This window comes from Martinezella lusitana, from assembly GCF_900094565.1.
In the GTDB taxonomy this organism is placed as follows: Bacteria; Pseudomonadota; Alphaproteobacteria; order Rhizobiales; family Rhizobiaceae; genus Rhizobium; species Rhizobium lusitanum.
Window position 1 is genome coordinate 1 of sequence record NZ_FMAF01000035.1, and the last position, 51959, is coordinate 51959.

The 51959-nt window shown below is 58.4% G+C and carries 41 protein-coding genes and 6 pseudogenes; 22 read left to right on the forward strand and 25 right to left on the reverse strand.

Going from position 1 to position 51959, the window contains the following annotated elements; all coding sequences use genetic code 11:
- From GA0061101_RS33920 to GA0061101_RS33930, 3 genes are all read left to right on the forward strand, one after another.
- Window positions 1-375: GNAT family N-acetyltransferase (locus GA0061101_RS33920; RefSeq protein ID WP_141694087.1), on the forward strand; the 375-nt coding region annotated here is incomplete at its 5' end.
- Window positions 376-413: 38 nt separating this feature from the next.
- On the forward strand, window positions 414-662 hold the full coding sequence (locus tag GA0061101_RS41200) for a thiol-disulfide oxidoreductase DCC family protein (protein ID WP_425350043.1): 249 nt from the start codon (window positions 414-416) through the stop codon (window positions 660-662).
- Window positions 663-947: 285 nt separating this feature from the next.
- Complete coding sequence (locus GA0061101_RS33930; protein WP_092576758.1) at window positions 948-2021, forward strand: Fic family protein; 1074 nt, start codon at window positions 948-950, stop codon at window positions 2019-2021.
- A gap of 238 nt (window positions 2022-2259) precedes the next feature.
- Here the strand turns inward: GA0061101_RS33930 and GA0061101_RS33935 are convergent, their stop codons facing one another.
- The 4 genes from GA0061101_RS33935 to GA0061101_RS33950 all read right to left on the reverse strand — a co-directional run bounded on the left by GA0061101_RS33935 (window position 2260) and on the right by GA0061101_RS33950 (window position 15030).
- Complete coding sequence (locus GA0061101_RS33935) at window positions 2260-2793, reverse strand: invasion associated locus B family protein (RefSeq protein ID WP_092576761.1); 534 nt, start codon at window positions 2791-2793, stop codon at window positions 2260-2262.
- 93 nt (window positions 2794-2886) lie between these two features.
- Window positions 2887-12063, reverse strand: coding sequence for an MBG domain-containing protein (locus GA0061101_RS33940; RefSeq protein ID WP_092576764.1), 9177 nt, complete (start codon window positions 12061-12063; stop codon window positions 2887-2889).
- A gap of 10 nt (window positions 12064-12073) precedes the next feature.
- Window positions 12074-13825 (reverse strand): ShlB/FhaC/HecB family hemolysin secretion/activation protein, encoded by a 1752-nt coding sequence (locus tag GA0061101_RS33945; protein ID WP_245297631.1) that lies wholly within the window; start codon window positions 13823-13825, stop codon window positions 12074-12076.
- Window positions 13826-14079: 254 nt separating this feature from the next.
- Entirely contained in the window at window positions 14080-15030 is a 951-nt protein-coding gene (locus GA0061101_RS33950; RefSeq protein WP_245297635.1) for a hypothetical protein, read from the reverse strand.
- 325 nt (window positions 15031-15355) lie between these two features.
- Between GA0061101_RS33950 and GA0061101_RS33955 the strand changes: the two genes are divergently transcribed.
- The gene (locus tag GA0061101_RS33955) at window positions 15356-16663 is read left to right on the forward strand and encodes an MFS transporter (RefSeq protein WP_245297632.1); all 1308 of its coding nucleotides are present in this window, start codon (window positions 15356-15358) and stop codon (window positions 16661-16663) included.
- Between the two features lie 197 nt (window positions 16664-16860).
- Window positions 16861-17457: a TetR/AcrR family transcriptional regulator gene (locus tag GA0061101_RS33960; protein WP_047557250.1), complete on the forward strand. Its 597-nt coding sequence runs from the start codon at window positions 16861-16863 to the stop codon at window positions 17455-17457.
- A 92-nt stretch (window positions 17458-17549) separates the two neighbouring features.
- Here the strand turns inward: GA0061101_RS33960 and GA0061101_RS33965 are convergent.
- Window positions 17550-18064 (reverse strand): annotated as a pseudogene (locus tag GA0061101_RS33965) (IS6 family transposase); the annotation flags it as partial.
- Between the two features lie 123 nt (window positions 18065-18187).
- A complete protein-coding gene (locus tag GA0061101_RS33970) occupies window positions 18188-19048 on the reverse strand; it encodes a helix-turn-helix domain-containing protein (protein WP_092576774.1) in 861 nt (286 codons plus the stop codon).
- A gap of 128 nt (window positions 19049-19176) precedes the next feature.
- Here GA0061101_RS33970 and GA0061101_RS33975 point away from each other — a divergent pair, with 128 nt between their 5' ends.
- From GA0061101_RS33975 to GA0061101_RS34000, 6 genes and pseudogenes are all read left to right on the forward strand, one after another.
- Window positions 19177-20409 carry an ABC transporter substrate-binding protein gene (locus GA0061101_RS33975; RefSeq protein WP_047557255.1) on the forward strand — a complete coding sequence of 411 codons (1233 nt, stop codon included), beginning with the start codon at window positions 19177-19179 and terminating at the stop codon, window positions 20407-20409.
- A 22-nt stretch (window positions 20410-20431) separates the two neighbouring features.
- Window positions 20432-21343 carry a carbohydrate ABC transporter permease gene (locus GA0061101_RS33980; protein ID WP_092576778.1) on the forward strand — a complete coding sequence of 304 codons (912 nt, stop codon included), beginning with the start codon at window positions 20432-20434 and terminating at the stop codon, window positions 21341-21343.
- A 5-nt stretch (window positions 21344-21348) separates the two neighbouring features.
- Window positions 21349-22203 carry a carbohydrate ABC transporter permease gene (locus tag GA0061101_RS33985; protein WP_092576781.1) on the forward strand — a complete coding sequence of 285 codons (855 nt, stop codon included), beginning with the start codon at window positions 21349-21351 and terminating at the stop codon, window positions 22201-22203.
- A gap of 20 nt (window positions 22204-22223) precedes the next feature.
- Window positions 22224-23321 (forward strand): ABC transporter ATP-binding protein, encoded by a 1098-nt coding sequence (locus tag GA0061101_RS33990; RefSeq protein WP_092576783.1) that lies wholly within the window; start codon window positions 22224-22226, stop codon window positions 23319-23321.
- A 26-nt stretch (window positions 23322-23347) separates the two neighbouring features.
- Window positions 23348-25285, forward strand: coding sequence for a beta-galactosidase (locus tag GA0061101_RS33995; RefSeq protein WP_092576786.1), 1938 nt, complete (start codon window positions 23348-23350; stop codon window positions 25283-25285).
- A gap of 93 nt (window positions 25286-25378) precedes the next feature.
- A pseudogene (locus tag GA0061101_RS34000) lies at window positions 25379-25515 on the forward strand (IS6 family transposase); the annotation flags it as partial.
- 179 nt (window positions 25516-25694) lie between these two features.
- Here the strand turns inward: GA0061101_RS34000 and GA0061101_RS34005 are convergent.
- Window positions 25695-26672, reverse strand: a complete 978-nt coding sequence (locus GA0061101_RS34005; protein WP_092576788.1) for a LysR family transcriptional regulator — start codon at window positions 26670-26672, stop codon at window positions 25695-25697.
- Between the two features lie 26 nt (window positions 26673-26698).
- Here GA0061101_RS34005 and GA0061101_RS34010 point away from each other — a divergent pair, with 26 nt between their 5' ends.
- Window positions 26699-27571 (forward strand): SDR family NAD(P)-dependent oxidoreductase, encoded by an 873-nt coding sequence (locus tag GA0061101_RS34010; protein WP_167669623.1) that lies wholly within the window; start codon window positions 26699-26701, stop codon window positions 27569-27571.
- A gap of 279 nt (window positions 27572-27850) precedes the next feature.
- Here GA0061101_RS34010 and GA0061101_RS34015 read toward each other — a convergent pair whose 3' ends face one another.
- Window positions 27851-29812 carry an elongation factor G gene (locus tag GA0061101_RS34015; protein ID WP_092576792.1) on the reverse strand — a complete coding sequence of 654 codons (1962 nt, stop codon included), beginning with the start codon at window positions 29810-29812 and terminating at the stop codon, window positions 27851-27853.
- A gap of 829 nt (window positions 29813-30641) precedes the next feature.
- Here GA0061101_RS34015 and GA0061101_RS34020 point away from each other — a divergent pair.
- The 6 genes and pseudogenes from GA0061101_RS34020 to mug all read left to right on the forward strand — a co-directional run bounded on the left by GA0061101_RS34020 (window position 30642) and on the right by mug (window position 36082).
- Window positions 30642-31604, forward strand: coding sequence for an HlyD family secretion protein (locus GA0061101_RS34020; protein ID WP_245297634.1), 963 nt, complete (start codon window positions 30642-30644; stop codon window positions 31602-31604).
- Window positions 31597-33147 carry an MFS transporter gene (locus tag GA0061101_RS34025; RefSeq protein WP_092576797.1) on the forward strand — a complete coding sequence of 517 codons (1551 nt, stop codon included), beginning with the start codon at window positions 31597-31599 and terminating at the stop codon, window positions 33145-33147. Before GA0061101_RS34020 ends, GA0061101_RS34025 begins: the two co-directional genes overlap by 8 nt.
- Before the next feature lie 212 nt (window positions 33148-33359).
- Window positions 33360-34307 (forward strand): aldo/keto reductase, encoded by a 948-nt coding sequence (locus GA0061101_RS34030; RefSeq protein ID WP_047640068.1) that lies wholly within the window; start codon window positions 33360-33362, stop codon window positions 34305-34307.
- A 125-nt stretch (window positions 34308-34432) separates the two neighbouring features.
- Window positions 34433-34807, forward strand: a pseudogene (locus GA0061101_RS34035) (nuclear transport factor 2 family protein).
- Between the two features lie 47 nt (window positions 34808-34854).
- On the forward strand, window positions 34855-35469 hold the full coding sequence (locus GA0061101_RS34040) for a TetR/AcrR family transcriptional regulator (protein ID WP_047640070.1): 615 nt from the start codon (window positions 34855-34857) through the stop codon (window positions 35467-35469).
- A 43-nt stretch (window positions 35470-35512) separates the two neighbouring features.
- Window positions 35513-36082, forward strand: coding sequence for a G/U mismatch-specific DNA glycosylase (mug, locus tag GA0061101_RS34045; RefSeq protein WP_047640071.1), 570 nt, complete (start codon window positions 35513-35515; stop codon window positions 36080-36082).
- Between the two features lie 259 nt (window positions 36083-36341).
- Here mug and GA0061101_RS34050 read toward each other — a convergent pair whose 3' ends face one another.
- The 7 genes from GA0061101_RS34050 to GA0061101_RS34080 all read right to left on the reverse strand — a co-directional run bounded on the left by GA0061101_RS34050 (window position 36342) and on the right by GA0061101_RS34080 (window position 43811).
- Window positions 36342-37925 (reverse strand): amidohydrolase family protein, encoded by a 1584-nt coding sequence (locus GA0061101_RS34050; protein WP_141694152.1) that lies wholly within the window; start codon window positions 37923-37925, stop codon window positions 36342-36344.
- Window positions 37926-37952: 27 nt separating this feature from the next.
- Window positions 37953-38222: a XapX domain-containing protein gene (locus GA0061101_RS34055; protein ID WP_037198727.1), complete on the reverse strand. Its 270-nt coding sequence runs from the start codon at window positions 38220-38222 to the stop codon at window positions 37953-37955.
- 34 nt (window positions 38223-38256) lie between these two features.
- Window positions 38257-38964 carry an alpha/beta fold hydrolase gene (locus GA0061101_RS34060; RefSeq protein ID WP_092576798.1) on the reverse strand — a complete coding sequence of 236 codons (708 nt, stop codon included), beginning with the start codon at window positions 38962-38964 and terminating at the stop codon, window positions 38257-38259.
- Window positions 38965-39092: 128 nt separating this feature from the next.
- Window positions 39093-39749 (reverse strand): hydrolase, encoded by a 657-nt coding sequence (locus GA0061101_RS34065; RefSeq protein WP_092576801.1) that lies wholly within the window; start codon window positions 39747-39749, stop codon window positions 39093-39095.
- A gap of 242 nt (window positions 39750-39991) precedes the next feature.
- Window positions 39992-40891 carry a helix-turn-helix domain-containing protein gene (locus GA0061101_RS34070; protein WP_092576803.1) on the reverse strand — a complete coding sequence of 300 codons (900 nt, stop codon included), beginning with the start codon at window positions 40889-40891 and terminating at the stop codon, window positions 39992-39994.
- Between the two features lie 103 nt (window positions 40892-40994).
- Window positions 40995-41900, reverse strand: a complete 906-nt coding sequence (locus GA0061101_RS34075) for an AraC family transcriptional regulator (RefSeq protein ID WP_092576805.1) — start codon at window positions 41898-41900, stop codon at window positions 40995-40997.
- A gap of 327 nt (window positions 41901-42227) precedes the next feature.
- On the reverse strand, window positions 42228-43811 hold the full coding sequence (locus tag GA0061101_RS34080) for a Na+/H+ antiporter (protein WP_092576808.1): 1584 nt from the start codon (window positions 43809-43811) through the stop codon (window positions 42228-42230).
- A 463-nt stretch (window positions 43812-44274) separates the two neighbouring features.
- Here GA0061101_RS34080 and GA0061101_RS34085 point away from each other — a divergent pair, with 463 nt between their 5' ends.
- The 3 genes and pseudogenes from GA0061101_RS34085 (at window position 44275) to GA0061101_RS34095 (ending at window position 45909) form a co-directional block, all read left to right on the forward strand.
- Entirely contained in the window at window positions 44275-44901 is a 627-nt protein-coding gene (locus tag GA0061101_RS34085; RefSeq protein ID WP_037200521.1) for a hydrolase, read from the forward strand.
- 310 nt (window positions 44902-45211) lie between these two features.
- Window positions 45212-45444 (forward strand): annotated as a pseudogene (locus GA0061101_RS34090) (type IV secretory system conjugative DNA transfer family protein); the annotation flags it as partial.
- A 153-nt stretch (window positions 45445-45597) separates the two neighbouring features.
- Window positions 45598-45909 (forward strand): WGR domain-containing protein, encoded by a 312-nt coding sequence (locus GA0061101_RS34095; RefSeq protein WP_092576810.1) that lies wholly within the window; start codon window positions 45598-45600, stop codon window positions 45907-45909.
- A 224-nt stretch (window positions 45910-46133) separates the two neighbouring features.
- On the opposite strand, the pseudogene GA0061101_RS40560 reads toward GA0061101_RS34095, so the two are convergent.
- A pseudogene (locus GA0061101_RS40560) lies at window positions 46134-46229 on the reverse strand (DUF736 domain-containing protein); the annotation flags it as partial.
- Window positions 46230-46783: 554 nt separating this feature from the next.
- On the opposite strand from GA0061101_RS40560, the pseudogene GA0061101_RS40565 reads away from it, so the two are divergent.
- Window positions 46784-46969 (forward strand): annotated as a pseudogene (locus GA0061101_RS40565) (PRC-barrel domain containing protein); the annotation flags it as partial.
- Between the two features lie 125 nt (window positions 46970-47094).
- On the opposite strand, the gene GA0061101_RS34115 reads toward GA0061101_RS40565, so the two are convergent.
- From GA0061101_RS34115 to GA0061101_RS34150, 9 genes are all read right to left on the reverse strand, one after another.
- Window positions 47095-48162: an SbmA/BacA-like family transporter gene (locus tag GA0061101_RS34115; protein ID WP_037200527.1), complete on the reverse strand. Its 1068-nt coding sequence runs from the start codon at window positions 48160-48162 to the stop codon at window positions 47095-47097.
- 219 nt (window positions 48163-48381) lie between these two features.
- A complete protein-coding gene (locus GA0061101_RS34120) occupies window positions 48382-48543 on the reverse strand; it encodes a DUF3309 family protein (protein ID WP_092576814.1) in 162 nt (53 codons plus the stop codon).
- Window positions 48544-48893: 350 nt separating this feature from the next.
- A complete protein-coding gene (locus tag GA0061101_RS34125) occupies window positions 48894-49541 on the reverse strand; it encodes a BON domain-containing protein (protein ID WP_037200529.1) in 648 nt (215 codons plus the stop codon).
- A 57-nt stretch (window positions 49542-49598) separates the two neighbouring features.
- Window positions 49599-49841 carry a hypothetical protein gene (locus GA0061101_RS34130; RefSeq protein WP_092576817.1) on the reverse strand — a complete coding sequence of 81 codons (243 nt, stop codon included), beginning with the start codon at window positions 49839-49841 and terminating at the stop codon, window positions 49599-49601.
- A gap of 105 nt (window positions 49842-49946) precedes the next feature.
- Window positions 49947-50114 carry a hypothetical protein gene (locus GA0061101_RS39665; protein WP_167669624.1) on the reverse strand — a complete coding sequence of 56 codons (168 nt, stop codon included), beginning with the start codon at window positions 50112-50114 and terminating at the stop codon, window positions 49947-49949.
- Between the two features lie 20 nt (window positions 50115-50134).
- The gene (locus GA0061101_RS39950; protein ID WP_092576819.1) at window positions 50135-50335 is read right to left on the reverse strand and encodes a hypothetical protein; all 201 of its coding nucleotides are present in this window, start codon (window positions 50333-50335) and stop codon (window positions 50135-50137) included.
- Window positions 50335-50859, reverse strand: a complete 525-nt coding sequence (locus GA0061101_RS34140) for an Hsp20/alpha crystallin family protein (RefSeq protein ID WP_037200533.1) — start codon at window positions 50857-50859, stop codon at window positions 50335-50337. Before GA0061101_RS34140 ends, GA0061101_RS39950 begins: the two co-directional genes overlap by 1 nt.
- 380 nt (window positions 50860-51239) lie before the next feature.
- Window positions 51240-51554, reverse strand: a complete 315-nt coding sequence (locus GA0061101_RS34145) for a ChaB family protein (RefSeq protein WP_342587933.1) — start codon at window positions 51552-51554, stop codon at window positions 51240-51242.
- 54 nt (window positions 51555-51608) lie between these two features.
- The coding region (locus GA0061101_RS34150) for a transposase (RefSeq protein WP_208865040.1) at window positions 51609-51959 on the reverse strand (351 nt) is incomplete at its 5' end.

A 51959-nucleotide genomic window follows, 5' to 3' on the forward strand; every position in this document is an offset into this window, starting at 1 on the left:
GCGCCGGGTCGGCATTCGATCTCTTACGATGAGAACCACCCAGATGATCGCGCCGATGGAAATACACCCTTCCTTCTGTTTGAGAACGAAGAGCCGCTCGGGGTGGCGCGGCTGGATGAACGGGGCGAAACTGGCATAGTGAGACTTGTTGCTATCGTTCAGCACAAACAGCGAAAGGGATACGGTCTCAGGCTAAACAATTTCATTGAGGCAGAGGCCAAAAGACGCGGGGTCCGCATTCTCCGCGTTAATGCTGCCCCTGACGCGGTAGGCTTTTATCTGAAGGCTGGGTGGTCTGAGAAGCTTTGGGACCCAACAGAATTAGTGGGTCTTGGCCAAGGAGCGATCCAGATGGAAAAGGTGATTTGCGAATAGCAACATAGAGTCGTGACCGAGACGAAGACAGTATCGTCATTTTCGACACGGGCTGTGTTCTGTGCTCGGCCTGGGTAGGGCTCATCCTCGAACACGAGCGCGACCAAGCTTTCCTCTTCGTCTCAGCCTGGTCAGAAGCGGGTGCGACGCTGGCAAATGTCCACGGATTGAAGTCAGCCGAAACCTATCTGGTTACCGAGGGCGGGCGCGGGCTGACTCATTCGGATCGTCGCCGACGGCCAGACGATCAACCTACCGCCTGGCATGGCTGTTACGGGCGAAATTAGGACGGGTAGACGGCGCATTCTGGAGCATGTTTTTTCGCCTTTGGTCGAAGTGGCAGAGAACGCAATGCATGAGCGCTAGAACAGAATTGCGCTCTTGAGCGGATACGAACCGCTAATAGCTGTAGTCCTCATACATCGTCCCTCATCTCGCCGCAAAAGTCTGGATCAGCGCAGGTGAGGAATGGCTAGTCATTTAGCTCACGACGGACAAATTCAGCGAACTCTCTTCTGAGAATGGATGGAAACGGATGAATAAATGGTGCATAAGAGTGTTTCGCGAATTGGATGGGAATGGATGAAAGAATGGGATTTCTCAACACAGCGACCGTCCGGATCACGCCCGAAATCCTGTCGCTGATCGCCGAAATAGACGAATTCAAAGGTGCCTGGCGAGCGATCGGCCGGATCGCGCCTGAGCGGCTGTCCAGCCTCCGGCGCGTCGCCACGATCGAAAGCGTCGGTTCCTCAACACGTATCGAAGGAGCACGCCTCACCGACCGAGAGGTCGAAAAGCTGCTGGCAAACATTCGCTTGGGGTCGTTTACAACACGCGACGAGCAACAGGTTGCCGGCTATGCGGAGGTGATGGAGACCATTTTCAGTGCTCACGAAGCTATATCGTTCACCGAGAATCATATCCGTCAGCTCCACCGCGACCTTCTTGCGCATTCGATAAAGGATGAGAGGCATCGCGGCGCCTACAAAACCCTTTCCAACAACGTGGAAGCGTTTAACGAACAGGGCGAGAGCCTCGGTATCGTTTTCGAAACGGCATCGCCGTTCGATACGCCGCGTCGAATGGAAGAACTGATCGCTTGGTTGGATGAGCAAGGGCGTGAAAAACGGCTCCATCCACTTTTGGTCGTCGCGATCTTCGTTGTGGTTTTCCTAGAAATCCATCCGTTCCAGGATGGCAATGGCCGCCTATCACGCATTCTGACAACCTTGCTGCTCCTGCGGGCCGGTTACGCTTACGTCCCCTACAGCTCGCTCGAAAGCATCATCGAGCAAAGCAAGGAGAGCTATTACATCTCGCTTCGCCGCACACAGGGAACGATCCGCGGCGCCGAGCCAGACCGGAATCCCTGGATCGAGTTCTTTTTAAGAGCCCTGCATCGGCAGAAGACCCGGCTTGAGAAGAAAATGGAGCGCGAGCGTATTATTTTAGCCGACATGCCGGAATTATCCGTCGCATTGCTCGAGTTGGCGCGCGAGCACGGGCGGATCACGGTCGCGCAGGCTGCACGGATCACCAATGCAAGCCGTCACACAATTAAGGATCATCTCAAGGCACTCGTGGATCAAGGGCACCTCGCCCTGCACGGTGCCGGCCGCGGCGCTTGGTACGGTCTCTCCTGATGACGGAGGTGTTAAGCTCATCTGAATTGCGGCTCTTGAAGGCGGGTGAACCGAAGACCCACATTTTCCGCCCCCTGAGTCCTCAGTCAGGCAATTGAAAGTCAATACAATCTTGTCTGATACCCTCCCCATGCGTCGGCATCCGTGATGGCGTTTTAGAGATTATCGCCGGCAGCTGTAGCAGACTTCCCATGATTCTGAACTTCCAGATGCTTGCAGCCATCGGAGGGTGGGAGCGCTATTTGGTAAGGTCGGCGATGCGATTGAGCGCGCCGGCAAGGCCCTTTAGCGAGACGGCCAAGGCCAGCGGTTGGGCCGGGCTGGCAGCGGAAACGGTGACGTTGAGGGCCTTGCCGGTCCTGAGCTTTGCAATCGTGTCTGCTTCGAAGGTCAGCGGCACAAGGCAGCCTTCTGGCAGGCAGGTCGAGAACGGCAGAGTATTGCCGAGAACGGCGTCGTCGATCTTCAATTGAGCACCCTGGGGCAACGCCAGTCCCAGCGGCAGCACCAGCGTGCCCCGAAACTTGCCGTCGGAGGCCTTGCCGATCTCGACAGCCAGGACGGTCTGCTTCGTCTGATTGCTGGTTTGGACCTGTCGGGCGAGGCAGGATGGAGCGTTGGCCTGCATCTGGCACACGACGCCCCAATCGTCGTAGGTCTCGACCAGCGAGCTGGCCCCCCCCGGCAGCGGAGCGGCGGTGGCGGTACCGCCGACGAGAGCGAGCATTGCCGCCAGTACTGAAGCCTTCGGCAAATAGCGGGATGAGGTCATTGGAATAGGTTCCTTTCATATGGTTGGGATCAGACCGTGCATGACGGTTCAGTCCGCCGGGACGGCCAGCGTCCGGCGGATTGTATATCGTGGCTACGGGGTCGCCTGGCCCGGAAGCGAGACGCAGCCGTTGCCATTGTCGAGGCAGACGAACGTGCCCTCGAAGCGTGGATCGGTGATCACGTCGTGGCTGCCATCCGCGGTTTCGGTGCCGTCGGAGACCGGCCGGATCGGCGCAAAGCGGCCGGCATCGAAGCTCGGCATCACGGAGCTTGCCTGTGTGCCTGGTTCGGGGTTGGCGGCCTTTTCCACGGTCAGCACGCCTGGAACGAAGTTCATGCGATAATTGGCGGACGCCAGCAGCGTGCCCTGGGTGATCGCATAGGCACCCGGCTCGCTGAGACCGGTCGCGGACGTGGCGAGCCCTCCCGAAAGCCTGTCGCCGTTGACCAGGCCCGCACCCCCGACTGTATAGGTCAGTGCCGGATTGGCGAGGCCATAGCGGCGGCTAAGTGAGTCGGCGGCGACCGCAATGGCACGCTGGTTCACCGTGAGGTCTGCGCCCATGTAGCTGATTGCGTAATTGGCGTTGGCCAGCGACCCTTGCGTGATCGCGTAGGCACCGACATCGGAATATTGCCCCGCCGTGGTCGAAAGCGAACCGGAAAGCGCGTCGTTGTTGACCAAGCCCAAGGCCGTGTAGGTCAGCGCCGGGTTTGCATCGCCATAGATCTTCAACTTCGCTTCCGCCGTCACCGTGAGCGCGCGTTGGTTCACGCTCAGGCTACCTCCGACATAAGTCAGGGCGTAATTGCTCGACGCCGAGAAGGAGCCGGTGATGGCGTAGCTACCGACGTTGGAATACCGCCCTGCCGTGGTCGAAAGTGATCCGGACAGCATGTCGCCATTGACCAGGCCCGCTCCTCCGACCGTGTAGGTCAGCGCCGGGTTGGCATCGCCATAGGTCTTCGACAGCGTATCCGCCGTGACCGTGATCGCGCGTCGGTTCACGCTCAGATTGGCTCCAACATAGGTCAGCGCGTAGTTGCTTGACGCCGAGAAGGAGCCGGTGATGGCGTAGCTGCCGACATTTGCATATTGCCCCGCCGTGGTCGCGAGTGATCCGGACAGCGTGTCACCATTGACCAAACCGTTCGCGGTATAGGTCAACATCGGATTGGCATCGCCATAGATCTTCGACAGCGCGCCCGCCGTCACTGTCAGTGCCCGCGGGTTTACGGTGAGATTGGCACCCGTATAGCTAATGGCGTAGTTTGCATTGGCCAGAGTACCCTGGGCAATCGCATAGGCGCCGACATCGGAATATTGCCCTGCTGACGTCGAAAGCGAGCCGGAGAGCATGTCGCCATTGACCAGGCCCGAGGTCGTGTAGGTCAGCGTCGGATTGGCATCACCATAGGCTCTCGACAGCGCATCCGCCGTAACGGTTAGCGCACGCGGAGTGATCGTCAGGTTGGCGGCATTATAAGTGATCGCGTAATTGGCATTGCCGAGGCCACCGAGAGTGATCCCGTAACCGCCCACATTCGAATATTGCCCAGCCGAAGTCGATAGCGAACCGGAGAGCATGTCGCCATTGACCAGACCCGCGGTTGTATAAGTCAGCGTCGGGTTTGCATCGCCATAGGTCTTCGACTTCGCATCCGCCGTTACCGTCATCACCCGCGGAGTGACCGTCAGATTAGCCGCATTATAGGTGATCGCGTAGTTGGCATTGCCAAGGCTGCCAAGAGTGATGCCATAGCTGCCAACATTCGAATACTGCCCAGCCGCGGTCGAAAGCGATCCGGAGAGCATGTCGCCGTTGACCAGGCCCGAGGTTGTATAAGTCAGCGCCGGGTTTGCATCGCCATAGATCTTCGACTTGGCATCCGCCGTCACCGTTATCGCACGCGGAGTGACCGTCAGATTGGCCGCATTATAGGTGATCGCGTAATTGGCGTTGCCGAGGCTGCCGAGAGTGATCCCGTAGCCGCCCACGCCGGAATATTGTCCTGCTGACGTCACAAGCGATCCGGAGAGCGTGTCGTTGTTGACCAAGCCCGAGGTTGTATAGGTCAGCGCCGGGTTGGTATCGCCATAGATCTTCGACTTGGCATCCGCCGTCACCGTTATCGCACGCGGAGTGACCGTCAGGTTGGCACCGGTAAAGCTGATGTCGTAGTTCGAGTTAGCAAGCGTGCCGAGCGTGATGCCATAGTTGCCGATCCCCGACGCCGTCGTCGCGGAGGTGGCCAGCGCCCCTGAGAGCGTATCGCCATTGACGAGGCCGCTCCCGCCGACGGTATAGGTGAGGCGCGGATTGGCATCGCCATAGGTACGGTGTACGCCGTCGGCCGTGACCGTGATAGCGCGCTTGGCGATGTCGGCAAGTGTCGTGGCCGTGTTGTAAGCAAGCGTATAGTTGCCGGCATCCGCGCCGGCGAGCGACAGGCCGGAGATGGTGACCGTCTTGCCCGTGCCGGCATTCTTGTCGGAAAAGGCGCCGCTGAAGCCATTGCCCAGTGAAAGCGCGTCCCCCGACACCATGCCGTTGAAGACAGCGCCCGCCGTGTTCAGCGTCGCGTCCGTCGTACCGTCATAGATCTTGCCGTTGGCGGTGATCCCGCCGATCGATGAGATCATAGCCCTGGCGATATCGACCGCGTCCGTACCGCCCGCCAGCGTGTAGTTCGAGGCAAGGCCGCCATTCGTGCCATCGCCCAGAGCCAGCGACGCAAGCGTCACGCCTTTGCCCGAACCGGCATTCTTGTCGGCCATGGTGCCGGTGCCGGACAGCGTCAGCGTTTCGCCGCCGACCAGGTTCGACAGCGTGAAGATCGAGGCATCGAGATCCGTCGAACCGTTATAGGTGCGGCTGCCCGAGAGGTTGACGACACGCTGGCCGATATCGGCGAGCGTCGTGGCCGTACTCGTATCCAGCCTGTAGTTCTGCGCGTCGGCTCCGCCAAGCGTCAGTCCGGAGATGCCGACCGTCTTGCCGGTACCGGCATTGGCATTGGAAAAGGCGCCGAGCGCGGTGCCGACCGTCAGGCTATCGCCTGCGATCATGCCATTGAAGACGGCGCCCGCAGTGTTCAGCGCCACATTGGTCGTGCCGTCATAGGTCTTGTTGCCGGCGGTGATGCCGGTGATCGCAGAGATGATGGCAGGGGTTATGGTGCCGTAGCTGGTCGTGTTGGTGATGCCAAGTTGGTAATTGTTGGCGTCGGCGCCGGTTATATAAAGTCCATCGATGGCGACCGTCTTGGACATGCCGGCATTCTTGTCGGAGAAGTTGGCGCTGGTGTAGCCAACATGCATGTCATCGCCGCTGATCGGTATCGTGTAGATATTGACGGTGGCTGCGGTCGTCCCGTCATAGGTCTTGGTGTTGACGCTGGTGCCGCCGAAAGCCACATAGGCCTTGGCGATATCCGCAGTCGTCGTTGCGATGTCGGAGGTGAGCGTGTAGTTGCTCGCATCAGTACCGCCGAGCGTCAAACTGGTGATACCGACCGTCTTGCCGGTGCCGGCATTCTTGTCGGAGAAGGCGCCGGTGGAGGTCGCAACCGTCAGCGTGTCACCCGCAATCATGCCGGTGAAACCCGCACCCGACGTGTTCAGCACGGCAGTCGTGTTGCCATTATAGGTCTTGTTGTTCGCCGTAATGCCGGTGATCGAGGAGATCGTCGCCCTGGCGATGTCGGCCGTCGTCGTCGCAGTATCCAAAGCGAGCGTATAGTTGCCTGCGTCGGCGCCGCCAAGCGTCAAGCCGGAGATGTTGACCACCTTAGTGCCGGCATTCTTGTCGGAGAAGGCGCCGGTCGAGGTCGCAACCGTCAGCACGTCTCCACCCACCATGCCGGAGAAGCCCGCACCAGAGGTGTTCAGGACGACACTCGTGTTGCCGTCATAGGTCTTACCCGCGGCGGTGATGCCGTTGATCGAAGAGATCGTCGCCTTGGTGATATCGGCTGTCGTCGTCGCCGTATCCAGGGCAAGCGTATAGTTGCCGGCATCCGTACCATCGAGCATGAGGCCGGAGATCGTCACCGTCTTGCCGGTGCCGGCATTCCTGCCGGAGAAGGCGCCGGTGACGCCATTGCCGAGGCTCAAGCTATCGCCCGCCGCCATGCCATTGAAGACCACACTCGAAGTGTTGAGCGTCGCGTTCGCATTGCCGTCATAGGTCTTGTTGTCGGCGGTGATGCCGGTAATCGAGGCAATGCTAGCCTTGGTGATATCGACCGTACCCGTGCCCAGAACATAGTTCGAGGCCAGGCCGGTATCATCACCGAACAGCAGGGTCCCAAGCGACAGTGCCTTGCCGGTGCCGACATTCTTGTCGGCCATGGAGCCCGCACCTGTTAGCGTCAGGGTCTCGCCGTTGGCGAGATTGCCGAGCGTCAGATTGCCAGCCGCGACATCGGTGCTGCCGTCATAGGTGCGACCGCCCGTCAGGCTCAGCACGCGCTGCGAAATCGTCAGTGCGCCGCTATAATCGACATAGGCCGTGCGGGGACCGATCTCCGTCACCGAGACGATGTCGGGGTCCGAATAATTATAGGTTCCGGCGTTCGTCGTAGACGCGATGGCGTTGCCCCAGGTGAGTGAAACATTGCCTGTGCCGACTCCCGTCAGCGTCGCGCCGGTGATCGTGGCATTCGAGTCGCCATAGGTACGGGTACCGTTGCCGATCGCGACATAGTCATCATAAAACCCTGTGCTGAGCGAGCGCAGCATCATGTAGCCATCATTCGCGCCGCTCGTCGATTTGCCCCAGATGCCGGCAAAATCCCAGCCGACATTGATGAAGCTGAAGGGATTCTGCATCTGTGCGGTGGTAAGGCCGGTCATGCCGGCGGAGGAGCCGGTATTGATGCCCGAGGCTTGTCCGGTCGTGGCCGTGTCCCAGAACGAAGCCGTGACAGTCGCGTTATTCTCGCCGATCAGCCCGCCGCCGCTGCTGACCGCACCAATGGCGTAGCTGTTGCTGATCGTAGCACTGCCGTAGTTCCCGCCTACGAGCCCACCCACCTTGTCAGAGCCACTGACAGCGCCGCTGGCATAGGTGTTGGTGATCGTGCCGAGGTTGGAGCCCGCCAGTCCACCCACAGCATAGCTACTGCTGCTGACCGAGCCGGTCGCATAGGCGCCGCTGATCACGCCCATAGCGGCGTTGAGGCCCACCAGCCCACCCGCACCGGTAGCGCTGCCGCTGACGACACCGTTGGCATAGGCGTTTGTGATCGTGCCGTAGTTGTAGGCTACCAGCCCACCCATAAAGCCGGTAACACCGCTGACGGCTCCGGCGGCATGGGAGCTGCTGATCGTGCCGTAGTTTATGCCGACCAGCCCGCCAACGTCAAAATTGCCGGAGACCGTAGCGGTGCTGTAGGAATTGCTGATCGTGCCGTAGTTCCAGCCGGCCAGCGCGCCGACGTCGGTGCGGACACCAGCGACCGATCCGCCAACGAGCCCAAGATTGCTGATCGAGCCTGCCGAGACTGAGAACAAACCAACTTGGTCGTAGCCGGTCACAGTGAGGGCGTTGATGGTGTGGTTGTTGCCGTCGAAGCTGCCTCTGAACATCGTGTTGGTGTTTCCGAGCGGCACCCAGCCGCCTGTCGACCAGATGCCGGAGGCGTTGGCGCCCGACGTCTCGCTGGCGTCGATATCGTTGGCGAGCGTGTAGTTGCCGTTAAGGTTCGCAGCGATCAGCGCCAGTTGATGGAGATTCCAGATGCTGGCTACGCCGTTCGAATCCGTGGTCGCGGCCTCCGAGCGCAGGATGGGGCGCATGTCCCCGGCCTGATACCAGACGCCCCCGAAATCCCAGCCGGAATAGCTCGACGCGCTACGCGCCTGCCCGGTGGTGAGGCCGATCGCCGAAAACGTGCCTGAAAAGGACTGGCCGTAACCACTGGATCGGCCGGTTGTGGAGACATCCCAGAAGCTGTTGGTGATGGTGCTGTAGAAATTTCGGCCCACCAGGCCCCCAACAGCGACACTCCCGTTAACCGCGCCGGAAGCGTAGGCGTTGTCTATGGAGCTTCCGGAATCATTGTAGCCCACCAGTCCGCCAACATATGTATTGCCGGTTACGGAACCGGTGGCATAGGCAAATTTGATTGTGCGATCATTGAAGCCGGCCAGGCCGCCAGCGTCCGAGCCCGAACCGAAGATTGCGCCCGTAGCGTAACTATTGCTGATCGATCCATGATTGTAGCCGACCAATCCACCGACTTCATAGCCACCGGAGACCGCGGCGGTGGCGTAGCTATTGCTGATCGAACCGGAATTGTAGCCAACCAAACCGCCAACATCCTGGCTGCCGTTCACCGTACCAGTTGTGTAAGCGTTGCTGATGGTGCCGGTATTGTATCCAACCAAACCGCCTGTATAAGAGTAGCCATTGATGGCTTCGCCGACCAGCCCGATGTTTTGGATGGTTCCCGCCGCGTTACCGAACAGCCCGAGAAAACTAGCCGCTCGATTGACCACCAGGCCGGTAATAGTGTGGCCCGCACCGTCGAAGACGCCGGTAAAGGCGGCGCCGTAGGTGCCGACGGGCACCCAGCCGCCGGTCGACCAGATGTCGGCAGCATTGGTGCCAACCGCGGCGCCCGCGTCGATATCGACCGCGAGTTTGTAGTTACCCGCCAGGTTCGCGCCCATCAGCGCAAGCTGGTGCAGGTTGGAGATGGTGACGACGCCGTTTGCGTCGGCTGCCGCCGCTTCCGAACGCAGGATCGGGCGCAGGTCTCCGGACTGGTACCAGTAGGCGTTGAAATCCCAGCCCGAATAGTTCGATGCGTTGCGCGCCTGCGCCGAATTCAAGCCGCTGATGCCGGAGGTGGAACCATTACCAACACCTGACGACTGCAGGGTCGTGCTCATATCGAAGTAAGACGCCACGACCGTGCCGATGTTCCCACCGACAAGGCCACCTAAATTGCCCATCCCTGAGACCGCGCCGGATGCATAAACCTGGTTCATCGTACCGAAGTTCATGCCGAGCAGGCCGCCAACATTCGAGGCTCCCGAGACCGAGGCAGTCGAGTAGGATAGGTTGATCGCACCTGTATTATAACCAACGAGGCCGCCGGTATGAGTCACCCCTGAAACGCTGCCGCTGATATAGGACTGGACGATCCCGCCGGCGTTTGAGCCCGCGAGCCCGCCGGTCATCGATCGGCCCGAAACACTGGCGTTGACCAGGCCAAGACCAGAGACCCCACCGCCCTGGCCGATAATGCCGAACAGGCCAACGGTGTTGGTGTTCGGCCTGTTTATGGTCAGCCCGGTGATCGTATGGCTCGCGCCGTCGAGACGCCCTGTGAAAGTGATGTTATCATCGCCGATGGGCTTTAGCCCCGCACCATTGTTCCAGATGGCCGTGCCTGAGGCGTCGATATCACCTGCAAGCTTCCAGTTGGCCGAGAGATAGTCGCTGGATGAGCCGATGCCCTGCAGGCCATAGACATCCCTGACCGTGTAGGGTGTGGCGCTGGTGCCATCGCCGCCGGTGACGCGCAGGAACGAGGCGCCGTCGGTGATGCGGAAGTCCTTGGCCGAGAAGGCGGGCAGCGTTCCGCTGTTCTGCACCCAGTTGCCCGCTGCCAGCACGAAGGCGCCGACATTGACGTCCGCCGGAGCAGAAATCGTACCGCCGGAAGAGACAATGAGGCCGCCATTCGCCGTGATCGCGCTGTTGATGTTGATGTCCGATGCCGCCGCGAGCGTCAGCGTGGTGAGCGCGCTCCAGTTGATCGGCGCTGCGACGGTGATCGTGCCGGCCTGCGGATTGGTGGCATCCGACGACGATCCGGTCGTGACCGTGACGTTGGCGGTCGCGAGCGCGTTGGTCAGCGTGTTGACATTGATGACGCTGTCGTTGCCGGTGGCGTTAAAGCCGCCATCCGTGTTGCTGCCTGTCCCCGTCGAGATCGTTACATTGTAGGGATCGAGAAGCAGATTGCCGACGGAACCATGCGCCGCCGTCAGATCGGTAAGACCGGTATAGGAAAGCTTCGCCTTGCCCGATACCTCGGCCTCGCCGCCATTGCCCGAGATTGCGCCACCCTTGGCCTTGATCGTGCCGGCAAAGTTCGTCAGGTCGTCCGACCACAGCACGACATCGCCGCCGGTGCCCGTGGTGACTGCATCGGCATTGATGACAGTATGGGCGTCGACATCAAGCGTCTCGGCATGCTGCAGCGGGCCCTTCCCCTGACGGTTACCGCCGATATTGACCGTACCGCCGCCGGTCTTGCCGGACGCGTTGACCTCGGCGGAGGCAAGCTTGATCGACCGGCCCGTCACGGTGACTTTGCCGCCCTTACCGGCGGCATTGCCGGCATCGAGCGTGCCCGAAACCGCCACTTCGCCGTCGCCGCCGGTGAGCGTGATATCGCCGCTCTTGCCGGAAACGCCGTTGGCCTCGATCGTGCCCGACATGTTGACCGCCTGCCGCGCCATGTCCTTGGCCGCGGCGGCGGTGAGCTGCACCGTGCCGCCCCTGGCTGCGATCTTGCCACTGTTGTCGACCAACGCCCCACTGCCGCCAGCCTTGGTCGGTACCGCCACCTGGAGGAAGCCGTCGCCGGACAGATCCAGCGTCGCCTGTTCGCCGGATCCGAGGGCCGCCTTGCCCATCGGCACAGTGATGACGCCGGAATTGGCGACCGTGCCGCCGATGAGCGCCATGTAGCCGCCGCGATTGATGGTGATGGCACCGGCATTCGTCACCGGGGCAGAGGCGCCATTACCAGTAAAGCTCCTCTTGCCGCCCATGAAGTCGTCATCGGAGATGCCGAGCGTCGAGGCGACGAAGGCGCCTGCCTTGACCGTGCCTGAACTGGTGATCGCAATGCCGTTCGGATTGATCAGATAGACCTGGCCATTAGCATTGATCTGGCCTGATATGGTCGAGCTTGTCTCACCGGTCACGCGATTGAGGATGGCGGCATTGGCATCGGGCTGGACGAAGGTGACGCGATTGGCCTTGCCGACATTGAAGCTCCGCCAATTGACGACGGCGCTACCGCTCGTCTGGTTGATGGTCAGAGCTCCGGCCGATGGCGTCCCGATCGTGGCACTACCTGCTGCCACCTGCCCGCCTGAAGGCAGGGACTGAGCCGGCGCCACCGTCGCGTGGGCAAGCGCCGTCGACGCCAGTAGCGCGAGGAGCCGGACCTTGCGCGTCCGGGTTCCGTGCGAAAGCACTCCATTGCTAAACGTCCGACGGTTCGTCTGTGGGGTCATCGCTGCTATCCTAAAACTGAAACGCCGCCGAAACGGTGAAGCGGTTGTCGTTGGAGCCATCGCCGAAGTGCTCGACACGGCCGTATTCAAGATTGACGTCGGTGCTGTTGAAGCTCGCCTGCTCGGCCGCTGCCAGCCGCAGGCCGAGGCCATAGGCTGCGCCACGCGAGAAGCCACTTTCCAGCGCCGTCGGCTGGTAGAGCTTGACGCCGCCATAGGCGCCGAACAGGTAAGGCGAAACCACCACGCCGCCGGCCGTGGTCGTTCCATCTGGCAAACTGGTTCCCTGCTGCGCCGGGAATTCCGGCCAGCCGAACGGCAAGGTGAAGCTGGCAATGAAAGGGAACTGCGCCTCGGCGCGCAGCACGAAGCCTGAATCGCCCTGCATCGAGCCGGTCGGGAAGCTCGACAGACCCGAGGAGGAGACGAGGCCGATCTGCTCGGAATTGAGCAGCGGCTGGCCGAAGGAGGTCTGCGCCTTTGCGCGGAGATCGAAGACCAGATGCTCTATGATCGGCTGGCGATAGCCGAGATTGACCTCGACCTTCTGGAAATCGGCGTCCGCGCCTTGGCGCGACAAGGGTGTGCCGCTGCCATTGGCGTCGGCCGTGCTGCGTGCGCCAAGCCCGTTGATGCCGAAAGACCCAGTCAGGCCGGCGCTGACAAGCGCATCGCCGGATACATACCAGGAAAAATCCGCGCCCGTGCGCAGGATGCGCAGCCGATCCTTCGACAGTGTTGCGCCGCCGCCGTTGAGAAGCTGCAGTTCTTCGTCCTGCGCATCGAAGCCGCCATTGAGGTTGAATGTGAACTCGCGCGAGCGGATCAGCGGGTAGGCAAGCCGTGCCGAATAGCGGGTGAAGTCCGACATGAACTGCAGCCCGGATGCGCTCGCCTCCGGCGTCGTGCGCGAGCCGGTGGCTTCAAGGTTCAGCGTCAGCCCGTCGATGCCGATCGGCAGGGTTACACCGCCGGCCAAGGACCGGTTGCGCGGCGCGCCGGTGAAATAGCCTTCGTCACCGCCGAAACGCGGCGCACCAGAGGCTCTCAGATAGAAGAGCTCGCCGAAGCCGAACACGGAATTGAAGTCCAGACCGACGCCGGTGTTGTATTTGCCGAGCGCGTCGGTGGAATTGTTGTCGCCCGAGACGAAGCCCGTGACCGGCTTGTAGCGAGCCTCGATCGTCAGCACGCTGCCGCCGGGCTTCGTGCCGCGCGACAGCGTCGAACGCAGCACCGTGCCCGGCAGGTCGCCGGCCAAAAGCAGCCGACGCTCGATCTCATCGTTGGACATCCCCTTCTCGCCCACCAGCGGCGACAGCATTTTCGCAATGCGTTCGCGGATATTGTCGGGAAGATGCGAGGTGTCGATACTTTCGACGAAGCCGTTGATGACAACGATGCGCAAGGTCGCGCCATCGATCAGGCGCTGCGCCGGCAGCACCACACGCACCAGGCCGTATCCCTTGGCGCCATAGGCCCGCTCGAGCTGACCCGCCGCCTCGAAGAGGGCGGCCGCCGTCACAGGGCTGCCAGTCAGGTTCTTCTTCAGGCGCGCTTCATCCTCGGCAAAGCCTGGAAGCCCGCCTTCGACCTTGACGGCCTTCAGGCGGACGGTGAGCTTCTCCGCCCCCTTGGGCGCGACCGGACCGGACGCTTCGGGAATGACGATGCCGCTGTTCTGCTTCTGCAACTGCGGCTCGAAGCTTTGCGGCGTCACCTGCGAGGCCGTCTGCGCAAAGGCAAGGCATGCCGGCGCCATCACTGCAACGCTCGCGGCCAGTCCCCAGTATCGGGAAAAACGGTATCCGAAAGTCAAAATGAACCTCAATCTCAGCGTACGCAGGCTTGTTCGAAGGAATTCCGCAAGGAATGGTCGAAAATTTCCAGCACAACCCCTTCCCGCAGCAGGACTAATAAAGTTGGCTGTGGAGGTCAGCATCCATTTTTGACTTGGGAGATCTTGAGGAGTTTCCGCAGGCGAATGTCGGCAGACGCCAAGGAAGACAGACCGTCTTATTCGCAATTGTGGGCTCCTCGAGAAACCGTTGAGCCACTGCCTAAAGCGTTCGCGAGCGCGCCATCGAGGATCAGCAGCTTTTGCGCCTGAAACGCCGCATATTCGTCGTAGAAGCCGCGCGAAATCCACATCGGCGAATGTCCCGGCCGTCCAGCCCAGCCAAGTCCTCCGATCGCCTGAGCTTCCGAGATCTTGCGGCTTGTATGCGCGCTCGAAAGACCGGTCGCTCGGGCCAGATATGCAATGGAGTTGACGTCCGTGAGATATCGTTCCGGTCCCGGGAAGCTTTGCCGATCGACACCTGCGATCAGCCGGTCCATCACCCAGCCACCCGAATCGATCCAGCTGAAGATCCTGTAGAGCGGTCCTGGCGTGCGCACTTCGGGAGTGAAGAACAGAGCATTCGCCACAACGGGCTGGATCAACGGAAGCAAGCTCTCCCATTGCGTGGAGAATTGCACGTGTCTTTGTCCGCCATCGAGCAGATCGAGCGCCTGGAAATGCAGATTGTACCAGAGGGCGAGGAGAGAGAGGGAATCAAGCGATGGTTTGGCCTCTCGACGATGGCCAGCTACCTGACTGTCGATCGCTTGAATGACGCCATACTTCATCGATTCATCAAAGAAGGTATAGGCTGTATTGCGGCTCGCAAGACCAAGGAAGGTTGCCAGAAGGCCAAGACTTCTACGGCTGAGACCCGGCTCTACATCGCCGATGGGGCGAAAAAAGTGGGCGACTGCGGCGTGGCTTAGGAGCCAACGCTGCTGTGTTGCAAACAGCGCTGCGGCTCGTGGTGATTGCTTATGAGCCTCGAACATCGCCGAAGCCAGGAAAAAAACCGCAGACGGGAAGGCAACGCGCGAAATCATGTCGCTCACGCTGTCCCACGGCAGATCGTTTGTTCCCTCGCCTGCAAGAGCTGGAAATGCCTCCGGAAATTCTATCATCTGCCCCAAGAATGCGATCTCCGGCTAGCGCATCCGCCAACGAAACCACCAAAAGCCCTCGTCAGATCGTTCCGGTCCACTTGCTGACCGGGAGCGCTGCGCCGACCCGCAATTCTTTGGCGACGATTAAAAAACTTCTCACATTATCGAAATATGAGAAGTAAATGCCGGATCGCCCGTCACTTGTCAACGAGAATGTTTCTCATATTATTGCAATCTGAGAAATCGACCGGTGTCGAATGGTGCTCGCGCGCTGAGGCGGAGAATTCTAAAGCGCGCTTCACGTCGTCGCCAAACCACCGGTTTGCCGAGAGGACCTGAGCGAATGCCCTTACCAAGACCGATTAATCCGTCCTACACCTTGGGTGTTCTGACCATCGCCTCCACCTTGTCTTATCTCGACCGGCAAATACTTGGTCTCCTGGCGGAGCCGCTGAGACAGGACCTTCATCTGACAGATCTGCAGATCGGCCTCCTTCAGGGTTTCACCTTCGCCATTGTTCTGGCAACCGCCGGATTGCCGCTGGGTCGCTGGGTTGATACCGGAAACCGTGTGCGGATTGCCGCCGTTGGAATAGCACTCTGGAGCATCATGACAGCCGCTTGTGGTTTTGCAGGCAGTTTCGGAGCTCTTTTGCTGTGCCGGACGGGTGTCGCATTGGGAGAAGCGGCCCTCACACCTGCCGCTTATTCCCTGATCAGCGATTTATTCCCCACCCGGCGGCGCGGACTCGCAATAAGCATTTACAGCACAGGCGCGTTCATCGGAGCCGGCCTATCCCTCGTTTTGGCAGCAACGGTTCTTCATGAATTGTCGAGCGCAGGAAACGTCTTCGTACCGCCCGGCATGCAGCACATATGGCAGATGGTATTCGTCTTCATCGGACTGCCGGGCATCGCTGTCGCCCTTTGGGCTGCAAGCCTTAAAGAACCCCGCAAGCATTCCGGAGCTACTCCGGGCCCTATAGCGGGCACGGTCGAGATCCGCGCCTATTTCTTGGATAATCGGGTAGAACTCGCGAGCCTTTATTTCTGCCTGGCCTTTGCGGCGACCCAAGCCTATAGCTACAGCTCATGGGTTCCCACTGTGTTGATCCGCACCTTTCACATGCCGCCCATCGCCGTCGGCTTTAGCCTTGGGCCACTCTTCATTGCCTCGAGTGTATCGGGGCTGATTTTTGGCGCTATACTCGGCGATGGCCTGGTTCGACGCGGCTTTGCAGCCGCTCGCCCCATCCTTATGTGCGGCGCGGCGCTGATTGCGGCGCTGTTCACCGCGGCAATGCCCTTTGCTTCGACCCTCAACGCCGCGCTTGTCCTGATAGCCATCGCAACATTCCTATCCACAATCATTGTTGCGAACGGTCCTCCCGCACTTCAGGACATCACGCCGTCCCGCATGCGTGGCATCTCAAGCGCAGTCGGCATCCTGATTGTGACGCTTGTCGGTATGGGCGTCGGCCCCACATTGGTCGGGTTTCTCAGCCAGGATATGCTTGGGGATCCGAGCAAGATCGGCGTCGCACTCAGCGTCGTATCGACTGCCGCTCTTATCGTCTCGTCGGCTTTGGCGCTGGTAGCCATCTTCAACTACAAGCTTGAGCCGGACAACACAGCAGCACGCGCGGCATGAAAATCGACCCTATTGAGACAAAGTTTGAAGATCAGGATCGTCAGGCTGCACACTCAATTGCTCCGACGAGAACTTTGCATGACTATCAACAATCCTCAAAGGGACCGCCAGCCGCGTACGGAATGCTCGCTGTTCTTGCTCCATATTCACGACGCATCTTATAGATTGACCCGAGAGAATCGTTGAAAGCGCGTTGCATGTCGGCTTACGAAGTCCTGGTTTCCAATATTACCCAGAGTTTTCTCGATCATGGCTATGAAGCCATGACAATGAGCAAACTGGCAAAATATTGTAATATTACGCGCCGAGGCCTCTATCATCACTTCAGCAGCAAGGAAGAAGCCTTCCAGGCAATGGTTCGCCAAAACAACCAACGGACCCGGCAAGGCAGTCTTAGCGAAGGCACAAGGCTGTTTTCGGCTGGCGCCGATGTGCTTGATATCGTCACAGCGGTACTTGATGTTCGATATGGCGATACGAGAAGAAAATTGGTGCTTTCACCCTTCGCGCTCGAAGTCAATGACTACGCGTTTCGCCTATGTCGTCCGGAGATGGTCGAAGCTGCAACAGTTTTCCAGGCCGATTTCGCTGCATTACTCCAACAGATCATGGCAAATGGCCAATTGACGCTTCGGCCCCCAATTTCGGTCGAGACCGTGGTGCAACTGCTTTGCGACGGCGCCCGTGGAACCAATCAAAGCTTTTTCGCACCATCGCCTGAGGATATCACCGCACGCTACCGGCAGATGAGCCAAGCAATCCTGTTCGGCTGTGCCGAGCCGGCTGGGCTGTGAGGCTGTCCGTCGCCTTCGATGTTGAAGAGCATGCTTGCGGGTTTTGTCGCAAACTTTTGGGAAGGTCGTAGAAACGCTATCGCTGGGCACAGTTATGCAGCGAGCGCGGTGAATTGCTTAAGTGCGGATTGGCCATTGGTTGAAAATTGCCGCTTGCGGATCACGTGGGCCACCTCGATACCATCCAGTGTCGCTGACGCAGACTGGAAAATTTGAAGCCCTTCATCGGGCGGGTCAGCTTCTTGATAAACCGGTGGTCTTGCTCGATCAGCCGGAACCATCCCGGCAACAGCAGCATCCAGTTCATGTTTTGCAAGCCTGCCAGATTGGTCCCGCTCTTGTCGATGACGACCTTTTCGGGCCACCCGTTGTTCTCGATCATGCGAGCGAAGAAGGCGCTGGCCGCAGCCTCGTCGCGGTGCTCAGACAGCATAAAATCGAGGGTTTTGCCGAATTTGTCGACAGCACGATAGAAATAGGTCCACCGGCCTTTGACTTGGATATAGGTCTCGTCCATCCGCCAGGAGCTGCTGGTTGCAGATTTCCGGCGCTGAGCCTTACAGGCAATAAGCGGTGAATATTTCACAACCCATCTGTTCAGCGTCGCGGGGTAGAGATTGAAGCGTCAAACACGGACATTTAACCAATTGGTTGCCATCGCGAGGGCATGACACGCGTTTCCAGAGAAGACGGGCAGTAATCCCCTATGGGGCGGTGAAATTGCTCACTATCACGACGATACCCCCTTCTGATCATAAACATCCTGGAATTCCCGCGGGGACATCCCGATCTGGTCGCGAAAAACAGCATAGAAACGGCTGACGGAGCCGAAGCCCGACTCATAGGCAATTGCTGCGGCGATCTTCTCGCTAGTAACCAGCAGTCTTTGTGCTGTTACTAGCCTTCGCCGGGTGAGGTATTGTGTGATCGTCATCCCAAGCGATTTATGAAACAAGGTCATGGCATATTTCGGATGCAGCGACACCGCGTCGGCAATCGCGGCCACCGTCAATGCAGAATCGGATCGCTCGCTGATGTAACGGGTCATTTCGATGATCTTCCGGTGCGTGTTGCCCGGCGACGCGGCGTGCGAAGGCGAGATGTCAACCAGGTTGATCCACCCTTTTGTATCGGCGCGTCTGAGGCGCAATTCCAGGTGACGATAGTTAAGCTCGGACAAGAACGGATCGCTGGTCTGCAGTTCAAAGCGAATTTGCCGCATCAGGGCGTCATCCATGGGCAGGCGTTCGCCGATCTTGATGAAGCCACCGGCCAGAATGGCTGATTTCAACTCCGGACTGAACGGAGCGAACATGAACATTTCGAGTGGCACATAAATGCATACGAAGCGACTGTGCGGCTTCACAGCAATGGCCTGGTGCGGAATCGCGCCCCAGAAAAAGACGAAATCATCTTCCGTCACCTCCACCATCTTGCCGTTGTAGAGATAGGTAACTGCACCAGCGTAGAGATAATTGATCTCGATTTGATTGTGGGCGTGCGGCTTTGCCATGGGTAGCACCAATTCCCGCCGATCGGCCGAAAATCGATCTTCGGCAACGCCGAATGGAGCCTTGCGCCTCACTGTCATATATGGAGATCCAACTATCCAAGAATAAATTATACCAAACCGCGACGACCATATGCACAAAATTTATATAGAGGTGAAGTGTGATGTTTTTTTCACCACTTTATCGTCCTAACCAGCGAGACCGATTCATGAAGCTTTCCCATTCCTTGGCTTGCCTGCTTCTCGGTACGAGCGCTCTGGCGGCATCCTCTGCCTTTGCCGGAACGGTCGTCCTCAATGCGTCTGTTGCCAGCGCTCCCGATCGCGATGCCGTCAACGGCGCTGTCGCTTCCTTCGAGAAGGCCAATCCGGACATCAAGGTGGAGGTGAACTTCTACGATGAGGAAAGCAACAAGACCGCCATCCGCAACTGGCTGACGACAAGTCCGCCGGACATCATCAAGTGGTATGCCGGAAACAAGATGGCCCAGTTCGTGAAGCCCGGCCTGCTCGCCGATGTCAGCGATATCTGGACGCCACAGGTGAAGGCGGAATTTGGTCCGGGCATGGTGGATTCGATCAGTGTCGATGGCAAGCAGTACGGCATGCCGACTTCCTATTCGACCTGGGCCATCTACTACCGCAAGGATGTATTTGCCGCCGCTGGAGTCGCCCCGTTCAAGACCTTCGACGACCTCGTCGCCAGCTGCAAGGTCTTTCGTGCCAAGGGCATTACGCCGGTGGCGCTGGGATCGAAAGCCCCCTGGCCGCTCGCCGGCTGGTTCGACTATATCGACCTCAGGCAAAACGGCTACGCCTTTCATATGGATCTGATGAACGGCAAGGTCAGCTGGACCGACGACAAGGTCAAGACGGTGTTTGCTGACTGGAAGAAGATGGTCGATGCCAACTGCTTTGCTGAAAATCACACCAATCTCGCCTGGCGCGAAGGGCTGGCAATGATGAACCAGGGCCAGGCAGCGATGATGCTGATGGGCAACTATCTGATCGACAGCCTGACGCCCGAATCAGAGCCGGTGACGGAAGCGATGAGTTTCCCAACGATCGACCCGACCGTGCCGCGCGCCGAGGATGCGCCGATCGAGACCTACCATATTCCAGCCAAGGCAAAGAACATCCCGGACGCCAAGAAATTCCTGGCCTATCTCGGCCAGGCCGACGTCCAGATGCAGATGACGCAAGCCTATCACATCCTCCCTGCCAACCCGAAGGCAAAACCGCCGGAAAACCGCCTGCTGCAGGAAAGCGCGTCGCTGGCTTCCGGCGCGCAGTCCTATGCCCAGTTCATCGACCGAGACACCGCCGATGCCGTCTCCACGATCGCGATGACCGGCTTCCAGGAGTTTCTGGTCCACCCGGATCGTCTTGGCCGCATCCTGCAGAACATAGATCGTGCCGCCAAACGCGCATACCCGAACTGAGCATGCAAGGAATAAGCCTGCGATGGTAAGCAATGTGTCCACGAACACCTTCGCACCAAGCCTATGGAAGCGCTATCAGCGACGGCTCGCTCCGCCGCTGTTCGTCGCCCCTGCCTTGATCATGTTCGGGATTTTCGTCATCTGGCCAGTGCTGGAAAGCCTGTGGCTAAGCCTGCATGACTGGGACGGGATCGGCGAGAACCGCTTTGTCGGGCTGGACAATTACGTCGAGTTGTTCCGCGACGATCCGGTCTTCTGGACGGCGCTGAAGAACAATATCTACTGGCTCGTCGCCTTTCTGTTCGCACCTGCCTTTGGCCTGGCTCTGGCGCTGTTTCTGAACCAGGCGGGGCTGGCAATGCGCTTCGTCAAGTCGCTATACTTCATGCCGTTCGTCATCAGCCAGGTCGTCGTCGGCCTGATGTTCGGCTGGTTCTTCAATGCCGAATTCGGCCTGCTGAACCATATCCTGACCGCCCTCGACCTGCCGAAGATCGCCCTGCTCGAAGACGAGAGGTTCTCGACCTTCGCCATCATCGCGGCCGGTCTCTGGCCGCAGGTCGCCTATTGCATGATCCTCTATCTCACGGGCCTGACGGCCATCAATCCGGAATTGATCGAGGCGGCGCGAATGGAAGGCGTCAAGGGCTGGAAGCTGTTGTGGCATATCGTCTTGCCGCAATTGCTGCCGGCGACCTCGATCGCCGTCATCGTCTCGGTCGTCGGCGCGCTACGATCCTTCGATCTGGTCTCGGTGATGACCGGCGGCGGACCATACGATTCCTCGACGGTGCTCGCCTATTACATGTATGAGCAGACATTCGGGGCGCTGCGCATCGGTTATGGTGCGGCTATCGCCACCTGCCTTTTTCTGCTGATGGATGTCTGCGTCGTCATCTATCTGCTGCGCTCACTGCCCAGCAACAAGAGGTAGCGCCGATGTTTCCTGCTCCCATCACCAACGCGTCGGCCAAGGCACGGGCCGGCTACCACATCGCTGTGTGGATCGGCCTGATCATCTGGATTCTGCCGATCATCGCCGTGGCATTGACATCAATACGCTCCGTCCAGGATCTCAACGCCGGCAATTATTGGGGCTGGCCGACCGAGACGATGTTCGTCGAGAATTACCGCAAGGTCTTCACTTCATCGCCAATGCTGCGCTTTCTCTTGAACAGCACCGTCATCACGCTGGTATCCGTCTGCGGTGCCATCGCACTGGCGACGATGGCAGGCTTCGCGCTCAGCAAATATCGCTTTCCTGGCAGCACGGCGTTGCTAGCGCTTTTCATCACCGGCAACTTCGTGCCGTTTCAGATGTTAATGATCCCTGTCCGAGATCTGTCGATCCATATCATCCCCGTCTATGACACCATATGGGCACTGATCCTGTTCCATATCGCCTTCCAGACGGGCTTCTGCACTCTGTTTATGCGCAACTTCATCGCCGAACTGCCCGATGAATTGATCGAGGCGGCGCGGGTCGAGGGTGTCGGCGAATTCAAGATCTTCTGGCATGTCATCGTGCCGCTGGTCCGTCCGGCCATGGCCGCCTTATTCGTATTGGTCTTCACTTTCGTCTGGAACGATTTCTTCTGGTCGCTGGTGCTCGTGCAATCGGATTCCGCCCGGCCGGTGACAGCAGGCCTGCAGGCGTTGCGCGAAACCTGGACAACCACATGGCATCTGGTCTCGGCCGGTTCGCTGCTGGCAGCGATGCCACCGGTCATCGTCTTTTTCCTGATGCAGCGCCAGTTCATAGCAGGCCTGACATTCGGCGCGACCAAGGGCTAATTTTGAGGAACACCAACGCAATGGCCTATGTGACACTGGAGAAGGTCTCCAAGGACTTTGGCAAGACCCGCGTCATCGATGCCATCGATCTTACCATCGATAATGGCGAGTTCGTCGTTTTCGTCGGCCCTTCCGGCTGCGGCAAGTCTACGCTGCTACGTCTGGTCGCGGGTCTCGAAACCATGACGGGCGGAAGCCTGACGATCGATGGCGTGAATATGACCGATGTCGACTCTGCCAATCGCGGCATCGCCATGGTCTTCCAGTCCTATGCGCTCTATCCGCATATGACGGTGGCAGAGAACATCACCTTCGGGATGCGGATGGCCAAGGTTGCTAAGGCGGAGATCGCCGACAAGCTTTCCCGGGCGGCCAGAATGCTGCATCTGGAGCCGCTGCTCGACCGCAAGCCCGCCCAGCTTTCCGGCGGCCAGCGCCAGCGCGTCGCCATCGGCCGGGCGATCGTCCGCGATCCGAGCGTCTTCCTGTTCGACGAGCCGCTCTCCAACCTCGATGCGGCGCTAAGGCATGAGATGCGCATCGAGATTCTGCGGCTGCACAAGGAGCTCGGCTCGACGATGATCTATGTCACCCACGACCAGGTCGAGGCGATGACGATGGCTGACAAGATCGTCGTGCTCAATCGCGGCCAGATCGAGCAGGTCGGTTCGCCGCTCGATCTCTATCTCAACCCCGACAACCTGTTCGTGGCACAATTTCTCGGCTCGCCCAAGATCAACAGCTTTCCGACGGTGATCGAAAGAATAGAAGCCGATGTTGCCTACGTTCGGTTACCCTCGGAGGTCTTGATGGCCATGCCGCTGAACGGGGCACTGGCTGCCGCCGGCGATGCGGTGACGTTTGCCGTGCGTCCGGAGCACTTCGTCGAGGCCAGCGCAGCCAGCGCCGTCATGCAGGGCGTTGTCGAACTAGTCGAGCATCTAGGATCCGATACCTTGCTCAGCCTGAGGACAGTCGAAGGCACGCCGATCACGGTGCGCACCAACGGCGTCAACCGGATCCGGACAGGAGAAACGATGGCAATCGGATTGACCCCCGGCAACTGTCAGATATTCGACAGCAGCGGCACGGCGCTGGTCCGCAACTCCATACAATAACGCGTTTACTACCCAGGAATTTGTCCATGCTAGGCGTTTGTTACTACCCAGAACATTGGAATGAGGAATGGTGGCCGGAGGACGCGCGGCAAATGCGCGAAATTGGCATCCGCTACGTGCGCATCGGCGAGTTCGCCTGGAGCCGCATGGAGCCGGAACAGGGACGCTACGACTGGGACTGGCTTGATCGGGCTATAGAGATTTTGGCCGCCGAAGGTCTGAAGATCGTTCTCGGCACGCCGACGGCTGCGGCGCCGAAATGGCTGGTCGATCTCTATCCGGATGTCCTGCCCGTCGGCGAGGACGGTAAGGCGCGGCTGTTCGGATCGCGGCGGCACTACACGCCGGCCAGCGAGCAATGGCTGAGCGAAACGCGACGGATCGTCGAGGTGGTGGCCGCACGCTATGGCCGACATCCGGCCGTCGTCGGCTGGCAGATCGACAACGAGTTCGGCGGTGACGATACCGTCCTCTCCTACGGACCGGAAGATGCCGCCGGATTCCGCAACTGGCTCAGCCAGCGCTATCAGTCGCCGCAGAGGCTCAACGAGGACTGGGGAAACGTCTTTTGGTCCATGGAAGTCAATTCCTTTGACGAGGTCATTCCACCGGTCGGCGCAGTCTCCGAGACCAACCCGGCGGCCCGCCTGGATTTCTGGCGCTACGCCTCGGACAGCCTGGCGGAGTATTGTGCGCTTCAGGCGGCGATCATCCGCAAGCATTCACCCGACCGTTTCATAACCCATAACTTCATGGGCTTCTTTCACAATTTCGATCATTTCAAGCTCGCTGAATCGCTAGATTTCTGCAGCTGGGATTCTTATCCCCTGGGCAAGGTCGAGCATTTCCCACTGCCCGAAGCCGAGCGGGTGCGCTGGTACAACACCTCCCATCCGGATTTCTCGGCGTTTCATCACGATCTCTACCGTGGCATCCGCAACGATCGCTTCTGGATCATGGAGCAGCAGCCCGGCCCCGTGAACTGGGCCCACTGGAATCCGGCGCCTGCCAATGGCATGGTGCGTCTATGGACCTGGGAGGCCTTCGCGCATGGGGCCGAAGTCGTCAGTTATTTCCGCTGGCGGCAGTTGCCGTATGCGCAGGAACAGATGCACGCCGGCCTGCAGCGCCCCGACCGACAGCCGTCTCCGGGCGGCCTGGAGGTGGCGCAGGTAGCGCGAGAAATAGAGGTAATGGGCGATCTGCCCCCGGTCGAGCGAGCGGAGGTGGCGATCGTCCTCGATTATGAAGCGTCATGGATCACCCGGATCCAGCCCCAGGGTGACGACTTCAACTACAAGCTACTGCTGCATGCGTGGTATGAGGCAGCCCGGCGGCTCGGTGTCGACGTAGACGTGGTCGCACCCGGACAATCGTTGGCGGGCTACAAGCTTGTGCTCGTGCCGTGTTTGCCGATCATCGATGACCGCAGCCTAGCTGCTTTCAAGGCGACGACCGCTCATATCATTTTCGGGCCGCGAACAGGATCGAAGACAACATCTCATGCGGTTCCCTGGGAATTGCCGCCCGGAGCGCTCCAATCGCTCGTCTCAGTAAAAGTTAGCGAGGTTTCGTCGCTGCGACCGGGTGTTTCGCTCTCTCTCACCGGTAGCAAGGCGTCCGGCGTGGCAACCCACTGGGCCGAGCGTCTGGAGACCGATCTTCCCGCCGATCTTACCTATGAGGACGGCTCGGCGGCAATGGTCACTCAACGCAACTGCTCCTATTTGGGTGCCTGGATTGACGGTGATTTTCTCAGGCAGATCTTTGCGGACTACCTGAAGGCTGAGGGCGTCGCCATGATCGAGCTGCCTGATCACATCAGGTTGCGTAAACGAGGTGCCTTGACGTTTGCCTTTAATTACGGCCCAATGCCGTGGACAGTGCCTTTCGGAGGGATACTGTTTCAGATCGGCAACGAAGTTGTAGGCCCTCACGATTTCGCTTGCTGGGTTGACGGCTAACGTCCTGCCCGAAGCGGGAGAAATTTCAAGTGGAGACGGGCCATACGTTGTCCCTTCTTGCGCTTGTACCCATCGGGACCTACGACCCGTTGGGTCCGATCCTTCAAAACCGCGCGTCGAACGATCGCTGCGTTCGAAGCCATGCTCTGGCTGCGGAAGGGGTTTGGCTTCACGGCGAATGGACCGTCAACGATCAAAACGATCTACTCGCACGCCTCTTCGGGCTCTAAAAGGTTAACAAAGCAAGAAAATCAATCGCGCAGTGCGGTCCCTTTGGCCTCGCTGAAAATTTGCAACACGCCCGCCGCGAAACTATTGATGCCATCTGTAGGGCGCTATGTCGAGACCGTGGCCCTTTGTCGGCTTGGATTGCATTCGACGCTCGTAAATGCATGGTTCCAAGGACCGATCAAATGCTCTTTCCGAGGACTTGAACAACGGAATCGCGAGCGACCTCGATTGCCGCCGCGACCCGACTGACCCGCGCTGCGCCGACCCTGTGGGCGAGCATTACGTCTACCGGCGGTGATCGCCAGTCCGGCAGAACGTGGGCCAGCTTTCCATCCCTCACGTCGGTCTGTACCATGAACGCGGGCACCTCGGCGACCCCGTGGCCTGTCCGCGCCAGCCGCACCAGCATGTCGAAATCCTGGGCGGCAAATTTGGCTTGCCTGTCGATCAACACCTCGTTTTTCGGCCGCGATATGGACTGTAATCGCCACTCCACGCGGGGTGCTCGTCCCGAGAATGCAAGCAGCGGCAGACCGTTCAAATCCGCAGTCGATCCGATCTTTGCGGCTGGATGTGTCGGCGCACAAACCAAGATGCGCGAGAACGACCCCAATCTGTTGGCGACGAGGCTATCGTCATGGACATGCCCGGCGCGGATCGCGAAGTCGAACACGGGGTCTTGTAAATCGTCCATCCCGTAGTTCGGAGACACGACAAGCACGATGTCGGGATAGCGCTCCTGTAGCTCAGGAACGAGCCGTTCGAGAACGGCGCTCCCCAATGCGGGTGGTACAGCAATTTTCACTGTCCCGCGCGGGGTGGTGTAAGTGCGCGCGGCTTCTTCCAACAGATTATCGGCCTCGGCCAGAAGCGATTGCACCCGCGGAAGCATCTGCTCTCCCTCGCGGGTAAGCGCTACCCGCCGGGAGCTTCTCTCGAACAAGCGCCCCCCGAGCCCTTCCTCGAGCCGTGTCAGCGAATGCGATATCGTAGACTTGGAGACCCCGAGGGCAGCCGCCGCAGACGTCAGTCCCCCATAGTGCGCGATGGCCGCGAACACCCGAAGCCCCTCCAAATCAATCGTTCTGCTTTCCCGAACCATGTGTTGCATTGAACCACATTGTTTCATTTCTCGCAACTGATAATTTTCCCTCATCCTCAAGCCATCCAAAGGAGACGATGATGGGAAAGAAAGTCTTGATCACCGGAGCGAACGGCGCATTCGGCGCGTTGGCCGCCCGTGCGTTGCTGAAAAACGGTCACGATCTGGTTGCGACCATGCGTGACCCAGACGAGCGCAACGCCGCTGTCGCAGCCGAACTTCGTGCCGCCGGAGCGAATGTCGTGGATATTGACGTGACCGACGACGTCCGCGTCTCGAAAGGCGTCGAAGCCGCAATCTCGGCGGTGGGCGGTCTCGATGTCTTGATTAACGTCGCCGGAACCGGAACGCACGGCCTGACGGAGGGCTTCACCTCCGAGCAGATGCTGCGTCTCTTCGACATCAACGTCGTTGGCGTCCATCGCATGATGCGTGCCGTCCTGCCGACCTTCCGCGGACAGGGCTCCGGTCTCGTCATCAACGTTTCCAGCTTGCTTGGTCGCCTGAGCATGCCGTTCTATGGACCCTATAGCGCAACGAAGTTCGCCGTCGAAACCCTGAGCGACAGCTACCGTGTCGAACTTTCGCAGCTCGGCGTCGACGTGGTCCTCGTCGAGCCAGGCGGATTCAAGACGTCATGGATCGGCAATCTCGTCCATCCGCACGACGAGGCGCGCCTCGATGGCTACGGCCAATTCGCCAAGGTTCCGGATCATGCTCTCGCTGGCTACGAGCAGTTCCTCGCTTCCAAACCCGAGCAGGACGTCAACAAGGTCAGCGAGGCGATCGTCAACCTGGTCCAGACCCCGGCGGGTTCGCGTCCGAACCGGACGGTCGTCGATTTCATCGGGATGGGAGAAGAGGTGCAAAAGATGAACGACCAGCTCGCCCAGGTGACAAGCGGCATCTACGGGGCATTCGGCGTGGACGACTTGCTGACGCTCAAAGCTTGATTTCGAAATCCGCTGAGCACACGCTTGGCATAGCGCCACGTACTGCTCAGCGGTCGGACTACTGCCTGAGGTGTCAAAAATCTAGCAGTTCGCGGCGTAAGAAATCCTGCTCGTTCAACTCATCCGGCACCTCATTCATAGAGAAAAATTGCAACCCTTGGATAGCTATCTGCGCAACTTTTATTTGCTTTTTCCGAAAGCCACCGCGCGCCTAGTCGGGCGGACTGCCAAACGACATGAGCCCCATTCTGCGAACGAGCATGAAATGGTGCGAACGTTTCAGTGTGCCACGCCTGGTTCTTCATGTGCCCTCACGATGGCGTCCGCTTCCTTGCCGTATAGCTCCTCGAAGTGATCGAAGGTCTTGGAAAAATAACCAATGCCCTGCGTCGCCGAGCGCAGCGCCCGTGCCAGATCGTCAAGTGCGCCGCCCGGAATGAGTGCCCGGAAGATGTCCCATCCCTTGGCGGTTTCATCCCGTTCGAAGCCGAGAACCTGACCTTTGAGAGCGGAGACGCTCTGGACGAGGCTGCCGGAATAGATCGAAGGAATGTGAATTTCGCTGCGGAAGACCGGTTGCATTAAAACGGCCGCCCCTTGGGAAAGCGCCTGTCGCACTCCCATTTTCGACGCAGTTCGGAAGGCGTGTTCCGAACTGTCGACGGCATGGTGCTGACCATCGTACAGCGTTACGCCGACATCGATGACCTTGAAGCCTAGCGGCCCTTTCTCCATCGCTTCGCGCGCGCCTGCTTCGACAGCAGGGATGTAGTTGCGCGGAACGGCGCCACCCTTGACGGTTTCGCTAAAGGTGAAGCCCCGGCCGCGCTCATTGGGGCGAATGCTCAGCTTCACATCCGCGAACTGTCCGGCACCGCCGGTCTGTTTGCGGTGACGATAATGAACCTCAGATGGTTTCGCAATTGTTTCGCGGTAGATCGGGCTGGGCGTTCGATCAGTTACGTCGATATGAAACACGTCGGACAGTGTTCGGCAGAGATCGCGCAGATGCACCGGCCCCTGGACGCAGACGAGATGGGCGCCTGTGCTTTCCTCCTGCAAGACCGTTAGGCCGCGATCCGTCTCGGAAAGTTTTGCCAGTGTTTCGGAGAGCTTGTTTTCATCGCGCTCGCTGCCCGGGACTAGGATCCTTTCAAGCATCGGGGTGGTCGGCTCCGTCCACTCAGGCGGGGCGGCCACCGCGTCTGATGTCAACAGCGAAGGGACGGGCAAGTGGTCGGACTTGACCGTCGCGAAGACGTCCCCCAGCGCAGGCACAACCGCCGAATTGGACTTCCCGTTTGCGAGATGCTGTACGGCGCCGAGGCTGGAGCCGCCCAGTGAGACGCCCTGTCGCAGTCCCTCGCCAAGCGCGCGCACGAGCACTGTCTTACCAACATTCTGGCGATGATAGGCATGGAAGCTCATGGCGGTCAGCTTGTTTTCATCGACATTGCCTGCACGAGCCAGGCGCTGTCGAAGAACCCCCACCGGCGGCGCCTCGTGGCGCAGCGCCTTCATCAGCCTCATCATGCCGTTGCCGTGACTTGCGGCACCGATCAGGACTGGAATAATCCTGTTTTCCCTGAGAACCCGCGATGAAATGGCATAGAGCGCGTTGCTGGGCGGCTCGCGATCTTCGATCAGTTCTTCTAGAAGCCGGTCATCGAATTCGGACAGGTGTTCCAGGAGCTCGCTGCGCGCTTCGTGCTCGCGCTCGGCCGCGCTTTCGGGGATTGCGATCAGCGCCGAAGTCTGGCCTTCCCGATAGCGCCACGCCCGTTCCGAAATCAGATCGCAACTGCCTATGATCCTGTCCCCCTCGCGGATCGGGATCTGGCGAAGCAAAAGCGTGTGGTTGGCGTAGTCTTGAAGCGCGGCGATCACGTCCCTCAGCCGCCCTCCCGGTTCGTCCATCCGGTTGACGAAGAGGATGCACGGCGTCTCCGAGGCCTCGATTACGCGCAGATAGGGCGCGGCGAGCACAGCCTCCTCGGGTGCCGATGAAACGCACAGGATGCAGGCGTCGCTGGCAAGAAGCGCGTGCTGTGCATGCACCAACGCTTCGCTGGATCCTGGCGCATCCAGCGCACACCACGCCTCGTTTCCAAAGGTGAATTCTGTGAGGTTCAATCCATAAGGGGAGCTGGATTTTCTCGGCGCCCCCTCCAGGGAGCCGAGCCTTTCCACGACTGTTGATTTTCCGGTCTGCGAGGGTCCAAGCACGGTAAAGCAGCGCATAGGCATTCCTCCAACTGCCATAAACATAATTTTCAGCCTTCATAGGATGCCCTGAACCGCTGCAAGGCGCCAGAGGTGTTCCGTTTCACAGCGCTTTGACCTGGACTTGCATTTGAGGCTGAGTACGAACGTGAAAAGCGGCGAGGTCGAAAGCCTGCATTTTCTGCGCGTGGGCATGAAGAACTACCGCGCTTTCCTGCAGCTTTGGGCAAAATGGCTTCAAGACGAACGATGACGGGTAGGTTGCACCGCGGCATGATCGGGTGTGAAAGTCCGTTTGAAACAGACATTTCTACTTTTCTACGGAGCCTTTAAGCGGCAAAGGTCCCCGCGATTCTCCGCGAACTGACGCCTCGTGGTGTGGTGCGCATCGCAGCGAAGCTCCACAGCCCCCGGCTGCCAAACGCTTTTGCGGCATTAATGGGATTATGCCACGTACCTAGGTCCGATGCGTCGGATCAGCGTTATATTGGTCCGCCTACCCGTATACCAATATCCGACGCGTCCCTTGTATAAACGATACGTATCGTTTATATAGCGTCCACACGTCAGTCGCCTGGAGGCGTAATGACTAAGCATGCAGCGACGTTTTTTATAGCGGACGATGGGCCGGGCTATGGTGGAGAATATGATCAGGTTACTGAATAGGAACCAAAGAGATGAACGACCGGAAGAGCGGGTCATGGCGGCACCGGCCAATTCGCAAGCGAGCGCACCGCCGTCCGCTGCGCCGGAAACGGCAAATTTGCGGGCGTTAATTGTCCCGGCAACCGCTATTATCATTGCGTTCGTTGCGGTCGGTGCTTCGTCGACGCGCTGGGATACATGGGTGGCGACAAGAAGCGTTCAATCCACAGACGACGCTGCGGTCTACTCCGATATTTCCGCCGTCAGCGCCCGTGTCAGCGGCACTGTCGAGACCATCTCGGTCGAAGATTACGCCCGGGTCAAGGCGGGCGATCCGATATTCTCCATCGACCGAAAGCCCTATGAGGTCGCACTTCGTGGCGCGAAAGCGAGGCTCGCTGCCGTCAACGCTCAACTTGGCGATAACGACACCCAGCACACGTTTCAACTGACGCAGATCGACGTGGCCATTGCACAGCAACAGGCCGCTGCCGCTGAAGAGGTCGAGGCGGAGAAGGAGCTCCAGCGACAGACGAGGCTAGGCATCGATGGGAGGGTAAGTACGGTCCAGAGCTTCGAAAAGGCGACCGCCGCTCAGGAGCGGGCGCTTGCAAACCTGAATGTAGCGCGTGCCAACGTCGCCGCTCAGAGGGTCAAGCTCGACGTCCTCGCCAGACAGCGCGACATACTGAAAGCAAATCTCGATACCGCAGCATCAGATCTTGCCGCCCGCGAACTGGAGCTCGGATACACGAACGTACGGGCGCCAGTCGATGGCATCGTCGCCAGACGAAACGCGCAGGTCGGGAATTACGTTGCTGCGGGCACGCCCCTGATCTCGATCGTCCCGCTTCCGAAGATCTACATCCTGGCGAATTACAAGGAGAACCAGCTGTCCATGGTTCACGAAGGGCAGTCGGTCGATATCTCTGTCGATTTGCTGCCGGGTACGGCACTCCATGGAACGGTATCGAAAATATCCCCTGCGACTGGGTCAACCTTTGCTCTGCTGCCCGCTGACAACGCGACCGGCAACTTCACAAAGGTCGCGCAGCGTCTCACCGTTCGGATCGAACTCGACTCGGATCAGCCAAATTTCGATCGGCTGCGGCCTGGTATGTCGGTCACGACGCGCATCGCCACCAAGGGCGAAGACCATGTCTGAGAACTTACATCGGCGCGACCTCTCTCGCCAGGGCTACATCGCCGTGGCGATGATCATGGCATCGATATTGACAGCGTTCGACGTCCGCACTGCCGGCATTGGGCTCTCGGATCTGCGTGGCGCCTTCGGGCTCGGCTTCGATGAGGGCGCGTGGCTGAGCACCTTTGCAACGGCGCCACAGATCCTTGTGGCCCCGTCGATCGGCTGGTTGATTGCGGTGTTCGGGGTGAAGCGGGTCATGGTCGCTCCGACCATACTCTATTCGGCGATCTCCGTGGTCATCCCGTTCGTCCACGGATTCAATGTCCTGGTCGCGCTGCATGCTTTAAGGGCCGTTTTCCTCGGCATGTTCGTCGGCGCAACGCTGCTAACTGCTTTCCGCAATCTTGACCGCAGGTATTGGATCATCGCTCTTTCCTTCTACGTCCTGCGGATCCCGTTCGCGCAAAATCTCGGCCTCTATACGGCCGGCAGCTATTCCCAGACGATCGGCTGGCAATGGCTGTACTGGCAAGGTGCTATTGTCTCCCCGATGATCGGCATTCTCTTCTGGTATGGGACCAAACCGGCTGGAATCGACCATGCCCTTCTCAGGCGCGCTGATTGGGGCGGTATGGCACTGTTCGGCTCGGCGCTCACGACGCTGTATTTCGCGCTTGATCAGGGCAATCGGCTTGATTGGCTTCAGTCTGGCCTCATCGTGTCCTTGCTTGCCTCGGCTGTTTTTTTGATATGCGCGTTTCTGTGGCACGAGTCTCGGGTCGAACATCCCTGGGCCCATGTCTCGGTTCTTCGCACGCGAAACATAGCGCTCGGGTTCGCCGCCATTGCATGTTTCATGACAACAAGCCTCGGCAGTTCGCTGATCGAACCGAACTTCCTTGCTTCGGTGGCGCGATTGCGGCCCGAGCAGATTGGGGATTTCGAGGCGCCGTATGCGATCCTTCTGCTTGCAGGCGCGACCTTCACTGCCGTGACGCTCGTGCGGAAACTCAAGCAGCGCGCCGCCCTGACGATAGGCTTTACATGTTTCCTGCTGTCCGCCTGGATTGGAACCCAGTTGACGAGCCAGTGGTCACTGCCCGAATTTCGACTGATCACGATCCTCCAGACATTCGGAGAGGAAATCGTCTTCCTTGCAGCCGTCGCAACCCTCTTCAGCAACGTAGACCCCGCGCGAGCCATATCGTTGACGGCCTACGTGCAGGTTATGAGATTGATCTGTTCGGAAACCGTGGCGGCAATCATGGTGACCTGGATCAGACAGCGCGAGCAATTGCATTCCTATCTTATCGGCCTCCACGTCACCGGGACGACGCCCGGATGGGGAACCACGCTGTCGCAACTTGCGTCCAGCATGGGGATGGAATCGAAAGCAGACGTTGCCAAGCGCGGGATCGGCGTTCTAGCCACGATCGTGCAGCGCGAAGCCAATGTCGCGGCCTATATCGACGGGTACTGGATTACGTTCGCGGCCGCGGTCGCTGGATTGATCGTGGTTGCCCTCATGAAGCCCTCCCCTTCGCATCCGCTGACCGCGTGATGTAAGGTCACGACAATTTGCCGATCGCGGCGCGTAGCGCCTCGGTTTCGAACGTGACGTCAAGACCCGTCAGTATCGTGTTACAGTTGGCCAATAGCCGATCGCTCTCCAATCAAAGGATCTCAACATGCGATCGTTATTTGATCAGCTCTTGCAGAGCGGCAAACGATCACAGCCATTCAATTTTGTTCTCAAGTCAAAGGAGTAGGCCGATGGAAGCCCCCTATATGCTGCGCCACAGGACAATCCCCCTTGCCACAGGCGGCAAAGAAATGCCTGCCGTTGGGTTCGGTACCCTCATCCCCGACCCGGTTACGACGAAGCGGGCCGTTGCAAAGGCCCTATCTGTTGGGTTTCGCCATTTCGACTGCGCTGAACGATATCGCAACGAAGAGGCAGTCGGAGAGGCAATTGCCGAGGCGATCGCGGATGGGTCGGTTCAGCGCGAGGATCTGTTCGTCACAACGAAGCTATGGAATACAAACCACCGCCCGGAACGGGTGAAAGCGGCGCTTGAAGCAAGCCTTCGACGCCTTAAGCTCGACTACCTGGACGCCTATCTTGTCCATACGCCTTATGCTTTTCTTCCGGGCGACGAACTGGATCCGCGAGACGAGAACGGTCAGGTCATATATGATGCCGGGATCAGCTTGATCGAAACCTGGCACGCGCTCGAGGCGCTCGTGGAAAGCGGTCGTTGTCGGTCGATAGGCTTATCTGACATCACCTTGGACAAGCTGAAGGAGATCGTCGCGAACGCGCGCGTCACGCCCGCCATCGTACAGGTGGAATCCCATCCCTACTTGCCCGAATGGGAGCTGCTCGACTATTGTCAGGCCAATGGGATCGTGCTGCTGGCATTTGCGCCATTGGGTCACGCGATGGAGCCCAACTTGCTTACAGACCCTGTCATCACCGGGATCGCCGACCGCGTCAATAAGACGCCGGCGCAGGTGGCCCTTGCCTGGGCCGTACAGCGCGGCACCGGCTTCCTGACGACGTCGATCAAACCGCTTCGCATCGAGGAAAATTTCGCAATCTCGGCGCTTCCAGATCAGGAAATGGTACGGATCCGTTCCGACATATCGACGAACGTTCGGTTCAACAGCGTCGTCGAGACAGGCGTTCCCGGTTTCATCCCTCGGGTGAAATCGACGTAGATCGCAAGTTAAGCTCTCCCGGAGGGGCAAGGCCACCGTCAATGCTTCTCCGGCGCGCCGCCAGGCTTCGATCGCCCTCGGAGCTTCAGTTTCAGTTCGTACGACGGCAGTTATAGGAGGCCAAGATGGAAGACCAGAGAGTGAGATTGGCGCTCGAACGGCATTGGGCCGCATCAGACGCCGGCGATTTTGACGTCGAGCATGAAATCTATCACGACGATGCATTGCTTGAATATCCGCAGTCCGGCGATCGGATCCATGTCGCCGCAAGAACCGGGAAAGCTGCTTCGCCCAGCCCAACAAGAAGCGGTTTAGCGTTCGCCGGATTACCGGCAGCAGTAGCCCTATGGGTCACAGAATTCGTTCTGACCTATGACGGCAAACCCTCTTATGCGGTGAGCATCATGGAATTTCACAACAGGCTCGTCGCTAGAGAGACGCAATACTTCACTGAGCAGTTCGCCCCCTCGCCCTCCTGGGCACGTTTGGTTGAAAGATAGAACACGCGCCATTGATCGGTGGTGGCGAGTCGGGATAGGTGCTGGTGATGACCACGAAGACAAAGACCTCGACAGCAAAGAAACGAACCTCGATCGGATCGCGCCGCAGCCCCGACGCCGAAGCGGCGGTGCTTGCCGCCGCCCGAGACCTGATTTCGGAGAGGGGTTATGCGGGATTTTCGGTCGATGAGGTCGCACGACGCGCCGGTGCCGGAAAAACCACCATCTATCGCTGGTATCCAACGAAGGCCGACCTCTTCATCGCCATCTATACGACCGAACGGTCGGCTTCCGTGCCTGTTCCCGACACCGGAAACCTCGTTGCTGATCTCGTGCAATACACGACAAGCCTCTGGCGTTTCTGGGCAGCGCATCCGGCAGGAGCCGCGCTGCGCGGACTGATCGCCGAGGCGCAAGGCACTCCGGAAGCCCTCAGCGCCTTGCGTGACAGGTTCCTTCCCGAACGGACGGCCGACGTCAGACGAATTTTGACTGACGCGGCAAACCGGGGCGAACTGCAGGCGCACGAGGTTGATGACAAGATTTCGTTATGGGTCGGCTTCAGCTGGCTCAAACTGCTGATTGGCGAACTCCATAAGGAGGAGGTTATAAGCCCCGTCATGATGCAGATTGCCGGCCTTTCCAGCCGCCCGAAGCAATGATCGGCATTAATCGGCGTAACCAATCGACAGGAGAACGTAACCGATGTCCTCGGATATCGTTCGTCATCAGAATGCGGAGCAGGCGGCAGTCGGGCTGTCTGACGTTCTTGACTTCCGTCTTTCGGTCGTTTTCTGCGGCCTGAACCCCGCCTTGACGGCTGTCCGGGACGGGCGCAACTTCTCGTCTCCGAGTAACCGATTTTGGAAGGTGCTACATCTTTCCGGCTTCACGCCGCGACTCCTGCAGGCCGAAGAAGAGCAGGAGCTTCTCCAGTACGGATGCGGCATTACCGCCGTTGTCTCCCGCGCGACCAGGAGTGCCATTGAGATAACGACGAGCGACTACAAAGAGGCAGCACCTCTCTTTGAAGCAAAGATGAGGAAGTTCGCGCCCGCGAACCTCGCCTTTCTCGGCAAAGCGGCCTTTGCAGCAATCACATCCAAGCCCGACTGCGACTGGGGCAAGCAAAGCGACTTTTTTGCCGGAGCACAAACCTGGGTACTGCCTAACCCCAGCGGGCTCAACAGAGCTTTCAGCCTGGATCGCCTGAAAGCGCATTACCTTCAGCTGAGAGCGGAGACTGAGCCCACCGCCCGGCATGGAGATCTCTGAGCTGGAAAACGATATGACTTGTCGTGGCTCTTGAACGGATCCGAACCACCGACCCTGCTATTCCAAGCGCGTGGACATCTAGGAAGCCCTGTAACCTCATGTCGCTCTCCCGCGCAATGCGGCTCTGTTCCTCGCGCGACTTGGAACTAACATTGCAGCTACTGGATCGCGAGTTGCGTGAATTGGGCCGCCCGGCGAGGAATGGCGTATGCTCCGGCCATGAGGTGGGCGCTGGCATACGCCTTCGGATAGGGTACAATCAGGCGTTGATGAACGCCAACAGATCCGGATTGATCACGTCAGCATGCGTGGTCAGCATGCCGTGCGGGAAGCCCTTGTAGATTTTTAGGGTGCTGTTCTTCAGCAGCTTCGCCTGAAGTTCCGCGGCGTCCTTGTAGGGAACGATCTGGTCGTCATCGCCCTGTGTGACCAGCATCGGTACGCTGATTGCCTTAAGGTCTTCTGTCTGGTCGGTCTCCGAGAAGGCCTTGATGCCGTCATAGTGGGCTTTGGCACTGCCCATCATGCCCTGGCGCCACCAATTGTCGATCACGCCTTTATCCAGCATGCGGGCGATCGGTGGCGTTGCTTCGGCTGCGCCATGACCATAGCGTTCGACGAAATATTCGCCCTGATAGGCCATGCGGTGCTGGACGGCGATGCCACCGCCCAGAGCGGCAATGCGATCGATCGACTGATCGGAGATCGTCTCGGCATGGTCGAAGAACCAGTTCAGACCTTCGAGAGGGATGTCCTGGTTGACTTTCTCGAAGACGTCGAGGGCACGGCTGATGGTTTCGTCGTAAGTGGCATGCATGCGCCAGGGCCAGCGGTTCTCGGCAAGAACGCGGACGACCTCCTCCAGTTCGCCTTCCATCTCCGGCGGCATGTCGGGACGCGGTTCACGGAAATCCTCGAAGTCGGCCGCGGAAAAGACCAGCATCTCGCCGGCGCCGTTGTGGCGGAAATAGTCATCACCCTGCTTGTACTTTACGGAGCTCGTCCAGTTGAGGAAATCTTCCTTCTCCTGCTTCGGCTTCTGGGTGAAGAGGTTGTAAGCCAGCCGCACCGTCATCTGGTCTTCGTCGGCGAGTTTCTGGATGACGGCATAGTCGTCGGGATAGTTCTGGAAGCCACCGCCTGCATCGATGACACCGGTCACACCGAGACGGTTCAACTCGCGCATGAAATGACGGGTCGAGTTGACCTGATAGTCGAAGGGTAGCTTCGGCCCCTTGGCGAGCGTGGAATATAAGATGCCGGCATTGGGTTTGGCGAGCAGCAAGCCAGTCGGATTGCCATTGGCATCGCGCGTAATCTCGCCGCCAGGCGGGTTCGGCGTGTCCCTGGTGTAGCCGACAACACGCAGAGCCGCGGCATTCAGGATCGCGCGATCATAAAGATGCAGGATGAAGACCGGGGTATCGGGTGCGATCGCATTGATCTCGTCGATGGTCGGCAGGCGCTTTTCGGCAAACTGGTGCTCGGTGAAGCCGCCGACGACGCGAACCCATTGCGGCGGCGGCGTGATCGCCACCTGCCGCTTCAGCATGTTCATCGCGTCGGCAAGCGAGCGCACGCCGTCCCAGCGCAGTTCCATGTTGAAGTTCAGGCCGCCGCGAACGACGTGCGTGTGGTTGTCGATCAGGCCCGGCAAGACGCGCTTGCCCTTGAGATCTATCACCCGCGTCGCCGGACCGGCCAGCGCCATGACCTCGGCGTCGTGGCCGACGGCGAGAAACTTGCCGTCCTTGATTGCAACGGCGCTAGCACTTGGATTTGTGCGATCAAGCGTCTTGATCAGGCCATGATGCAGGATGAGGTCGGCGGTCGTATTTTCCATTGTCTTCGTCCTCGGTTGGAAAGGGCATCAGGCCTTATCGGAAGGCGTCGTATCGGCGGGCCGATCGCCTTTCGGCAGGTGGCCGAACACGTGAGGCTTGATCTGATGCATCCAGGAGACGGCGGCCGGCTCCTTGTTGATCAGGGTCTTGGCGAAGGGAATGATTTGCTCTCCGACGAGGATACCGAGGAGACCGACGAGGGCGATGACGGGCGGAGCCGGCGAACGGACGTTCAGCAGGCTATAAACGATACCGACGAGCAAGCCCGCCCCGAGTGAGAGAAGGTAAATTTTCACGAGTATCTGTCCTGTGGGGTTAGCGCGTTGGCGTCTAGCGTGCGGATGTCTCGGAAACCACCTCGAGAATGACGGAGGCAACCGCGTCCGGTTGAGAGAGCAACGACATATGGCTGGCTTTGAGTTCTGTTGTGCGGGCTTTCAGCTTTTTGGCTAATGCCCTTTGAAGCTCGACGCTGACGGCGCGGTCTTCGGTCGAGACAACGTACCAGTTCCTGCGATCGGACCAGGCCGCCTCGGTCACCTTGTCGGAAAACGTTCCAGCGCCAAGCGGCGGCTGGACAGCAGCCAGGACACGCGCCTCTTCTTCGGGCAAATCCTGGGCGACGTCATTGATCCAGCCATCCACGCTCATCATGTAGCTGCCGCCACGGTCGAGACTTATCTTCCCCAGGCCGGGAGGCGACGGATAGGCAGCGACCTGATCGCCCGTCGACTGGCCGACATCCGGCGCGAAAGCGGCGACATAGACTAAAGCCTTCACCTTGGGATCGTTGCCCGCTTCGGTAATGACCGTCCCTCCCCAGCTATGCCCGACGAGAACGACGGGTCCGTCGATCCCGTTCAAGGCATGGCGGACGACCTGGACATCAGCCGATAGAGACGTCGTCGGATTTTGGACGGCAACGACAGAGGCATCCTGCTTCTGCAGGCGGGAGATGACGGATCGCCAACTGGATGCGTCTGCCCATGCCCCATGCACGAGGACGACGGTGGCGCGATTCGACGATGAAGCGTTCATCGTTCGCTCCTTGCGTTTGAGTGACAACGGATTGGGCGTACCGTGGCGCAGAAAAATCGCACCACGGAGCAAGGCAGGGATTTGGCCGCGACGACGTTATTTTCGGAAGTCGCGGCAGGTTGCTCCGCTCAATGAGCTTCGGAGGCGCCGAACATGGTCTTGGCGTAGATGATGCCGAGGCCGTAGGAACCGCCGAACTTCTTGGCAATACCCGTGGTCATGTCGTAGGTCTCGGTGCGTGCCCAGTCGCGCTGCAGCTCGAGCAGATACTGAAGCGACGTCATCGGCTGTGCGCCTGCCTGAACGATACGGTCCATGGCCCGATTGTGAGCTTCGTCGGATACGTCGCCGCAGGCATCCGCCAGTACGAAAACTTCGAAGCCCTGTTCGATAGCCGACAGTGCAGGTCCGACGATGCAGACGCCGGTCCACAGGCCGCAGAGGACGATGCGCTTCTTGCCGATACGGTTGACTTCTCTAATAACCTCAGCGTCTTCCCAGGTGTTCATCGACGTGCGGTCGAAGAGCTTCTGCTCGGGAAAAGCATCGGTGATCTCGGAGAACATTGGGCCAGAAAAGCTCTTTTCGGCGACCGTCGTCAGAATTGTGGGGACGCCAAAGCCCTTGGCGCCGTGGGCAACGAGAGCCGCGTTATTCCGCAGATTGACAGCATCGATGCTTTTCGTCGCAAAAGACATCTGCGACTGAAAATCGATCATGATCAGCGTGTGATCCTTCGGAGTGAGAAGCTTCGAGCCCGGCGTCGGTGTCGCATTTACAGTCATCGTATTTCCTCAAAAGCGTTGAGCTGAACTGCGTCGGCATTCAGCAAAATTGCGTTGACGGAGGGGATGATGCCCGCTGCCGCAACAATCTTCTTGTCGCTTAGAAGGACGATTTGGATGTTCGGACTGTTTCGGAGTCCACGGATCCCGACACTGAAAAGCTGGCGGGGGCCAGTAAAATCTCGGGCGCAAAAGTGTTCGCGCCTATTCAGAGGCGCCGCCTCGAACGTATTCAGAAATTTTTACGATGACTTATCAACTGATTTTGGTCGGTGCTGCCGCCGCCACGTTGCAGGCGGATGGCCGGCAATATCGGAAAAAGCACGCGTCATATGGCTCTGGTCGGCAAAGCCGCATGCAACTGCCACCTCTGGAATTGACAGATCGGAGAGCAGGAGATCTTTTGCCTTCGAAATGCGGTACTCCATCACCCAGCGATACGGCGTTCTGCCGAATGTTTCCTTAAAAGCCCTGATGAAATAGCTGCGTGACAAGCCGCATATCTGAGCAAGATCGGTGACCGAAACTTGTGCAAAGGCGTTTGTGGTCAGGAATTCGAGTACTCTTTTCTCTTGCCATGGCGCGAGAACACCGTTCTTCTTCGTCGAAAAATACTGGCTGCCATAGGTCTGCGTCAGATGCGTCAACAACACTAAACTGATCTGCTCGAAAAATAGTTGATTGGCCTGATGGCGGCGCACCAGATAGGGCAAAACAGCCTGGGCAAGGCCAAGAATAACATCGTCCTTCGTGCCGGGCCTGCAATCGAACCCGTCGAATTGCGGACGGCCGATATCCTCCAGGAACGAGCGAACAAATGACAAGGGTATGTTGAATCGCAAGTTATCGAATGGCGAGAGATGATGGCATTGCCACTCGTCTCTGAGATCGGTGATCGCGATCGCGCCCTTCGGATGGCCGCCTTCGAAAATAAGCACATTATTTTTCCAAAGCCGATGCATCTTGAAATCGGTCAATTGGATAATGACAGACACCGCTTCATCACGTTTGCTCGGTGGAGCAATCGGGAGATCGTCTCGGTCGTAACTCAAGCGCGTTACGGTGATGGCCGACGCTTTCATCGTCCATCGATTGGGAGCTGGTATTCGAGGCGAATCTACGCCTTCGGATTCTCTTTCCAATGTCCACTCCGGCAAACCCACCCTCACCGACCCCGACGCTACGGTATTTCTCTGGTAAAATCCAACGATTTTTTTACGAAAAAACGGTTCCGGTTGGTTAGCCCTAGTTGATGTAGCCGGCTCGCCAAACTGCCGGCGTTACGCCGGTTTCACGGGAAAAGACCTTGGTAAAATGACTTTGATCCACGAAGCCACACGCGTCCGCGATCATTTTCAGTGATGCCTCGCTTCCGCGCAGCAGCTCCTTTGCGGCCTCCACGCGCGCATGCATCAGCCATTGATGGGGCGTGACGCCGGTCACCTTCTTAAATCCCTGTGAGAAATGATTAGCGGAGAGGCCAGCCGCGGCGGCGATTTCCGCGACGGACAATTCACGCGCAAGGTTTTTCCTCATGAATTCTTTTGCCGCGGTTTCGCGATTATAGGGAAGGATCGCGTCGTCCAGGCCAGCCTCCGTCTCCCCAATGAGGTCCTCGATCAGATGAGAGCATATCGCAATTGCCAGGTGTTTCAGGAGTGCCTCCCACGACGCAGTCCGTCGATCAAAGAGGGAGAGAACGATGTCGGTGAGATTGCTTAAGACCGGATCCCTCTCGCCCCTTCGACACCGCAGCTGGATTGTCGGGCTCGCTCTGGATAATTCCCCGACCTCTTGGATAAGTGCCTTTGGCAGAAAAAAAGTAGCGGAATGAAGGTCTGCGTGTAAGACGATGGATGCTCCTTCGGAGAGGTCGACAAGGCAGACCGATCCTCGCTCAAATCTGCGGGGCAGCGTCCTGGTTCCATCCGGCAAGATATCGCAATGATGCGCCTCCTTGGTGTACACCATCAGGAAGTAGGCATCGCAAACGGGAAGGCAGACAATCGGCCTCTCGCCGTCAGCGACATCCTTGGCGATTCTCGTCACGCAAATAGATGAAGACCTGACAGGCACGGTGTTCAGCGAGGCGGCCTCTGGAAGGCCGAAATACGGACCTAGCGTGTTCAATTCAAGATAGGCCAGGCTCAATCCCGCTCCTCCAAGACGCTTTCACGGGTTCGCGAGACCCGCGAAAAAACAATTGCCCCCACAGACCATATAATTCTCTACCGCATAGGTACGCAACGGTCATCCCACCGAAACTCAGATTTCAACCCCGGTGAGAACCAGCCTCACCGCAACCAATGAAATTATCTTGTACAATCTTACGCCCACGGTCGCAAAGGTCTCGAATCCGCAAAACTGGCTTTAATAACTGTCCAACATCAAGGAATAGCGACCCGCATCAATGCATGTCTCTCATCCAGGGGAAGGCAGCGGGGACCCGGATTTATAACCGACCGGCCGCGCTGCGGATCACAATCGGTTCTCGGCGGCTATTTCCTGCAGATCCAGCTCATGTTCGAGATCGCGCATTACGCGGTCTTGGATTTCGCCTGCCCTATGCATATGCAGAATTTCGGCGCGGCCAGCTTGAAGCGCGACGAGAACCGCCTTGAAGTGGGCCACTTTGATGCTTTCGTGTGTGTCACGGTCAGCTTCGTACTGAGCGGCAACCTCAGCCCGATGCCGGTATTGTTCGAGTAGCCGAGGATGTTTTTCGCCACCATCCTCTTTCCGTGAGCACTCTTGGATGGCGTGATACTGAGATTCCGCCACGCGTCTCCATGCCGAAGCTTCGTTCTCCCGAAAATGCTGTTCTTCGTCGGGACTAGCCACTCGCAACAAGGCTGCAAGAGGGGCAAGGGTCGAGCCTTGCACGAGCACTGTCACTATGATGACCGCAAACGCCGCGATGAGGACGACGTCTCTCCCGGGCGTATGTTCTGGAAGCGACAAAGCCCCGGTAAGCGTCACCACACCGCGCATCCCAGCCCAACTGATAATCGTGGCCGTTGCCAGCGAGGACGTTTTTTCGCGCGTGTGACCTCTAAGCAGCAAAAGGCGTTTCAGTGTCCCTGTTGCGAGCAACCATGCAAACCGCGCGAGTATCACTGTCAGAACGACGGCGGAAACCGGAAGGATTAGATCGCCGATACCCTTCTCGGCACCACCTATTCGGTCAAGCACACCTCGCAACGACAGGCCTACCAGGATGAAAAGCAGGGACTCCAGCAGAAAGACCAGCGCCTTCCAGAACGCTTGAGCTCGCACCCGGGTCGAAGCCGAAAAGGTTTCATGCTGATGAAATCCCAGAATCAGCCCAGTCGTAACGGTCGACAGAACACCCGAACTATCAAGGCGTTCAGCCCCAATATAAGAGAGCGCGGCCAGGAGAAGCGTTGCCGTAATGATCAGCTCGCTGTCGCGTAGCCTGCGGATTACCCAAACTCCTACCAAACCAACAACAAGGCCGATGATCACCCCTCCGGCCGTTACCCACGTGAAGGCGCCGATGGCTTCGGGAATGCTGAAGCTCCCGGTCAGGGCGGCGGCCACGGCAAACCGCAGCAGGACGAGGCCGCTGGCGTCGTTGACCAAGCTCTCGCCTTCGAGAAGTGCCGAAATCCGGCTAGGAAGGCGGAGCCTCTCGAGAACTGCTCCGGCGGCAACGGCGTCCGGTGGCGAGACGATTGCGCCCAATGAGAACCCCACGGCCCATGGCAATTGGGGCAAAAGGAGATGGAAGACGGTTCCGACGGTCAGTGTCGTGAATACAACGGCGCCCAGTGCCAGTGAGGCTATCTCCGCGAAATGCTTCTTGAACTCGTGCCAGACCGTGAAATAGGCGCCGCTCATCAAGAGAGGCGGCAAGAAGATCAGCATGATCATTTCTGGATCGATCTTGATCGTTGGAACGCCTGGCATTAGCGCAAGAACCACGCCGCCGACGATGAGCGCTGCCGCTGGCGGCAAACGCAAACGGCGAGCGATAAGCTCGAGCACGATTGTCGCCATCAGCAGAAGAACTAGAAATTCGTATGTTGATTCAACTGACATGTGGGCTCGAGTTTGACTTAGCCTTTAGCTACGGCACCGGAAATTCGTCCAAGCAACTTCAGCCGGGCCAAGTCGCATAGTGCAAGACGTAAAGAAAATGCTGGCAGCGAGATTGGACGATTGCGCTGGCGTTGGAGAAAAGCACTGCCGATTTCGCCCATCGAGCGCGAAACCCTATTCACTCTCCAGCCTCTCCAATCAGGCTGTCGCGAGCGTCCGGCAGCCATTCTGCGAGTGTTCATTCCTGGCACGCTCGCAATCACCATCTGATGCGATCCGATACGAGAGCGCTCCTTCCCACCTCCGGCCAAACCGACCGCGCAAGCAACCAGGTCGCAACCATGTTCGTGGCCGATCTGAGGGCATTCCGACAAGCTCGAGTGCAATCGACAAGATAATGCAGACGCTCTGATCTTATTCTCCGCTCGACATCATGCCTTATACAATCCCACGGAGATCCGTCATGGCCAAAATTCCGCTTCTCACCCCCGCTGATTGCGCTCTGGTCCTGGTTGATGAACAGGCAGGCCTTGCCTTTGCAGCCGGTTCAGCGGACCGGCAGCTTTTGCGCAGCAACGCCGTGGCCCTGGCGCGAACGGCAACAGCCTTTTCGATACCCGTCGTCGTCAGCACGTCTGCATCCAAGGTCTACAGCGGGCCGCTCATGCCGCCTCTGCGGGCCGTATTAGCCGATATAACCCCAATTGAGCGACGCAATATGAATCTTTGGGAAGACGAAGCGGCCAAGGCGGCAATCGTCGCCACAGGCCGCGAGACGCTTGTCTTCGCAGGGCTGCTGACCGAGGCCTGTGTCAGCTTTCCCGTGCTGTCGGCGCTCGCCGATGGCTATAAGGTTTACGTCGTCGCCGACGCATGCGGCGGCCTGACGTCGGCCAGCCACGATGCAGCGCTTCGACGATTGGAGCAGGCAGGCGCGATCATAACTTCGTGGCTGCAGTTTCTGCTTGAGATGCAGCGGGACTGGACAAGGCACGACACGTACGAGGCCGCACGAAGCATCGTTGTTGACCACGGCGGCGGTTATGGCATTGGACTCGACTATGCCCGTGACATGGTGAAACCCGCCTGAGGAGCCCATGATGACTTTCGATTCCAATCCGACAGCATGACAGATCGTTCCAGCTCGTAGCTTCGACCAGTCGGAGAGATCTTCAGAGCATCTAGCCGTGCCTTGACCGACGCACATTGTGGAGTTCAGCGCAAAATCCACCAAGTTTGCCATTTTGGTCGTGACCCTGCGACTGTCATGAAAAGTAAAGTCTTTCATTGCCTTGTCTCGAGCGTGGCCCAGTCAGCGCCAAGCAGAAGAACGAGTTGGTTCACTGCGGAACTCTATAACGGCTGCATATTGTGATTGTACGAAAACCTTTGGGCCTCCCCGTTCGTCGCAGATGTCGGCATCATCGCGCATAGGCCAGAAGCAGCTCACGCGTCGGCCACTGATCCTTCCGCATGAGGTTCTGCGCATGCGCGGCGACGAACAAATCGTGTTCACGGCCGGCGACCCGCCGCTCAGGTGCGGGCTATCTGGTTCCGACGCAAAGATATGAACGCATCTGTCGGCGAGAGCCGATTTTATAGGAACGTCGAACGCATGAAACGACGTGAGTGACGATGACTAGCGCCCCACCAGATACCGTCTTCGTCACCACCAGCGGCAAGTCAGCGTCGGCGGCAACGTGCGATCACGAAAATGAATCCGTGCGCATCGAACGATTCAAAACTCTGATTGGACGCCGGAATCCGAACGCGCGATTCTGCGTAGATGATCGTTCAACCCTATCACCTTTATATCGAGCGTATCGAGCCGGAGAAGAATATGGCACGGTTCTATGCGCTTGCCGTCCAGCCGACACTCTTTGGAGAAGTGTCGCTGGTGCGCAGTTGGGGGAGGATCGGGACACACGGCCAGCAGAAGGTGCACGTCTTCAATGAAGAGAAGCATGCTGTTGAGCTGTTCCTCGAGCTTCTCCGCAAAAAACGAAATCGAGGCTACAAACCAAAACCAGCTGTGGAAATCCGGACTATCCGGCATTCGTCCTCGCAGCGCGTCAATGATAAACTCATCGCAAGCTGACAGGGATTCCGTCGCGGCCGACAACAGCCTGACGAAGGTCCAGGCCAAAGGCATCGTCGAAGCCGTGTTCAAGGCAATTGCAGAAGCTGCCGGCTCCGACGCTGAGACCTCCATCCCGGGCTTCGAAGAAGCTGATATTTGCGCCTGCGGAGGCGCTCAAGGATGCACTGAACAAATGATCCCCAAAAGGGAAGGCTCGCCTTTCGGCGGGGCCTTCGATGCAATCAGTCCCCGATCGGCCAGGACCAGATGAGCGAGAAGCCTTCCTCGCCTTCGCCCTCGATCAGGGTTGCATGGATCGGGGCGGCGAAGCTTGGCTCGAGTGAGCGAGCAGATGGAGTTGGGGGATGTGATTTTCGTTAAGCGGGATCGCGTCGAAGGAGGAGAGGATCGTTTCCATCACCTCGGCATAGCCTGCGACCTCCCGTTCGTCTCGGCTGGTGAACGAGCCGAGACGGAGGTTCGAGAGCAGTCGTTCGACGTCGCGGTCCCTTAATTTCGCGCCCTCAATACGGGTCGACGATCCAATGCTTTCGCTCGTCGCGACTCGAGACAGCCGTGTGGCAACTTGACGAGAGAACGTGCGAGCGTCGAGGCCGGCGCGGGAGTGTTCTCTAGTACTTCGTCGGTCATGGAGCGAGGCACTCGTCGCATATCCCGCAACCATCGTCATCCATGCTGGATAACGATCGGGCTTTATGACAGCAAAGGCACGTAACCCTATCCGGTCCGGGCGTGTCTTCGCGCACAGGCGGCAGTATCTCGACTGAGCTTTCGGACAGCATATTGGGCACCATTCGATCCATTGCAGAATTGCCTGTAGAACTAGTTAAAAGATAAGAAGCCTCAAATCCTGCACAAGGCCGCAAGCTGCAGGCACGTCCACGATGCCGGCAGCCAGGCGATCATCGACGTCGGCGGGTTTCTCAGAATTGGCGCCAATCCGGTTGCGGTTCCGTTGACGGACCTTGACTTCATGGGTGATGAGGATTGCGAGGTCCATGCGGTCACGACCTCGACCAAGGACCAGCTTAAGGACATGCCTGAGCATCGCTGTTAAAAAATGGACACGGGATGGAGCCGTGGCCAACTGGGCGTGGACTAAGTCCATTACCCACACATGGTTGGAATGGGTTGCTTCCGAGCCTTGACTCGACTTTCTGTGACGCCGACTGCGTGGCGAACTTAATCGCGCCCTTCGCTATCAAGCTGATCAAGCACCATGAGCAACGAAGCGACGCGATTGATCGAGGAAAGGCAGTCCGCCAAACTCGCATAGTTGTCGACCAGCCAATTGAGCGCCGCCTGGACAATAACGAACGCTGCGGTCACCTGGGCGACCTCACCCAGTGACATCGTCCCAACCAAATACTTCGGAGCGCATAGGACCCAGCCGATGACCGGGGCGAGCAATACGTTTCCCTGAGATACGAGGGTCGTACGCATCAGCTGGGCGCACAGCTCACGCCAACGATTTATTACGTCATCTAGCGCTAGACTGAGCGAGTGCTGCTGTTGAATCTCTCCTTGCGACCTCGCCGCCGCCGTGTCGCGTTCACGCAAATTCGAACCAATCGAACGAAACTGCGCCTCGGCAGCGTTCTTGCCGGCAATAATTTTCACCATACGACGACCGATGATGGTCATGGCGAGAGTCATAAGCGCCGAATAGGTCGCAACTGCGATGACCAAATATTTGGGCACCGTCAATTCATGTCCGACGACGCCGATGACGAGGTCGCCACCGACATTCCAAAGTATGCCGATAAAGATTCCCGCACTGAGTACCGCCTTCAGCAGGCCTACTGCCATGCTGACTGGGGCATCAGTTGCAACGCGGGCATCTTCCGCAATCCGATATTCAGCGTTCTGATCCTCGCCGACGGCAAATGGAAGTTTTCGGAACAGGTCATTGGCGAGCCAACGATCAATCAAATGCTGTGTCAGCCATGCACGCCATCGTCGCTGCGTCGTCATCTGCGACCATACACCAAGAACGGCAACAAGAATGCTTGCACCGGCAAGCGGCAAGAAAAGCAGTGCCTGGGCTCTCAGGACGGCGCTGTCACGACGCCCAAAAGCGTCAAAAAAATCGCGCCCCCAATAGTTCAGGCGATATTGGATCAGCAATTGCAGCAACACGCTTGCTAAGAGAGCCGCAGTCGGCAACCATGCCGTTAAGGCCTTTGGGCCTCGCCAGAAGCCCGACGCACTCCGCCAGAAGCGGCTGACCAACGCGCGTCGGCGATCCACCGGAAAACCTGCTGTTGGGGCCGTCTCTCGGACCGACGCTTCGACATTTCTTGGTGGAGGCGGGTTGTGCTTTTGCAACGCAGAGGCTCCCTGGTGGTATGTAGCCGCTTCTGCAACAGTGGGGATGCATCCAGCCTGATCTTCTCTTGCCCGTGAGCTGACACTCCGACAATTCGTGGCACGACTTGCAAACGGCGCGTAACCGGACAAATCGCTGCTTTAGAAGCGTCCCATGTGTCCACCAAACAACAAAATAACCAGGACGACGATAAGCAGAAGACCGACACCGCCCAATCCCCTTCCGCCATATCTACTATAGCCATAGTATCCGCCGCCGCCGAACAGCAAAAAGAGGATCAGGACTATCAATAGTAGAGACATGGGTCGCCTCCTCGGGCTCGCCTCGCGCTTCATTGGAATGCGGCTTTTGTCGATCGCCCAGATATTGCAAATCTGCGATCGAGCAGAGCACGCCGATACAAACGCCTATTGAACTAGCGAACCAAACCTAACAGCATTGCAGAGAACTACATTGATCCGCGTCAAAATTGGCGGACGGAACCTCATCCGCAACGAGCAGCAATGGGCCGTTAAGATCGGTGGTAGACCAGGACGGCCCGGATCGGTGGCGCAGCTCGTATCTGGTGTCTGTGCAGGCCCGCGGACTTGAATCGAAGATTTGGTGCGACACGTTTGACGTCGCACCAAATCCCTTTCTTCGTCGAATGAGATCACCCGACCGCGATTTGATCAATCACGTTCTTGATCCCCGGAACGGACCAGGCCGCACGGTCCGCCGCTGTCCGTTCCGACCAGGTATGAACCTTACCCTTGAGAGTGACGCTGCCGCCGGAAACTTCAACGCTGATGCGTTGGGATTCGAGTCCCGCGTCCCGTTTGAATGCGTCCTCGATCCGCTTCTTCACATCATTGGCACTGACGCGTGGGGTGATCTCGACCATGTTGGATAGACCAACCACCCCAGCAAGGTCGCGAACGGTATCAGCCGCAGCGTTCTTCTGATACTGCCATTCGACTTTACCTGTGAGCGTGACCCAGCCTTTTTGGACCTTGACCTGGACAGCGCCCTTCGGAACGGACACATTCCAGTCGAGCATTTTCACGGCCCGGCTGGCGATGTCTTCGTCTTCCGTTTCATAAGTGCCGAACACCCTGATTTCGATCTCCTCGGCAATGCCGCGAACGCCCTTCACTCGCTTCACGACCCGTTCGGCGGTTTCCTTTTGGGAATACGAGCTGACATGGCCAGTGAGGGTTGCGATGCCATTGTCGACAGCGACGCCGATGCTCGCAGCGTCGATGCTCGGTTCGAATTCAAGTTCATCGAGAATGTTTTGTCTCAGGGTGATATCGTCCATGACTTGCTCCTTTCAGCTCTTCTGGACTTGTAAGCAATCGACGAACGGCGCACCCGTTTAAACCGGAAGCACGACGCCGTCGTTTGCGGATTTCGCGCGCAGTCGGGCTTTCTGCTGGAGCAAAGCCCCACGCAAGGCATCTAGCCGTGCACGCGATTGCTGAATTCGGATTCGCTCTGCGGAGATAACGGCCAGGTGTGTAATTCGCGGGCCCTTGGTAACCGCATCGCTGCCATTATTGCCGGTCATCAGGCCGACGAGGCCCATAGAAGAGACCGCAATTGCCGTTAATATCTTCATCTTTACTCTCCATCAGAAATAAAGAAAGGGCGTTCGGAAAGACACCAAGCACCCCGCGGAAACCTAAGTGCTCTTCAGATTGATTTTTGCAAATAGTAAGCAAAATCAGAGTACTATGACGTTGATTTGAATCAAATTATTGCTCTTCCAATACGGATTTCCTGACTTGTTCTTGCCGGGAAACTGCATGAAGTGCAGGCTGGCTGCGGCACCGGCGCCAACGGCTCGGTCGCCGGCCATCAGCGCAACAGAAGCACTTGCCCAGTGGTTCACTCCTGGTGCCAAATCAATCGCTATGCCCGTCGTTGACCGGTGAACCGCAAGAGCATCACGAACAGACTGATAAAATTGAGATCGAGCGTGAGGGCTCCCATCAGCGCCTTTTTTGATACCGCTTCATCCGGGTCGCTTTCCGCATACGCAGAACATGCTGAAACCGACATACCAATGGTGCGCCACAACGGATGGCGCACCGAAGGCGACTCGCGGGACATCAGGCCGTCTTGACGGTAATCTTCTTTTCCGCCTTCTTTGCTTCGGCGGTCTTTGGCAATTTGACCGTCAGCACGCCCTTGGCGAACTGGGCGTCGATCTTGTCGGCATCGACGCCCTCAGGAAGTTGGAAACTGCGCTGGAAGGATCCGTAGCGGCGTTCGGACAGATAGTAATCCTTCCGCTTGTCTTCCTTTTCCTCGCTCTTCTCTCCCGTGATCGTCAATGTGTGATTGGAAAGTTTGACCTCGACGTTTTTTTCATCAAGGCCGGGAAGCTCCGCCGTGATCTCGTAGCCGCCATCTTTCTCGACGAGATCGATGGCTGGAGCGATCTGCCATTCGGCGCGGGAGATACGGGGCACTTCGAAATCGAGCATTTTCGACGGCAGACGCCAATCGAACGGACGGAAGCCGTCGAACACGCGGTCGATTTCTCGACGCAGGGTCTCAAACGGTGCCCATTGTTCAGCTTTTGCGGGCACAGAGGATTTCTGGATAGGCAGTTTTGTAACGGCGTCAGCCATGGCTCATCTCCTGGAGTTGGACAAATCCCTACAGGCGCCACCGATCCTTGCACTTCCGCCTTAAGTTCTCCCGAAGGCGCAAAAGCAAAAGGACGGCAGATCCTGCCTGCCGAATGTCACTGCCAATACAGGTTCATGACTCTGTCGATGCGTCAGGGGCGCTTCATCTTGCGTCGCGTCACCTAATCTGGCTCGATCCCGCAGGAATTTTAGAGAACGCTCTTCTAAGCAGTCCTTCATTGACGTGGATCAAAACGCGTGACCATGGTTCGTTTCTGCACGGAGGCCGAACAGTCTCATTGTTGCCGCGACCACATGAGGGATCGGTTTACTTTGAGGAAGATCAGGGAACCGAAGACGAATGATGGGAGCGATACCCATCAGGCCCGGGGGATCCACTCGTCCCGCTGTTTGACGTAAAGCCGTTTGACGGCTGCCCAAGCAACACGGTGTGCAATCTGTTCCCGCACCCTGCCGCGGTCGGCATATTCCTCCCATGCATTGTTGAACGCTGCCCGATAAATTTCCTGAGCATGGATCGGCAGATGATCGCCAACGGAAGGAGGCAATTCTCCTATCGAATTGTAAGGCATCGACGTCATTCTCCTTAAAGAATCGGCAGGGCCGGAGAGGGCGAAGTCGCTGAGAATAAGCGCAAAATCGCCGCTGGTCGCCCGCCATAAAGCGCGGTTCAAATGACATTTCTTTCGACATTGGCGGATTTCTCGCGCGAAATCGACCGCTCCACACTAGGTGACCGACTCATAAGATCGGAGCCAAATTCGAATTGAGGCTAGCTGGACGGATGCGAGGAAGTTGTCGTCGCGTTTGTCGTATCGGGTTGCGACTGCTCTGAAGTGTTTGAGTTTGTTGAAGAACCGCTCGACCGCGTTGCGCTGTTTGTAGAGCCATGGGCTGAAGACGGGAATATTGACCCTGTTTGGCATAGGGCGAATACATCCCCATGCGCCACGGGTTTTGAGGTTTTGGCGCAACGCGTCGCTGTCGTAGGCACGATCAGCCAGAAGGATATTTCCGGCCCGAACAGTCTCGAACATATCGGCAGCCGAACGTCCATCATGCGCTTGGCCTGGCGTCAG

What these genes read in the sequence shown, in the direction of transcription:
- GA0061101_RS33930 (WP_092576758.1), top strand. Translation starts at nt 948, where the DNA reads ATGGGAATGGATGAAAGAATGGGATTTCTCAACACAGCGACCGTCCGG.
- GA0061101_RS33935 (WP_092576761.1), bottom strand. Translation starts at nt 2,793, where the DNA reads ATGACCTCATCCCGCTATTTGCCGAAGGCTTCAGTACTGGCGGCAATG.
- GA0061101_RS33940 (WP_092576764.1), bottom strand. Translation starts at nt 12,063, where the DNA reads ATGACCCCACAGACGAACCGTCGGACGTTTAGCAATGGAGTGCTTTCG.
- GA0061101_RS33945 (WP_245297631.1), bottom strand. Translation starts at nt 13,825, where the DNA reads ATGGCGCCGGCATGCCTTGCCTTTGCGCAGACGGCCTCGCAGGTGACG.
- GA0061101_RS33950 (WP_245297635.1), bottom strand. Translation starts at nt 15,030, where the DNA reads ATGATAGAATTTCCGGAGGCATTTCCAGCTCTTGCAGGCGAGGGAACA.
- GA0061101_RS33955 (WP_245297632.1), top strand. Translation starts at nt 15,356, where the DNA reads ATGCCCTTACCAAGACCGATTAATCCGTCCTACACCTTGGGTGTTCTG.
- GA0061101_RS33960 (WP_047557250.1), top strand. Translation starts at nt 16,861, where the DNA reads ATGTCGGCTTACGAAGTCCTGGTTTCCAATATTACCCAGAGTTTTCTC.
- GA0061101_RS33970 (WP_092576774.1), bottom strand. Translation starts at nt 19,048, where the DNA reads ATGACAGTGAGGCGCAAGGCTCCATTCGGCGTTGCCGAAGATCGATTT.
- GA0061101_RS33975 (WP_047557255.1), top strand. Translation starts at nt 19,177, where the DNA reads ATGAAGCTTTCCCATTCCTTGGCTTGCCTGCTTCTCGGTACGAGCGCT.
- GA0061101_RS33980 (WP_092576778.1), top strand. Translation starts at nt 20,432, where the DNA reads ATGGTAAGCAATGTGTCCACGAACACCTTCGCACCAAGCCTATGGAAG.
- GA0061101_RS33985 (WP_092576781.1), top strand. Translation starts at nt 21,349, where the DNA reads ATGTTTCCTGCTCCCATCACCAACGCGTCGGCCAAGGCACGGGCCGGC.
- GA0061101_RS33990 (WP_092576783.1), top strand. Translation starts at nt 22,224, where the DNA reads ATGGCCTATGTGACACTGGAGAAGGTCTCCAAGGACTTTGGCAAGACC.
- GA0061101_RS33995 (WP_092576786.1), top strand. Translation starts at nt 23,348, where the DNA reads ATGCTAGGCGTTTGTTACTACCCAGAACATTGGAATGAGGAATGGTGG.
- GA0061101_RS34005 (WP_092576788.1), bottom strand. Translation starts at nt 26,672, where the DNA reads ATGAGGGAAAATTATCAGTTGCGAGAAATGAAACAATGTGGTTCAATG.
- GA0061101_RS34010 (WP_167669623.1), top strand. Translation starts at nt 26,699, where the DNA reads ATGGGAAAGAAAGTCTTGATCACCGGAGCGAACGGCGCATTCGGCGCG.
- GA0061101_RS34015 (WP_092576792.1), bottom strand. Translation starts at nt 29,812, where the DNA reads ATGCGCTGCTTTACCGTGCTTGGACCCTCGCAGACCGGAAAATCAACA.
- GA0061101_RS34025 (WP_092576797.1), top strand. Translation starts at nt 31,597, where the DNA reads ATGTCTGAGAACTTACATCGGCGCGACCTCTCTCGCCAGGGCTACATC.
- GA0061101_RS34030 (WP_047640068.1), top strand. Translation starts at nt 33,360, where the DNA reads ATGGAAGCCCCCTATATGCTGCGCCACAGGACAATCCCCCTTGCCACA.
- GA0061101_RS34040 (WP_047640070.1), top strand. Translation starts at nt 34,855, where the DNA reads ATGACCACGAAGACAAAGACCTCGACAGCAAAGAAACGAACCTCGATC.
- mug (WP_047640071.1), top strand. Translation starts at nt 35,513, where the DNA reads ATGTCCTCGGATATCGTTCGTCATCAGAATGCGGAGCAGGCGGCAGTC.
- GA0061101_RS34050 (WP_141694152.1), bottom strand. Translation starts at nt 37,925, where the DNA reads ATGGAAAATACGACCGCCGACCTCATCCTGCATCATGGCCTGATCAAG.
- GA0061101_RS34060 (WP_092576798.1), bottom strand. Translation starts at nt 38,964, where the DNA reads ATGAACGCTTCATCGTCGAATCGCGCCACCGTCGTCCTCGTGCATGGG.
- GA0061101_RS34065 (WP_092576801.1), bottom strand. Translation starts at nt 39,749, where the DNA reads ATGACTGTAAATGCGACACCGACGCCGGGCTCGAAGCTTCTCACTCCG.
- GA0061101_RS34080 (WP_092576808.1), bottom strand. Translation starts at nt 43,811, where the DNA reads ATGTCAGTTGAATCAACATACGAATTTCTAGTTCTTCTGCTGATGGCG.
- GA0061101_RS34085 (WP_037200521.1), top strand. Translation starts at nt 44,275, where the DNA reads ATGGCCAAAATTCCGCTTCTCACCCCCGCTGATTGCGCTCTGGTCCTG.
- GA0061101_RS34095 (WP_092576810.1), top strand. Translation starts at nt 45,598, where the DNA reads ATGATCGTTCAACCCTATCACCTTTATATCGAGCGTATCGAGCCGGAG.
- GA0061101_RS34120 (WP_092576814.1), bottom strand. Translation starts at nt 48,543, where the DNA reads ATGTCTCTACTATTGATAGTCCTGATCCTCTTTTTGCTGTTCGGCGGC.
- GA0061101_RS34125 (WP_037200529.1), bottom strand. Translation starts at nt 49,541, where the DNA reads ATGGACGATATCACCCTGAGACAAAACATTCTCGATGAACTTGAATTC.
- GA0061101_RS34130 (WP_092576817.1), bottom strand. Translation starts at nt 49,841, where the DNA reads ATGAAGATATTAACGGCAATTGCGGTCTCTTCTATGGGCCTCGTCGGC.
- GA0061101_RS39950 (WP_092576819.1), bottom strand. Translation starts at nt 50,335, where the DNA reads ATGTCCCGCGAGTCGCCTTCGGTGCGCCATCCGTTGTGGCGCACCATT.
- GA0061101_RS34140 (WP_037200533.1), bottom strand. Translation starts at nt 50,859, where the DNA reads ATGGCTGACGCCGTTACAAAACTGCCTATCCAGAAATCCTCTGTGCCC.